The 57,671-nt window shown below is 61.5% G+C and carries 51 protein-coding genes and 1 riboswitch (2 of these 52 only partly in view); of the genes, 36 read left to right on the top strand and 15 right to left on the bottom strand.

What is annotated here, in order from left to right; genetic code table 11:
• Positions 1-438 carry the 5' portion of a PaaI family thioesterase gene (locus JHX88_RS01040; RefSeq protein ID WP_076522393.1) on the bottom strand. It extends 12 nt beyond the left edge of the window, so 438 of the gene's 450 nt are visible here — the first part of the coding sequence; the start codon lies at positions 436-438; its stop codon lies beyond the left edge, outside the window.
• A gap of 145 nt (positions 439-583) precedes the next feature.
• Here JHX88_RS01040 and JHX88_RS01035 point away from each other — a divergent pair, with 145 nt between their 5' ends.
• The 13 genes from JHX88_RS01035 (at position 584) to argC (ending at position 14,959) form a co-directional block, all read left to right on the top strand.
• Positions 584-964 carry a MerR family transcriptional regulator gene (locus JHX88_RS01035; protein WP_076522392.1) on the top strand — a complete coding sequence of 127 codons (381 nt, stop codon included), beginning with the start codon at positions 584-586 and terminating at the stop codon, positions 962-964.
• Between the two features lie 137 nt (positions 965-1,101).
• Positions 1,102-1,500 (top strand): MerR family transcriptional regulator, encoded by a 399-nt coding sequence (locus JHX88_RS01030; protein WP_076522391.1) that lies wholly within the window; start codon positions 1,102-1,104, stop codon positions 1,498-1,500.
• A gap of 3 nt (positions 1,501-1,503) precedes the next feature.
• Positions 1,504-3,279, top strand: a complete 1,776-nt coding sequence (locus JHX88_RS01025) for an acyl-CoA dehydrogenase C-terminal domain-containing protein (RefSeq protein ID WP_076522390.1) — start codon at positions 1,504-1,506, stop codon at positions 3,277-3,279.
• Positions 3,280-3,568: 289 nt separating this feature from the next.
• Positions 3,569-4,195 (top strand): glutathione S-transferase family protein, encoded by a 627-nt coding sequence (locus JHX88_RS01020; RefSeq protein WP_076522389.1) that lies wholly within the window; start codon positions 3,569-3,571, stop codon positions 4,193-4,195.
• A gap of 21 nt (positions 4,196-4,216) precedes the next feature.
• Complete coding sequence (locus tag JHX88_RS01015) at positions 4,217-5,428, top strand: acetyl-CoA C-acetyltransferase (RefSeq protein ID WP_076522388.1); 1,212 nt, start codon at positions 4,217-4,219, stop codon at positions 5,426-5,428.
• 14 nt (positions 5,429-5,442) lie between these two features.
• Positions 5,443-7,629, top strand: coding sequence for a 3-hydroxyacyl-CoA dehydrogenase NAD-binding domain-containing protein (locus tag JHX88_RS01010; RefSeq protein ID WP_076522387.1), 2,187 nt, complete (start codon positions 5,443-5,445; stop codon positions 7,627-7,629).
• 160 nt (positions 7,630-7,789) lie between these two features.
• Positions 7,790-8,983, top strand: coding sequence for a toxic anion resistance protein (locus tag JHX88_RS01005; protein WP_076522386.1), 1,194 nt, complete (start codon positions 7,790-7,792; stop codon positions 8,981-8,983).
• Between the two features lie 8 nt (positions 8,984-8,991).
• Positions 8,992-10,020 carry a DUF2927 domain-containing protein gene (locus JHX88_RS01000; protein ID WP_141225717.1) on the top strand — a complete coding sequence of 343 codons (1,029 nt, stop codon included), beginning with the start codon at positions 8,992-8,994 and terminating at the stop codon, positions 10,018-10,020.
• Positions 10,021-10,137: 117 nt separating this feature from the next.
• Positions 10,138-11,265 carry an SPFH domain-containing protein gene (locus tag JHX88_RS00995; RefSeq protein WP_076522384.1) on the top strand — a complete coding sequence of 376 codons (1,128 nt, stop codon included), beginning with the start codon at positions 10,138-10,140 and terminating at the stop codon, positions 11,263-11,265.
• Positions 11,266-11,271: 6 nt separating this feature from the next.
• Positions 11,272-12,543: a TFIIB-type zinc ribbon-containing protein gene (locus JHX88_RS00990; RefSeq protein WP_076522383.1), complete on the top strand. Its 1,272-nt coding sequence runs from the start codon at positions 11,272-11,274 to the stop codon at positions 12,541-12,543.
• 15 nt (positions 12,544-12,558) lie between these two features.
• Complete coding sequence (locus JHX88_RS00985; RefSeq protein WP_076522382.1) at positions 12,559-13,470, top strand: carbohydrate kinase family protein; 912 nt, start codon at positions 12,559-12,561, stop codon at positions 13,468-13,470.
• Positions 13,471-13,643: 173 nt separating this feature from the next.
• Positions 13,644-13,973, top strand: coding sequence for a DUF779 domain-containing protein (locus tag JHX88_RS00980; RefSeq protein WP_076522381.1), 330 nt, complete (start codon positions 13,644-13,646; stop codon positions 13,971-13,973).
• Positions 13,974-14,041: 68 nt separating this feature from the next.
• Positions 14,042-14,959: an N-acetyl-gamma-glutamyl-phosphate reductase gene (gene argC, locus JHX88_RS00975; protein ID WP_076522380.1), complete on the top strand. Its 918-nt coding sequence runs from the start codon at positions 14,042-14,044 to the stop codon at positions 14,957-14,959.
• 127 nt (positions 14,960-15,086) lie between these two features.
• Here argC and JHX88_RS00970 read toward each other — a convergent pair whose 3' ends face one another.
• Entirely contained in the window at positions 15,087-15,326 is a 240-nt protein-coding gene (locus JHX88_RS00970; RefSeq protein ID WP_076522379.1) for a hypothetical protein, read from the bottom strand.
• 302 nt (positions 15,327-15,628) lie between these two features.
• Between JHX88_RS00970 and JHX88_RS00965 the strand changes: the two genes are divergently transcribed.
• From JHX88_RS00965 to JHX88_RS00940, 6 genes are all read left to right on the top strand, one after another.
• Positions 15,629-16,774 (top strand): TRAP transporter substrate-binding protein, encoded by a 1,146-nt coding sequence (locus JHX88_RS00965; protein ID WP_076522378.1) that lies wholly within the window; start codon positions 15,629-15,631, stop codon positions 16,772-16,774.
• 52 nt (positions 16,775-16,826) lie between these two features.
• Positions 16,827-17,405, top strand: coding sequence for a TRAP transporter small permease subunit (locus JHX88_RS00960; RefSeq protein WP_076522377.1), 579 nt, complete (start codon positions 16,827-16,829; stop codon positions 17,403-17,405).
• 36 nt (positions 17,406-17,441) lie between these two features.
• Positions 17,442-18,860 carry a TRAP transporter large permease gene (locus tag JHX88_RS00955; RefSeq protein WP_076522376.1) on the top strand — a complete coding sequence of 473 codons (1,419 nt, stop codon included), beginning with the start codon at positions 17,442-17,444 and terminating at the stop codon, positions 18,858-18,860.
• Positions 18,850-20,214 (top strand): amidase, encoded by a 1,365-nt coding sequence (locus JHX88_RS00950; protein WP_076522375.1) that lies wholly within the window; start codon positions 18,850-18,852, stop codon positions 20,212-20,214. Before JHX88_RS00955 ends, JHX88_RS00950 begins: the two co-directional genes overlap by 11 nt.
• On the top strand, positions 20,211-20,384 hold the full coding sequence (locus JHX88_RS00945) for a hypothetical protein (protein WP_176011376.1): 174 nt from the start codon (positions 20,211-20,213) through the stop codon (positions 20,382-20,384). The genes JHX88_RS00950 and JHX88_RS00945 overlap by 4 nt, the downstream gene beginning before the upstream one ends.
• A 157-nt stretch (positions 20,385-20,541) precedes the next feature.
• Positions 20,542-21,696 (top strand): M20 aminoacylase family protein, encoded by a 1,155-nt coding sequence (locus tag JHX88_RS00940; RefSeq protein WP_076522374.1) that lies wholly within the window; start codon positions 20,542-20,544, stop codon positions 21,694-21,696.
• Positions 21,697-22,076: 380 nt separating this feature from the next.
• Here JHX88_RS00940 and adh read toward each other — a convergent pair whose 3' ends face one another.
• The 8 genes from adh to JHX88_RS00900 all read right to left on the bottom strand — a co-directional run bounded on the left by adh (position 22,077) and on the right by JHX88_RS00900 (position 32,285).
• Positions 22,077-23,603 carry an aldehyde dehydrogenase gene (adh, locus tag JHX88_RS00935; protein ID WP_076522373.1) on the bottom strand — a complete coding sequence of 509 codons (1,527 nt, stop codon included), beginning with the start codon at positions 23,601-23,603 and terminating at the stop codon, positions 22,077-22,079.
• A 131-nt stretch (positions 23,604-23,734) separates the two neighbouring features.
• Positions 23,735-24,688, bottom strand: a complete 954-nt coding sequence (locus tag JHX88_RS00930; RefSeq protein WP_272848152.1) for a GAF domain-containing protein — start codon at positions 24,686-24,688, stop codon at positions 23,735-23,737.
• A 199-nt stretch (positions 24,689-24,887) separates the two neighbouring features.
• A complete protein-coding gene (locus JHX88_RS00925) occupies positions 24,888-26,021 on the bottom strand; it encodes an ABC transporter ATP-binding protein (RefSeq protein WP_076522372.1) in 1,134 nt (377 codons plus the stop codon).
• Positions 26,022-26,038: 17 nt separating this feature from the next.
• Positions 26,039-27,565 carry an alpha-amylase family glycosyl hydrolase gene (locus tag JHX88_RS00920; RefSeq protein ID WP_084202786.1) on the bottom strand — a complete coding sequence of 509 codons (1,527 nt, stop codon included), beginning with the start codon at positions 27,563-27,565 and terminating at the stop codon, positions 26,039-26,041.
• A 10-nt stretch (positions 27,566-27,575) separates the two neighbouring features.
• Positions 27,576-28,709, bottom strand: a complete 1,134-nt coding sequence (locus JHX88_RS00915) for a carbohydrate ABC transporter permease (RefSeq protein ID WP_076522370.1) — start codon at positions 28,707-28,709, stop codon at positions 27,576-27,578.
• Complete coding sequence (locus JHX88_RS00910; protein ID WP_076522369.1) at positions 28,709-29,704, bottom strand: carbohydrate ABC transporter permease; 996 nt, start codon at positions 29,702-29,704, stop codon at positions 28,709-28,711. Before JHX88_RS00910 ends, JHX88_RS00915 begins: the two co-directional genes overlap by 1 nt.
• Before the next feature lie 76 nt (positions 29,705-29,780).
• Positions 29,781-31,136, bottom strand: coding sequence for an ABC transporter substrate-binding protein (locus tag JHX88_RS00905; RefSeq protein WP_076522368.1), 1,356 nt, complete (start codon positions 31,134-31,136; stop codon positions 29,781-29,783).
• A 90-nt stretch (positions 31,137-31,226) separates the two neighbouring features.
• The gene (locus tag JHX88_RS00900) at positions 31,227-32,285 is read right to left on the bottom strand and encodes a quinoprotein relay system zinc metallohydrolase 2 (RefSeq protein WP_076522367.1); all 1,059 of its coding nucleotides are present in this window, start codon (positions 32,283-32,285) and stop codon (positions 31,227-31,229) included.
• Positions 32,286-32,428: 143 nt separating this feature from the next.
• On the opposite strand from JHX88_RS00900, the gene pqqA reads away from it, so the two are divergent.
• From pqqA to JHX88_RS00870, 6 genes are all read left to right on the top strand, one after another.
• The gene (gene pqqA / locus JHX88_RS00895; protein ID WP_076522366.1) at positions 32,429-32,521 is read left to right on the top strand and encodes a pyrroloquinoline quinone precursor peptide PqqA; all 93 of its coding nucleotides are present in this window, start codon (positions 32,429-32,431) and stop codon (positions 32,519-32,521) included.
• Positions 32,522-32,591: 70 nt separating this feature from the next.
• Entirely contained in the window at positions 32,592-33,473 is an 882-nt protein-coding gene (gene pqqB, locus JHX88_RS00890; RefSeq protein ID WP_076522880.1) for a pyrroloquinoline quinone biosynthesis protein PqqB, read from the top strand.
• On the top strand, positions 33,470-34,219 hold the full coding sequence (gene pqqC / locus JHX88_RS00885; protein WP_272848151.1) for a pyrroloquinoline-quinone synthase PqqC: 750 nt from the start codon (positions 33,470-33,472) through the stop codon (positions 34,217-34,219). Before pqqB ends, pqqC begins: the two co-directional genes overlap by 4 nt.
• A complete protein-coding gene (gene pqqD, locus JHX88_RS00880) occupies positions 34,219-34,530 on the top strand; it encodes a pyrroloquinoline quinone biosynthesis peptide chaperone PqqD (protein ID WP_076522365.1) in 312 nt (103 codons plus the stop codon). Before pqqC ends, pqqD begins: the two co-directional genes overlap by 1 nt.
• Positions 34,531-34,669: 139 nt before the next feature.
• Complete coding sequence (pqqE, locus tag JHX88_RS00875; protein ID WP_076522364.1) at positions 34,670-35,806, top strand: pyrroloquinoline quinone biosynthesis protein PqqE; 1,137 nt, start codon at positions 34,670-34,672, stop codon at positions 35,804-35,806.
• A 2-nt stretch (positions 35,807-35,808) separates the two neighbouring features.
• Complete coding sequence (locus JHX88_RS00870) at positions 35,809-36,585, top strand: quinoprotein dehydrogenase-associated SoxYZ-like carrier (protein WP_141225716.1); 777 nt, start codon at positions 35,809-35,811, stop codon at positions 36,583-36,585.
• Positions 36,586-36,656: 71 nt separating this feature from the next.
• On the opposite strand, the gene JHX88_RS00865 is transcribed toward JHX88_RS00870, so the two are convergent.
• From JHX88_RS00865 to ubiE, 3 genes are all read right to left on the bottom strand, one after another.
• The gene (locus JHX88_RS00865; RefSeq protein WP_076522362.1) at positions 36,657-38,648 is read right to left on the bottom strand and encodes a TonB-dependent receptor domain-containing protein; all 1,992 of its coding nucleotides are present in this window, start codon (positions 38,646-38,648) and stop codon (positions 36,657-36,659) included.
• Positions 38,649-38,811: 163 nt separating this feature from the next.
• Positions 38,812-40,338, bottom strand: a complete 1,527-nt coding sequence (gene ubiB / locus JHX88_RS00860) for a 2-polyprenylphenol 6-hydroxylase (protein ID WP_076522361.1) — start codon at positions 40,336-40,338, stop codon at positions 38,812-38,814.
• Complete coding sequence (gene ubiE, locus JHX88_RS00855) at positions 40,338-41,084, bottom strand: bifunctional demethylmenaquinone methyltransferase/2-methoxy-6-polyprenyl-1,4-benzoquinol methylase UbiE (protein WP_076522360.1); 747 nt, start codon at positions 41,082-41,084, stop codon at positions 40,338-40,340. Before ubiE ends, ubiB begins: the two co-directional genes overlap by 1 nt.
• Positions 41,085-41,184: 100 nt before the next feature.
• On the opposite strand from ubiE, the gene mutM reads away from it, so the two are divergent.
• From mutM to JHX88_RS00815, 8 genes are all read left to right on the top strand, one after another.
• Complete coding sequence (gene mutM, locus JHX88_RS00850; RefSeq protein ID WP_076522359.1) at positions 41,185-42,030, top strand: bifunctional DNA-formamidopyrimidine glycosylase/DNA-(apurinic or apyrimidinic site) lyase; 846 nt, start codon at positions 41,185-41,187, stop codon at positions 42,028-42,030.
• A 227-nt stretch (positions 42,031-42,257) separates the two neighbouring features.
• Positions 42,258-44,174: a molecular chaperone DnaK gene (gene dnaK / locus JHX88_RS00845; protein ID WP_076522358.1), complete on the top strand. Its 1,917-nt coding sequence runs from the start codon at positions 42,258-42,260 to the stop codon at positions 44,172-44,174.
• 80 nt (positions 44,175-44,254) lie between these two features.
• Positions 44,255-45,427 carry a molecular chaperone DnaJ gene (gene dnaJ / locus JHX88_RS00840; protein ID WP_076522357.1) on the top strand — a complete coding sequence of 391 codons (1,173 nt, stop codon included), beginning with the start codon at positions 44,255-44,257 and terminating at the stop codon, positions 45,425-45,427.
• Between the two features lie 72 nt (positions 45,428-45,499).
• Positions 45,500-46,285, top strand: a complete 786-nt coding sequence (radC, locus tag JHX88_RS00835; RefSeq protein WP_076522356.1) for a RadC family protein — start codon at positions 45,500-45,502, stop codon at positions 46,283-46,285.
• Positions 46,286-46,502: 217 nt separating this feature from the next.
• Positions 46,503-47,063, top strand: a complete 561-nt coding sequence (gene petA / locus JHX88_RS00830) for a ubiquinol-cytochrome c reductase iron-sulfur subunit (protein ID WP_076522355.1) — start codon at positions 46,503-46,505, stop codon at positions 47,061-47,063.
• Between the two features lie 12 nt (positions 47,064-47,075).
• Positions 47,076-48,398: a cytochrome b gene (gene petB / locus JHX88_RS00825; protein WP_076522354.1), complete on the top strand. Its 1,323-nt coding sequence runs from the start codon at positions 47,076-47,078 to the stop codon at positions 48,396-48,398.
• Between the two features lie 12 nt (positions 48,399-48,410).
• A complete protein-coding gene (locus JHX88_RS00820) occupies positions 48,411-49,853 on the top strand; it encodes a cytochrome c1 (protein ID WP_076522353.1) in 1,443 nt (480 codons plus the stop codon).
• 111 nt (positions 49,854-49,964) lie between these two features.
• On the top strand, positions 49,965-50,846 hold the full coding sequence (locus tag JHX88_RS00815; protein ID WP_076522352.1) for a ribokinase: 882 nt from the start codon (positions 49,965-49,967) through the stop codon (positions 50,844-50,846).
• Positions 50,847-50,906: 60 nt separating this feature from the next.
• Here the strand turns inward: JHX88_RS00815 and aroC are convergent, their stop codons facing one another.
• Positions 50,907-52,007 carry a chorismate synthase gene (gene aroC, locus JHX88_RS00810; protein ID WP_076522351.1) on the bottom strand — a complete coding sequence of 367 codons (1,101 nt, stop codon included), beginning with the start codon at positions 52,005-52,007 and terminating at the stop codon, positions 50,907-50,909.
• Positions 52,004-54,640, bottom strand: coding sequence for a DNA mismatch repair protein MutS (gene mutS / locus JHX88_RS00805; protein WP_076522350.1), 2,637 nt, complete (start codon positions 54,638-54,640; stop codon positions 52,004-52,006). Before mutS ends, aroC begins: the two co-directional genes overlap by 4 nt.
• A 101-nt stretch (positions 54,641-54,741) precedes the next feature.
• Positions 54,742-54,842: riboswitch (TPP riboswitch) on the top strand.
• Positions 54,843-54,873: 31 nt separating this feature from the next.
• On the opposite strand from mutS, the gene JHX88_RS00800 reads away from it, so the two are divergent.
• The 3 genes in view from JHX88_RS00800 to JHX88_RS00790 are tightly spaced (each overlapping or abutting the next) and all read left to right on the top strand, a layout consistent with a single transcriptional unit that may run on beyond the window.
• Positions 54,874-55,857 carry a thiamine ABC transporter substrate-binding protein gene (locus JHX88_RS00800; RefSeq protein WP_076522349.1) on the top strand — a complete coding sequence of 328 codons (984 nt, stop codon included), beginning with the start codon at positions 54,874-54,876 and terminating at the stop codon, positions 55,855-55,857.
• Positions 55,833-57,377 (top strand): thiamine/thiamine pyrophosphate ABC transporter permease ThiP, encoded by a 1,545-nt coding sequence (locus JHX88_RS00795; RefSeq protein WP_141225715.1) that lies wholly within the window; start codon positions 55,833-55,835, stop codon positions 57,375-57,377. Before JHX88_RS00800 ends, JHX88_RS00795 begins: the two co-directional genes overlap by 25 nt.
• Positions 57,370-57,671, top strand: partial view of a thiamine ABC transporter ATP-binding protein gene (locus JHX88_RS00790; RefSeq protein WP_076522348.1) — the beginning only. 391 nt of this gene lie beyond the right edge of the window; only the first 302 of its 693 coding nucleotides appear in the window; it begins with the start codon at positions 57,370-57,372; its stop codon lies beyond the right edge, outside the window. Before JHX88_RS00795 ends, JHX88_RS00790 begins: the two co-directional genes overlap by 8 nt.

Genomic DNA, 57,671 nt, shown 5'->3' with positions numbered 1-57,671 from the left:
AGTGAAGGCGCCGGTCGCGGTGGCGACCGGGTTGCTTGCGTCATCATCGTCCAGCGCCACCGCCCGCATGAAGGCAACACTGCGGGTCATGTGATAGACTTCGGCCCGCGCGGTGATCCGTTGCCCCGGCTTGGCCGCGCGCATGTAATCGATCCGCAGGTCGATGGTCGCGGTCGAGCGCGGATTACTGGAATGCGCCATGACCGCCGCCCCACAGCAGGTATCCATCAGCGCCGAGACGACACCGCCATGGATGACGCCGCTGCGCGGATCGCCGACCAAGTGCTCGTCCCACGGCATCGAGATCACCGCGCGGCCCGCCCCGATTTCCTCGACACGCATCCGCAGCGCGCTGGCGTGGGGGATCGACTCGATGAAAGCCTGGGCGATTCGGGCGTGATTGTCGTTTTTCGTGGCGTTCTTCGCGTCGTCGCCCATCTGTCGAGTCTCCTCAAATCCGCCCATGGCTTAGCCGGAGCAACCATGCCTGCTCAAGTCCCGTTCACAGCTATCCGCGCCTTTCGGTTGAGAAGCAACCTGCGTCAGGATAGCCTTTCAGACAAGCGGATGCTGGGAGAGGCGAATGACGGACGATCAGGCGATCAGTTTCAAGGATATGTGTGCGAAGTTCGACGTGACGCCCCGGACCCTGCGTTATTACGAGTATATCGAACTGCTTCAGCCACATAAGGAAGGGCGTTCCCGTTTCTACGGCCCGCGGGAGGCCGCCCGTATGACGCTGATCCTGCGCGGCCGGCGCTTTGGCTTCTCGCTGGAAGAGATTCGCCAATGGCTGCTGATCTACGAGCAAAAGGGCAGCCGCGAACAACTGCAGGTCTGGCTGGAACTGGCCGACAGGCAGCTAGGAATTTTGGCCGGGCAGATCGAGGAATTGCAGACGGCCCGCGCCGATTTGCAGGATCTGCGCGACACGGCCGCCGATGAATTGAAGGGGCTCGATTGACCGGCCCCATCCGGCGATACTGCCGGGTCTGGTCCGCCTGTGGGTTGTGACGCAGCGTTTCGGTTACGTTTGCGTCAACTTTTGGCTATATACGATGCCAAGGACGACAGACGGTGAACGAGGAGGAACCGCGATCCATGTCCGACGAGCTGATGACGATCCGCCAGATGTGCGATGCCTTCGGCGTCACCCCCCGCACCCTGCGCTTCTACGAGGCGCGGGAGCTGATCTCTCCCCAACGTCGCGGCCAGCATCGGCTGTATGACCGCCGGGACAGGGCGCGGCTGACGCTGATCCTGCGCGGCAAGCGCTTCGGCTTTAGCCTCGAACAGATCCGCCAATTGCTCGAACTTTACGAGCCTGGCGGCCGGAACGAGACGCAGATCGCCGCCACGATCGAAGTGGCGCGAGAGCGTCTGGCGGACATGGAACGTCAATATTCGGAACTCCACGAAGCAATCGCCGATCTGCAGGCGCAGATTGGCGATGCCGAGAACCATCTGTCCACCGCAACCCGTAGCAAGCGTTCAGGATAAACCATGCCGATCTATACCCCCCCGATCCGCGACATGCAGTTCGCCCTCCACGACGTGCTGAAGCTGTCGCAATCCGGTCTGCCCGGCCATGACGAGCTGGACCGCGATTTCACCGAGGCCGTACTGGATGCCGCCGGCAAGCTGGCCTCGGAGGTGCTGGCGCCGCTGAACGCGGTCGGCGACCAGCAGGGCTGCACGCTGGAAAATGGCGTGGTCCGCACGCCCGAAGGCTTTGGCAAGGCGTTCGAGGCCGTGAAGGAAGGCGGATGGCCGGGGTTGGACTGCGACCCCGAATATGGCGGCCAGGGCATGCCCTATTCGCTTGGCGTCGCCACTGGCGAGATATTCGTCTCGGCCAACATGGCCTTCAACATGTACCAGGGCCTGACCCATGGTGCCTATTCGGCGATCCACGCCCATGGCACGGATGCGCAAAAACAGACTTACCTGCCGAAGATGGTCAGTTGCGACTGGACCGGCACCATGAACCTGACCGAGCCGCATTGCGGAACCGATCTGGGCATGTTGCGGACCAAGGCGGAACCGCAAGACGACGGAAGCTACCTGATCACCGGACAGAAAATCTTCATCTCGGCAGGCGATCACGATCTGGCCGAGAACGTCATTCACCTGGTGCTGGCCAAGGCGCCCGGCGGCGGCGAAGGCACCAAGGGCATCTCGCTGTTCATCGTGCCGAAATTCCTGGTCAACGAAGACGGCTCACTGGGCGAGCGCAACGCGGTCTCGGTCGGCAATCTCGAAGAGAAGATGGGCATCCACGGAAATTCGACCTGCGTAATGAACTACGATGGCGCGAAAGGATGGCTTCTGGGCGATTTGCACAAGGGTATGCGCGCCATGTTCACAATGATGAACGAAGCCCGGATCGGCGTCGGCCTGCAGGGATATGCCGTCGCGGTGCCCGCATATCAGAATGCCGTCGAATACGCCCGTGATCGCCTGCAGGGCCGCGCCGTGACCGGTGCCGAGAACCCTTCGGGACCCGCTGATCCACTGATCGTGCATCCAGACATCCGCCGCAGCCTGATGGATCAGAAATCCTTCCTCGAAGGTGCACGGATGCTGGCACTCTGGGGCGCGCATCAGATCGATCGCGGGCATCAGGGCAATACCGAAGTCGAAGGGCTGATCTCGTTGCTGACACCGGTCATCAAAGGTTTCCTGACCGACAAGGGATTCGAGTCCGCGGTGCTGGCGCAACAGGTCTATGGCGGCCACGGCTATATCGAGGAGCATGGCATGAGCCAGTTCGTCCGCGATGCCCGGATCACCATGATCTACGAAGGCGCGAATGGCGTGCAAGCCCTGGACCTGGTTGGCCGCAAACTGGCGCAGGACGGCGGCAAACATGTCATGGGCTTCTTCGAGATGGTGAAATCCTTCTGCAAGGAGCATGGCGAGAACGAGGCCCTCGCAGCCGATTTCATCGAGCCGCTGAAGGCCGCCTCGAAGGACCTGCAAAATGCAGGGATGTTCTTCATGGAGCGCGGCATGAAAAACCCCAACGATGCCCTGTCCGGGTCATATGACTTCATGCATCTCTTCGGACATGTCACACTCGGCTTCATGTGGGCACAAATGGCGGTAGCCGCATGGACCGCTTTGGATGCCGGTGACGGCGACAAGGAATATCTCGAGACCAAGCTCGCCACCGGCCGCTACTACATGCAGCGTCAACTGCCAATGACAGTCACTCACCTGGCCCGCATCCAGTCCGGCGCCGATCCGGTGATGGCCCTTGGCGCGAAAGCTTTTTAGACATCTGCCGCTCACCCGACCCGACGGTCGGAGGAGCGTTCTCTGCCGGACGCCTCCGGCGGGGATATTTGAATGAAGAAGAAGTCCAGCCCCGGCTCACCAAATCGTCATGGATGATGCAGCAAACCGGGGCCTTCTCCTTCAGCGGTCATCGGCTTCCCAGCCTGTACCGCGCAAACAGGTCTGGCAGACCAATGTTGAAGAAGAGTTAACCCGCCGCTTCTTCTTCATGAAAATATCCTGCGGGGGTCCGGGGGGTGCAAAGCCCCCGGCAGCTAGGAGAAAAGACATGACCGCGCAACTCTGGTGCTTTGGCGAATCCGGCAACGCCTACAAGGCGGCGCTGACCATGGAACTGGCAGGCTATGACTGGTCGCCGGTTTATGTCGATTTCTTCAATGGCGAGGCGCGCAGTCCCGAATTCCACGCCATCAACGAGATGGGCGAGGTGCCGGTCTTTCGCGAGAGCGAATTGACCTTGACGCAATCCGCGGTGATCCAGCTCCATATTGCCGAGCGGACTGGCAAGTTCCTCGGAGCGGACCGCAACGAGACGCTGCGCTGGCTGATGTTCGACAATCACAAGCTGTCGGGCCAGGCCGGTGCGACGCGTTTCCTGATGAATTTCCTGCCCGAAGAAAAGCGCCCGCAAGAGGCGATCGCCTTTATGCAAGGGCGTCTGAAAACCACCTACAAGGTGCTGGACGCTCACCTCGCGCGGCGGGAATGGGTGGCGGATAGCAGCCCGACCATCGCCGATTTCGCCTGCTGCGGCTACCTGTTCTACCCCGAGCCATTCGGTTTCGACCGCAAGGACTGGCCGCATATCGACCGCTGGCTGGAGGCGATCTCCGCCCTCCCCGGCTGGAAACATCCCTATGACCTGATGCCGGGCAACCCCTCGGATCGGGCCTGACCGAACACCACAGGAGGACTCATGTCTGAAGCCTATATCTATGACGCCGCGCGCACGCCGCGGGGCAAGGGCCGCAATGATGGCAGCCTGCACGAAGTCACCTCGCTGGCATTGTCGGCGCGGCTGCTCAACGCCGTCAAGGAACGCAACGGGCTGGAAGGTCACGCCGTCGAGGACGTGATCTGGGGCAATGTGACCCAGGTCAAGGAACAGGGCGGCTGTTTGGCGCGATCAGCGGTGCTGGCCTCGGACCTCGATGAATCGATCCCCGGACTGGCGATCAACCGTTTCTGCGCCAGCGGCATGGAGGCCGTGAATCTCGCCGCGAACCAGATCAGGGGCGGCGCGGGCCAGGGCTATATTGCCGGCGGTGTCGAGATGATGGGCCGCGTGGCCATGGGCAGCGACGGGGCGGCGATTGCCGTAGATCCAAGCCTTGCGCTGAAAAGCTATTTCGTGCCGCAGGGAATCAGCGCCGACATCATCGCCACGGAATACGGCTTCACCCGCGAAGAGGCCGATGCGCTGGCGGTCGAATCGCAGCGACGGGCGGCCAAGGCATGGGACGAGAACCGCTTCGCCAAATCCATTGTGCCGGTCACCGATCAGAACGGGCTGACCATTCTGGACCGCGACGAATACATGCGCCCCGGCACGACCACGGATGACCTGGGCAAACTGAAGCCCAGTTTCAAGGAGATGGGCGAGGCCATGCCCGGTTTCGACAAGGTGGCGATGCTGAAATATCCGCATCTGCCGCATATCGAGCATATCCACCATGCCGGGAACAGCTCGGGCATCGTGGACGGGGCCGCCGCCGTGCTGATTGGCAGCAAGGAATTCGGCGAGGCGCATGGGCTGAAGCCCCGCGCCCGTATCCGCGCGACCGCCAAGATCGGCACCGATCCGACGATCATGCTGACCGGGCCGGTGCCCGTCACCGAGAAAATCCTGAAGGACAGCGGCATGTCGATCGGCGATATCGACCTGTTCGAGGTGAACGAGGCCTTCGCTGCGGTCGTGCTGCGCTTCATGCAGGCATTCCAGGTCGATCCCGGCAAGGTCAATGTCAATGGCGGCTCCATCGCCATGGGCCATCCGCTTGGCGCGACCGGCGCTATCATCATCGGCACATTGCTGGACGAGTTGGAGCGGCAGGACAAGCAGGTCGGGCTTGCGACGCTGTGCATCGCTTCCGGCATGGGTGCGGCCACCATCATCGAGCGCGTGTAAGGGAGGGCATTCAGATGACCGATTTCACGATCAAGAAAGACTCGGACGGCGTTGCCGTCATCACCTGGGATGTCCCGAAGAAATCCATGAACGTGTTGTCGCTGGACGGCGCGGCTGAGCTGGACAAGCTGATCGATAACGCGCTTGCCGACGAGGCAGTGAAGGGCATCGTCATCACCAGCGGCAAAAAGGATTTCGCCGCCGGGATGGATCTCAATGTCATTGCCGGGATGAAGGATCAGGGCGGCGCGCAGGGCGTGTTCGACGGGATCATGACCCTGCATCACCTGCTGCGCAAGATCGAGCGCGCAGGGATGGACCCCAAGACGCTGAAGGGCGGCAAGCCCATCGCGGCGGCCCTGCCCGGCACGGCGCTTGGTATCGGGCTGGAACTGCCGCTGGCCACACATCGCATTTTTGCGGCCGACAACCCGAAGGCCAAGATCGGCCTGCCAGAAATCATGGTCGGCATTTTCCCCGGCGGGGGCGGCACCACGCGGCTGGTGCGCAAGCTGGGGGCGATGATGGCCGCGCCGTTCCTGCTGGAGGGCAAGCTGAACGATCCAAAGAAGGCCAAGGCTGCCGGGATCATCGACGAGGTGGCCGAGGATCCACTGGCCGCCGCGCGCGAATGGGTGCTGAACGCCAAGGATGCGGACCTGGTCAAGCCCTGGGACCAGAAGGGCTACAAGATGCCCGGCGGCGCGCCCTATCATCCGGCGGGCTTCATGACCTTTGTCGGCGCAAGCGCGATGGTCCATGGCAAGACGATGGGGGTTTACCCTGCCGCCAAGGCCCTGTTGTCGGCGGTCTATGAAGGCGCGCTGGTGCCCTTTGACCAGGCCCTGAAGATCGAGGCACGCTGGTTTACCAATGTGCTGATGAACCCTTCGTCCGGCGCCATGATCCGCAGCCTCTTCATCAACAAGGAAGCGTTGGAGAAGGGGGCGAATCGTCCCGAGGCACCGGACCAGACGGTCAGGAAGGTCGGCATCCTCGGTGCGGGAATGATGGGTGCGGGCATCGCCTATGTCAGCGCCATGGCCGGCATCGAGGTGGTGCTGATCGACGCCAAGCAGGAGGCCGCCGAGAAGGGCAAATCCTATTCGGAAGATCTGCTGGACAAGGCAATCAGCCGCAAGAAATCGACCGAGGAGAAAAAGGCCGAGGTCCTGGGCCGCATCCTGCCGACCACGGATTATGCCGCGCTGGATGGCTGCGACCTGGTGGTCGAGGCAGTGTTCGAGGATCCCGGCATCAAGGCCGAGGTGACGAAAAAGGCCGAGGCGGTCATTCCGCAGGACGCGATCTTTGCCACCAACACCTCGACCCTGCCGATCAGCGATCTGGCCAAGGCGAGCAGCCGCGCCGATCAGTTCATCGGCATCCATTTCTTCTCGCCCGTGGACAAGATGTTGCTGGTCGAGATCATCAAGGGCCGCGAGACAGGCGACCGCGCCGTTGCCAAGGCGCTCGATTTCGTGCGCCAGATTCGCAAGACGCCGATCGTGGTGAACGATGCCCGCTTCTTCTATGCCAATCGCTGCATCATCCCTTATATCAACGAAGGTGTGCGGATGGTGGCCGAAGGCGTCAACCCGGTGCTGGTCGAGAATGCGGCCAAGATGATGGGTATGCCCCTGGGGCCGCTGCAACTGGTCGACGAGACCTCTATCGATCTGGGCGTCAAGATCGCCAAGGCGACCAGGGCGGCCATGGGTGACGCCTATCCCGATGGCGCGGTTGACGAGGTACTGTTCTGGATGGCCGATGAGGGTCGCCTTGGCCGCAAATCGAAGGCCGGCTTCTATGCCTACGACGACAAGGGCAAGCGCCAGGAGCTTTGGGAAGGGCTCGAGGCGAAATACCCGCAGGCCGATGAGCAGCCGGAACTGACCGAGGTGCAGCACCGACTGATGTTTGCACAGACCCTCGAAGCCGTCCGTGCGCTTGAGGAAGGGGTGCTGGAAGACATTCGCGAAGGCGATGTCGGCGCGATCCTGGGTTGGGGCTTTGCACCCTGGTCCGGTGGCCCCTTCGGCTGGCTGGACATGCTTGGCGCGGCACGCGCAGTCGAGATCTGCAAGGGCCTGACCGACCGTCATGGCGAGCGTTTCGAGGCACCGGATTTGCTGCGTGACATGGCGGGCAAGGGTGACAGCTTCTATGGCCGGTTCGGGCCGCAGGAAAAGGCCGCGTAGGATCGCGGCATTCTGATGCAAATTGAACACGGCGGGCGTTGCCCGTCTGCAAGGGGGGCGAACTTTTCGCCCCCCTCTGTTGTTGAATGCCCGCCGAATCACCTTATGCTGCAGCGCAAAACGGCCGAGGCGGTCGTCAAAGTCAAAAGGGAAGCACGTCATGACCGAAGACACGAAACGCCGAGCCGAGGCCGTCAGCAAGGACATCGAAGACGTAACCTCGGTCGTGCTGCCCGAACCCAGCAGCGATCAGGTCCAGATCACCACTGCCGATGCGGCGACAAGCGAGGAAATCCGCAAACGCATTGCCGAGATCAATATCGACGATTCCGGCTCTATCATCCATTTCGGTGCGGGCGCCCAAACCGAGTTGCAGCAGATCAGCCAGAAGATGCTGGCCGACGTCAAGAACAAGGATGTTGGCCCGGCGGGCGAAAGCCTGCGCGAAATCGTCACCTCGATCAGGGGGTTCTCGACCTCGGAACTGGACCTGCGGCGCGAACGCAGCTGGTGGGAACGTTTGCTGGGCCGTGTCGCACCTTTTGCGAAATTCACCGCCAAGTACGAAGAAGTGCAGACCCAGATCGACCGTGTGACGACGGATCTGGAAGGGCATGAGCAGCAGCTTCTGAAGGATATCAAATCGCTGGACCTGCTCTATGACCGCACGCTGAACTTCTACGACGAACTCGCGCTTTATATCGCGGCGGGCGAGGAAAAGCTGCGTGAACTCGACAACGAGGTGATCCCCGCCAAGCGGGCTGCATTGGACAAGGCCGCCGAATCCGATCAGGTGATGGAGGCACAGGAGCTGCGCGATCTGCAGACCATGCGCGATGACCTGGAGCGCCGGGTGCATGATCTGAAGCTGACGCGGCAGGTGACGATGCAATCACTGCCCTCAATCCGGCTGGTGCAGGAAAACGACAAATCACTGGTGACGAAGATCAACTCGACCCTGGTGAACACGGTGCCGCTATGGGAAACGCAGCTTGCGCAGGCCGTCACGATCCAGCGCAGCGCCGAGGCCGCCAACGCGGTCAAGGAAGCCAGCGATCTGACCAATGACCTGCTGACCGGCAATGCAGAGAACCTTCGCCAGGCAAATGCCCAGATCCGCACGCAGACCGAACGGGGCGTGTTCGATATCGAGGCCGTCCGCACGGCAAATGCTGAACTTATCTCGACAATCGAGGACAGCTTGCGGATCGCTGATGAGGGTCGCGCCAGACGAGCTGCGGCCGAAGAGGAACTGACCCAGATGGAGGCGGAATTGCGGAATGCGCTGTCCTCGGCCCGTGCACAGCGTCAGAGCGGATCGGAGGGGGCGGCCGGACGGCCGGTTGAACCGTGATGCTGACAATGTCCTCTTTGACCTCGCGCAATCACCGGCGCTATCCGCTGACAACGTCGGCGCTGATGCTCGCATTCGCGCTGGCCGGTTGTACGGACAAGGGTGAGAAGGACGTCAGGATCGTTCCGCCCCCCGTCACGGAGCCTGAACCTCCGGAACCCGAGGGCCCCACCCAGGCAGAGATTCGCGAGGCCCGGGCAGAGCGGAATCGAGCCGCGAATCGGGTCGCGGCAACCAGGGTAAGCGCGGTCAGTCAAACGCAGCAGAACTATTACGCGGAAGTCGAGCGGAAATTGCTCGACGGCAACCGGCTGCGCCTTGACCGAACCCCTATCGATGCGCCCATCGATGCCGAGACACTGGCACAGAATTTCATCCAGATCGCATTGCATGACGAATATGGCAGCGATGGCAAGCGCCATGCCGATGGCGCCAGCGCACCGTTGCGGCGATGGCAGCAGCCAGTTCACGTCGACCTGGAGTTCGGCCCATCATCCGATACTGCTCTGAAACAAGAAATCCGCAGCGAGGTTGCCGCCTTTGCCGACCGGCTGGAACAGATCACTGGCCACAGCGTCAAATTGACAGACGGTACCGGCAATTTCACCATGCTGGTTCTGAACGACGAGGAGCGCCGGGATATCAGCGCGCGCCTGCCCGACCTTGCACCGGGCATACCAGCACAGGACATCGCGGCATTGCGCGATCTCTCACCCGATATCTATTGCACCGTCTTCGCCTATTCCAAGGGCGCATCGACCAGCTATGCCCATGCCGTCGCGGTGATCCGGGCCGAATTGCCGCCGCTCCTGCGGCTGTCCTGCGTCCATGAAGAGATGGCTCAGGGCATGGGTCTTGCCAATGATAGCCCCGAGGCGCGCCCTTCGATCTTCAATGATGACGAGGAATTCGCCCTGCTGACGCGGCATGACGAATTGCTGCTGCAGATCCTGTACGATCCACGCCTTCGCCCCGGCATGTCAGAGGCAGAGGCCGCGCCGGTTGTGCGGAAAATCGCGGGGGAATTGCTACCGTAAGGCAGCCTCCACCGCAGCGGGGTCATCAGTGAATGGATTCTGTCGCTGTCCTGTGCAAATAGTTGGGCAAGGATGGCCGCGAGCAACCCGCGCCATCGATTTCGGACGGAGTACAGCATGAGCATCTTCGACATCCTCGGCGGCGAGTTCATCGAGATCATCGAATGGACCGACGACACGCATGACACCATGGTCTGGCGCTTCGACACGGTCGGCCGGGCAATCAAATACGGCGCCAAACTGACGGTGCGCGAAGGGCAGGCCGCCGTCTTCATCCATGAAGGGCAGCTGGCCGATGTGTTCAAGCCCGGCCTCTACATGCTGGAAACCAACAACCTGCCGATCATGACCCGGCTGCAGCATTGGGATCACGGTTTTCGCAGCCCGTTCAAATCGGAAATCTACTTCGTCAACACCACTCGCTTCAACAACCTGAAATGGGGCACGAAGAATCCGATCATCGCGCGCGACCCTGAATTCGGCCCGATACGCCTGCGGGCCTTCGGCACCTATTCGATGCGCGTCTCGGACCCGGCGCATTTCATGTCGGAAATCGTCGGCACGGATGGCGAATTCACCAGTGACGAGATCACCTTCCAGATCCGCAACGTGATCGTGCAGGAATTTTCGCGCATGATCGCCGGATCGGGAATCCCGGTGCTCGACATGGCCGCGAATACCGGTGATCTGGGCAAGCTGGTCGCCAAAGCCATCGAGCCGGTAATATCGGCCTATGGGCTCAGCCTGCCCGAATTCTATATCGAGAATATCAGCCTCCCCCAGGAGGTCGAGAAGATGCTGGACAAGCGGACCTCGATGGGAATCATCGGTGATCTGGACCACTACAGCCAATACGCCGCCAGCGAGGCGATGGTAAAGGCCAGCGAGAACCCCGGTGGCGCCGGTGCGGGAATGGGTGCCGCAATGGGCGCTGCCATGGGAATGGGCATGGCCGGACCCTGGGGGCAAACACCACAAGCTCAACCGGCATCCACTGCCGCCGCAGGCCCAGCGACGCCACCTCCACTGCCGGGACGTCAGGCCGAAACCGTCTGGCATGTGGCGATCGACGGTCAGGCACAGGGTCCGTTCGGTCGCGGCCACCTTGGACGCATGGTGACCGAAGGCAGCTTCACCCGCGAAACATTGGTCTGGACACAGGGTCAGGATGGCTGGTTGCCTGCCGAGGACATCCCCGAGCTCGCACAATTGTTCACCGCGATGCCGCCGCCGCTGCCGCGCTGACCGCCGATGCCGACACCACCGACCGAGCACCGCTATCCCTGCGAGCAATGCGGTGCCAGCCTGCGCTTCCAGCCGGGGCAGCAACATCTGGTTTGCGATTATTGCGGCCATCGGCAGAGCATCGGTGACGGTGCAACGCGGGCCCCGGCCCGCCAGCCGCAAGATCGGGCCGAGACGGCGATTCTGAAAGGCCCTTCGACGGGCCGGGCACTGCAATGGGATGCCGGGCACAAGGCACCGCAGCTGGTGGAACTGCCGCTGGAAAAGGGATTGCGGCTCGATACGGCCCCGGATGTGGCCGAAGACATCCGCACCACCTCATGTCCCAATTGCGGCGCGCAGATGCAATTCGACGGCGACAGCCATGCCAGTGCCTGCCCGTTCTGCGCCACTCCTGTCGTCATCGATACCGGCACCACCCGCCACATCAAGCCGCAGGGCGTGCTACCTTTCGTGCTATCCGAGGAGCAGGCCCGCGCGGCAATGGAGGATTGGTTGGGACGGCTGTGGTTCGCACCTTCCGGCCTGCTGGCCTATGCGCGGCGCGGACGGAGAATGAGCGGCATCTATTCGCCGTTCTGGACATTCGATGCCCGCACGCGCTCAGCCTATTCCGGTCAACGCGGCGATGCCTATTACGAGACCGTCTATGTCACGCAAGAGGTCAATGGCCGCCGTCAGCGTGTGGCCCGGCAGGTCAGACGCATCCGCTGGAGCCATGCTTCGGGCCGGGTCTCCCGCGATTTCAACGATGTGCTGGTGCTAGCTTCGGCTTCGCTGCCGCGACGGTTCTCGGACGGGCTGGCACCATGGGACCTGTCGCATCTGGCGACTTACCGGCCCGACTATCTCGCCGGGTTCAACGCCGAGGGATATACGATCCCGCTTGCCGAGGGTCATCAGGTCGCGCGGCAGGAAATGGCTGGGGTGATCCTGAACGACGCCCGCCGCGACATCGGCGGAGACGAGCAGCGGGTCGAACGGGTCCAGACCGACTACAGCGACGAGACCTTCAAACATATCTTGCTGCCGATCTGGGCCGCCGCCTACAAATATAACGGCAAGAGCTATCGCTTTCTGGTCAATGGGCAGTCGGGCCGGGTTCAGGGCGAACGCCCCTGGTCAATCTGGAAAATCGCCGCCGCCGTCATCGCTACACTGGTGGCGCTAACGGTTTTCCTGTATTTCGCCGAGACCGGGGGTTATATCCAGCTTGGCGATGTAGTGCTGCCGGATGGGATGACTCCGGTCGAAAATTTTGCCATTGGCAGCACATAGCGGGAGGACGTGACCATGATCCTGTGTTCAGGTGAATCATTGATCGACATGGTGCCGGAGGGCGGCACATTCCGACCACTTGCAGGCGGGGCCGTCTATAACACGGCGATCGCATTGGGCCGCCTGGACGCGCCGACTGCCTATCTCTGGCCGATCAGCCGCGATCCTTTCGGCGAGGTGCTGCTTCGCCCGCTGACCGAGGCCGGGGTCGATATCGGCCTTTGCCCCCGCTCGGACCGGCTGACGACATTGGCGCTGGTGACGCTGACGGATGGCGATGCGGTCTATTCCTTCTATGACGAGGGCTCGGCAGGCCGAATGCTGTCTCCCGCAGACATTCCCACCCTGCCCGACCGGATCGAGGCGATCTTCACAGGCGGCATCAGCCTTGTTCCCGACCCATGCGGCGCGGCCGTCGAAGCCTTGATCGAGCGCAACCACGCACGCCTTCCGATCATGATCGATCCGAATATCCGGCCTTTTTTCATCGCCAACCCAAAGGCTTTTCGTGCTCGTCTGCATCGCATCCTGCCACAGGCAGATATCGTCAAACTCTCGACCGATGACCTTGAATGGCTGCATCCCGGGATTGACCCCGAGGACGCCGCCCGCAAGGTGCTGGCACTGGGTCCGAAAATCGTCCTGCAAACCGGCGGCGCATCCGGTGCCCGCGCCTTCTGGTCGGGCGAGACCGTCAGCGCCCCCGCCATCCGCACGACCGTTGCCGATACGATCGGCGCCGGTGATACGTTCAACGCAGGCGTGCTCGCCAGCCTGCGAAACCAGGGTGTGCTGAACAAGGACGGAATCACGGAAATTACCGGCGAACAGCTTCTTGCCGCCCTGACCCTGGGCGCGCAAGCTGCCGCAATCACCGTATCACGTCCCGGCGCGAATCCCCCTTGGGCGGATGAGATGCCCACGTGATCTGGATGGATCGTCAGTTCTTCCCGGAAAATTTCGGTTTCAATGCACGCGATCAGAATCTCTGTAAAATCCGGCTCGGATCAGGCAGAATGAAATCGTTCAGGCGCCAAGCCTGCATGAATGGGTGAGATCGGCCCGTACCACCGGGCGAAAGGTGGAAATGGAGGCGCGAGATGTCCACTGTCACCGCTACCCCGGAAGCGTTGGAGCTGATTACAGAGATCGTTGCGGACCATGGTCCCGTCCTGTTTCACCAATCGGGCGGTTGCTGCGACGGGTCGTCGCCGATGTGTTATCCGCAAAGCGATTTCAAGGTGAGCGAACGGGATGTGAAGCTGGGCGAGATCGGCGGAGCGCCGTTCTATATCTCGGCCAGCCAATACGAGGCCTGGAAACATACCGACCTGATCATCGATGTCGTGCCGGGACGGGGCGGGATGTTCAGTCTCGATAACGGGCGCGAGAAACGGTTTCTCACCCGTTCGGAAATCTGCTCGACCTGAGTCCTTCCCCCGATTGTGATGCGGTCGGGATGCGCCTATAAGCGGGGCATTACTTTGGAGGACCAAGAATGGCGCATAATATCTTCATCGATGGCGAGGCTGGCACAACGGGTCTGCAGATCCGCGAGCGGCTGGAGGCGCGTGAAGATATCCGATTGATCCAGGTCGATCCCGAACGCCGAAAGGATGCAGAGGCAAGGCGCGAGGCCTTCGCCCAGGCAGATGTCGCGATCCTGTGCCTGCCCGATGACGCGGCGCGCGAGGCGGTCAGGCTGTGCGAGGCCCTGGATGTGCGGCTGATCGATGCCTCGACAGCGCATCGCGTCGACAAGGCTTGGGTTTTCGGCTTCCCCGAACTCGACAAGGGCAATCGTGCGCGCATCGCCGGGGCACGCTTCGTCAGCAATCCGGGTTGCTATTCGACCGGCTCCATCGCGATGATCGCCCCTCTGGTTGCCGCCGGGCTGATCGCGCCGGACGAGCCGCTCTCGATCAATGCGGTCTCGGGCTTTACCGGTGGCGGCAAGAACCTGATCGCGGAATATGAGAGGGGCGAGGCCCCGGCGCATTTCGTTTACGGCGTGGATCAGAATCACAAGCATATTCCCGAGATCATTCAGCAGAGTGGGTTGACCATGCAGCCGATCTTTGCACCGTCGGTCGGGAGTTTTGCACAGGGCATGGCGGTACAGCTGCCGTTGCGTCTGGATGGGCGCCGCAACATGCCGGCATTGCATGACGCGCTGGCAGCTCATTACAAGGGAGAGCATTTTGTCCGTGTTCTGAACCTTGGCGAGACCGGGCCGCGGATCGTACCGACGATACTGAACGGCACCAATATGATGCATATCTCGGTTCAGGGAGACCAGGACTCCGGTTGTGCGACCATCGTCACCGTGCTGGACAATCTGGGCAAGGGCGCGTCCGGGGCATCGGTACAGAACCTCAACATCATGCTGGGGCTGGATGAAGCGACGGGACTGTAACCGTCAAAAGAAAGGACCACGCGATTTTCCATGACCGCGTGGTCTGCGAGCGATAAACGCCGTGATTTCAATATGGAAACAGGATCGGCTGCTTCCGCCTCGCTGTCGAAGCGGATACCCCTGCGCGTCACATATTCTTCTGTTTCACGCCTTCATTATGGCAATACGCGTCGGCGGTTTCGACAGACATGTTCTCCGGACGTTCGATCGCACGGTCCCAACGCACCATATCGGGCGAATAGAGCTGGCAGACCACCTGACCATTCGGCGTATCGACCGTTACCGGATCCGTTTCCCAATCCTTCGGATCAATGCTGCAGGCCGACAGGACTGCTATGCCAACCATGGCGAAAGCAAGTTTTCTCATATTCTATTTACCCCTGATTAACGTGAACGAATACGACAACGGATGAATTGGCCAAGTCAAGGATATTGCCAAGACAGGTTAATATCCTTTGAGACAGGTTGCTCACCTCATCGGCAGAGCCTGCCGTGACGATACGAAAACTCGGCCATAAGCCAAACAAGCTTACTGAACCGTGTCAGTTTCTGCGCATTACAAAGCGTGAAGACCTACAGGATGTGAACATTTCCTTGCATCAAAAGCCAATTGTTTGGACAGTGTCACCCATGCTTGGATCTAATCCGTAGCAAATGGGGGAGGAAAAAATGACCAAACATGTACCGGTAACTCAGGATGTTTCACGCCGTTCGTTTCTGCGTCGCGGAAGCGTCCTCGCCGGCGGAGCCGCTGCCAGCACGCTTGTCGCGGCTCCGGCAGTTCTGGCGCAGTCGCCGCTGACACTGAAGATGCAAACCAGTTGGCCGGCCTCGGACATCTGGCAGACCATGGCGCAACAATATGTGGACCGGGTCGAGGCGATGTCCGGTGGTCGAATCAAGATCGACCTGCTGCCCGCCGGTGCTGTCGTGGGCGCGTTCCAGGTGATGGACGGGGTCAGCGACGGGGTCATCGACATTGCGCATTCCGTTTCCGCCTATTGGTATGGCAAGCACAAGGCCGCCTCGCTGTTCGGCACCGGGCCGGTCTTTGGCGGTGATCCCACGAACATGCTCAGCTGGTTCTGGCAAGGCGGCGGCCGCGAATTGTATCGCGAGCTGACGCAGGACGAAATGGGGCTGAACGTCGTCGGCCTGATGGCTTTCCCGATGCCCGCACAGCCATTCGGCTGGTTCAAGAACCCTATTGCCGGGGTCGAGGACATCCAGGGCATGAAATACCGCACCGTCGGCCTTGCCGCCGATCTGCTGCAATCCATGGGCATGTCGGTCGCACAGCTTCCCGGCGGCGAGATCGTTCCGGCGATGGAGCGTGGCGTGATCGACGCTTTCGAGTTCAACAACCCGTCCTCGGACCGCCGCTTCGGCGCGCAGGACGTGGCCAAGAACTATTACCTCGGCTCCTATCACCAGGCCTCCGAGGCCTTCGAATTCCTGTTCAACCGCGACGTGATGGAAGATCTCGAGCCCGATCTGCGGGCCATCGTCGAGCACGCTGTCGAGGCCGTTTCGACCTATAACACCGCCTATGCGCTGGACAATTATTCGGCCGACCTGTTGAAACTGCGCGACGAGGACGGGGTCTCGGTTCAGAAAACGCCGCAGCCCATCCTTCAGGCACAGCTTGAGGCCTGGACGGACATGATCACCACGCTCGAGGAAGATCCGTTCATCAAGAAGGTGATGGACAGTCAGCGTGAATGGGTCAAACGGACGACCTATTACGAGCTGATGGACAAGCCCGACTATGCGCTTGCCTATGAGCATTTCTTCCCGGGCGAATTAAAGCTCTGAGCCTTGCCGCCCCGGCTGACCGGCCGGGGCGGTTCGCAATGCGAGGAATCCCATGTTCGCCTTCATGCGCTTTGCCGACAACCTGTCGGCATGGTTCGGCAAGACCTTTGGCTGGCTGGTCATGCTGATGACCATCGGGGTCAGCTACGAGGTCGTCGTCCGTTACATCTTCAACGCGCCCACGACATGGTCGCTGGACGTCTCCTTCATCATGTATGGCACTCTGTTCATGATGGGCGGCGCTTACACGCTGTCGCGCGGCGGACATGTGCGCGGCGATTTCCTGTATCGGATGTGGCCGGTCCGGGTGCAGGCTGGAATCGACCTGGTGCTATATCTTCTGTTCTTCTTTCCGGGCGTCACCGCGCTGATCTTCTCGGGCTGGAAATATGCCGCCCGTGGCTGGAGATATGGCGAGGTTAGCGTAAACAGCCCCGCCGGCGTGCCGATCTTCCAGTTCAAAACGGTGCTCGTCGCCGCCGGAATCCTGCTCTTCATCCAGGGCATCGCCCAGATCATCCGCTGCATCCTCGCATTGCGGGACGGGGTCTGGTATCTTGCCCAGGAGGATGTCGAGGAAACCGAGGAACGCCTGATCCGCGAAAAGGCGCAGGAAACCCATGACGCCTGATCCGATCTTCTCAAACATCCTTCCGGAGAGCAAAACGTGACCGACCCGCAAGTCGCCCTGTCGATGCTGGGCGTGTTCATCATCCTGGTTTTCCTGGGTTTTCCCATCGCCTTCACACTGATGGCCCTGGGTATCATGTTCGGTTATTTCGCCTATTTCGACGCGGGTCGAATGTGGCGCAGCTTCGAACGATTGGGCGAGGATGCCGACTGGCTGACCTCGGTTACAACCTGGATCGAAGGCTTCTTCAACAACCGCATCTTCGATCTGTTCATCAACCAGACCTATACCGTCATGTCGAACGAGGTGCTGACGGCCGTGCCGCTGTTCCTTTTCATGGGCTATATCGTCGAACGCGCCAATATCGTCGACCGGCTGTTCTCGACTCTGGCGGTCGCCTCGCGCAACATGCCGGGGTCGATGGGGGTGGCAGCGCTGATCACCTGCGCATTGTTCGCCACCGCGACCGGCATCGTCGGGGCCGTCGTGACCCTGATGGGATTGCTGGCACTGCCCGCCATGCTGAAGGCGCGCTATGATCCCAGCTTTGCCAGCGGCATCATTTGTGCGGGTGGCACGCTCGGCATCCTGATTCCGCCCTCGATCATGCTGATCGTCTATGCTGCCGCTTCGGGCGTGTCGATCGTGCGCCTCTATGCCGGGGCGATGCTGCCGGGGCTGGTGCTGGTGGGGCTTTACCTGACCTATGTGATCGGCCGTTCCATCCTCCAGCCCTCCGTCGCGCCGCGCCCCTCCGAGGAAGAGGTGCCATCGGTGCCGTGGCCACGCCTGCTGCTGATGCTGGCCACCTCGTTCTTCCCGCTGGCGATTCTGATCGTGGCAGTTCTCGGCTCCATCCTCTTTGGCCTTGCGACCCCGACAGAGGCCGCAGCCATCGGAGCCCTGGGAGGGCTGGTGCTGGCCACTGCCTATCGCGCACTTACCTTCCAGCGGCTGCGCGAGTCGGTCTATCTGACGGTACGCACCACGGCGATGGTCTGCTGGCTCTTCGTCGGCTCCTATACCTTCTCATCGGTGTTTTCCTATCTGGGAGGAGAACAGCTGATCTCGGAATTCGTGGGCGGATTGGACCTGACGCCGCTGCAATTCCTGCTGCTGGCACAGCTGATCATCTTTCTGCTCGGCTGGCCACTGGAGTGGTCCGAGATCATCATCATCTTCGTGCCGATCTTCCTGCCGCTGCTGCCGATGTTCGAGATCGATCCGCTGTTCTTCGGCATTCTCGTGGCGCTGAACCTGCAGACCTCGTTCCTGACACCACCCATGGCAATGGCAGCTTATTATCTGAAGGGCATCGCGCCACCAAGCGTCAAGCTGACCCAGATTTTCGCCGGGGTGCTGCCCTTCCTGTTCATGGTCTTCATCGCCATGGCGCTGATGTATGTCTTCCCCGATCTCGTCTTCTACCTGCCGGAGCTGTTCTATGGCGGTTAACCTGACACAGCTATACGCTACCGATCTGCGCGATCGCATCGCTCGGGGTGAAATCTCGGCGGTCGATCTGGTCACCGCCTGCCTGAAACGCATCCATGAGATCGAGCCGCAATTGCAGGCTTGGGCCTGGCTGGATGGCGAATATGCACTGGAGCAGGCACGAGCGCTGGACGCGCGCCGCAAGTCCGGCGCGCCCATCGGGGCGCTGCACGGGCTACCGGTGGGCATCAAGGATGTCATCGACACCGCACGCGTGCCAACCGAGAACGGCACCGGGATCGACAAGGGCCGCGTCCCCCGCGAGGATGCGGTCCTCGTGGCAAGGCTGCGCGCGGCTGGCGCCATCATCATGGGCAAGACCGTCACGACCGAGATGGCCTTCATGCAGCCCTCGAAATCCCGCAACCCGCATGATCCCTCGCGCACGCCCGGAGGGTCTTCGTCCGGCTCCGCGGTAGCTGTTGCGGCGGGAATGGTGCCGCTCGCCGTAGGCACACAGACCGGCGGCTCGGTCATCAGGCCCGCCTCGTTCTGCGGCGTGGTCGGGTTCAAGCCAAGCTTCGGGATGATCGGCCGCTCCGGCATCCTGCCGCAATCGCCCTTTCTCGACACGGTCGGGGTCTTTGCCCGCTCGGTTCCCGATGCCGCCTTGCTGGCCGAGGCGATGGCGGGTCACGATCCCGCCGACCGGGCAACCGCCCCGATGCCCGCCCCCCGGCTGCACCAGACGGCAACCTCGGAACCGCCGGTGCACCCGCATTTCGCCTTGGCCGATCTTCCGGCCCCACCGGAAACCGATCCCCGCATGCGCGCCGCGCTGGATGAGCTGGCCGACATGCTGGGTGATCAGGTCGAGCGGGTGGATCTGCCGCCCATCTTCGCCGAGGCGCAACAGACCCGCACGCGGATCAACCAGGCCGAGATGGCGAAATGCTATTACAATCACGAGCGCCGGGGCCGCGACCTGATGTCGCCGCAGCTAATCGAGGCGATAGACGCGGGCAAGGCGGTGCTGGCACGCGACTACCTGGCCGCGCTCGATTGGCGCGACGTGCTCAACGCCGGGCTGGAGCGCGTCTTCGAGCGCTGCGACGCCATCATCTGCGCGGCCAGCCCCGGTCCCGCCCCCGACGGATTGAACAGCACCGGCGATTCCGCCTTCAACGGCATATGGACGCTTTGCGGAACGCCCGCCGTGACCCTGCCCCTATTCGCGACCGAAGAGGGGTTGCCCATGGGCCTGCAGCTTGTCGGACGGGTCGGAGACGATGCGCGGCTGTTGCGCACGGCGGCATGGCTGATGCAGCATCTTGAATCGCAGCAGACCACCGAGCAAATGGGAGAGACAGCATGAGCGAGAAGCTGATGGCCGTTCTGGCCTTTGCGATTTTTACCGGCTTTCTGGTCATACTGGTCTGGTATGTTCCGCGATGGGATCTGGGCGGCGTGGTCGCCGCGACCCTGGCTCTGGCAGGCATCGATACAATGTTGATCCTGCGCAGGCATGGCGGCACGGACAAATAGCCGATCCTGCGGCCACTTGCCCGATAGCCTGAAATATCCCTGCAATTTCCGTCCATCCCCGCATTGAACCACGGTTGCACGTCGGCGGCACTGCTGCTCTGATGACGGCCGGACCGGATATCCGACATCATCCGGACAAACCGAACGGAAGGACCCCATGCAAAGCATCGACCGCATCGCCGAATTCGCCGATGAACTGACCGCAATTCGCCAAGATTTTCATCGCCATCCCGAACTGGGCTTTGAAGAACACCGCACCTCGGCACGGGTGGCGGAATTGCTGCAGGAATGGGGGATCGAGGTCACGCGTGGCGTCGGCGGAACGGGCGTGGTCGGCGTGCTCGATGGAAAGCAACCCGGCCGAACCATCGGCCTTCGTGCCGATATGGACGCGCTGCCGATGGATGAGCAGACCAACCTGCCCTATGCCTCAAGCAATCCCGGCGTGTTCCATGGCTGTGGCCATGACGGTCATACGACCATGCTGCTTGGCGCGGCGCGCTACCTGGCCGAAACGCGCGATTTCACGGGCCGCGCCGTGTTCATCTTTCAACCCGCCGAAGAAGGGTTGGGCGGCGCGCGCGCAATGCTGCGCGACGGGTTGTTCGAGCGGTTTCCCTGCGATGAGCTGTATGGGATGCATAACTCGCCCTATAGCGAACATGCCGAATTGCGGATCAGGGCTGGCAAGGCACAAGCGGGGGCAGGCTTTTTCGATATAGAAATCAAGGGCCGGGGCAGTCACGGCGCGATGCCGCAGGTCAGCCGCGACCCGATCGTGATCGGCAGCGGGCTGGTCAAGGACATGCAGGAGATCGTCTCGCGCAATACCGATCCGACACATGCGGCGGTTGTCTCGGTGACCGAATTCCACGCGGGCAGCGCCTATAACGTGATCCCCGAATCCGCCGTCCTGCGCGGCACCTTCCGCTATTTCGACGACGCCGACGGCGCCATGATCGAGGCACGCATCCGGCAGCTTTGCGCGGGCCTGGCATTGGCGCATGAGATTGAAATCTCGGCGGATATTCGCAATGTCTTCGATGTCCTGTCGAATGATCCCGAGCGCGTCGGGAACCTGATCGAGGTGGCGCAGGAACTACTGGGCGACAAGGCGCAGGCGAATGCCGAGCTGACGATGGGCTCGGAGGATATGGCCGATCTGCTGCGCGAAGTTCCGGGGGCTTTCTTCAACCTCGGACATGGCGGAACGGTGCCGCTGCATAATCCGGGCTTTGTCTTTGACGACAGCATATTGCCGGTCGGGGCAAGCCTGTTGGCGCGATTGGTCGAAAAGCGCGGCAGAGCCTGAATAGCCCACGCAACAGCAGCGTGCGTTGCATTTGTCACCGCGCGCAACACCGATGCGATGTCACCCAGCAAATGCTGGGATTCTGGCCGTGACATCCGTACACCGGACGTACACAGCGCGTACACAACCTGTACACAGGCAACTTGCGCCGCGCTCGGGTTCCCTTAACATTCGGGCGAAACATGAGGCGCCTGTCAGGTGAGCCGGAACCACCGCGCCGAATCCAGTACGAAAAACATACTGGGCTGGACTGCCGCCATGACAGCCCGGCCCTTCTTCTTTGTATAAATACCTCTCGGAGGGTCGCCGAAAAATCGCGCCACTGGATCAAGAATCACCCGGCGAAGCGACGGGGGCAGCTTTTGCCCCCGCTGCCTAACTCAGAAGAAGCCCAGTTTCTTGGGGCTATAGCTGACCAGCATGTTCTTGGTCTGCTGATAGTGATCCAGCATCATCCGGTGATTTTCACGTCCAATGCCGGACTGCTTGTATCCGCCGAAGGCTGCGTGGGCCGGATAGGCGTGATAGCAGTTCGTCCAGACCCTGCCCGCCTTGATCGCGCGGCCAAAGCGGTAGCAGGTATTGGCCTCGCGGCTCCAGACACCGGCTCCAAGACCGTAAAGCGTGTCGTTGGCAATCGACAAAGCCTCTTCCTGGTCCTTGAACGTGGTCACCGAGACGACCGGACCGAAGATTTCCTCTTGAAAGACCCGCATCTTGTTATGGCCCTTGAGGATGGTCGGCTCGACATAATAACCCGAGCTGAGATCGCCGCCCAGATCCGCGGCCTTGCCGCCGGTCAGCACTTCGGCGCCTTCCTGGCGTCCAATGTCGAAATAGCTGAGGATCTTTTCCTTCTGCTCGGAACTGGCCTGCGCGCCGATCATCGTGTCGGATTCACGCGGATCGCCCTGCTTGATCGCCTTCACACGGGCAAGGGCGCGCTCCATGAAGCGGTCATAGATCGATTCATGGATCAGGGCGCGCGACGGGCAGGTGCAGACCTCGCCCTGGTTCAGCGCGAACATCACGAAACCCTCGATCGCCTTGTCGAAGAAATCGTCGTCTTCGCGGGTGACGTCCTCAAAGAAGATATTGGGGGATTTGCCGCCAAGCTCCAGCGTCACCGGGATCAGGTTTTCCGATGCGTATTGCATGATCAGCCGGCCGGTCGTGGTTTCGCCAGTAAAGGCGATCTTGGCGATGCGCGGGTTCGAGGCCAGCGGCTTGCCAGCTTCCAGCCCGAAGCCGTTGACGATGTTCAACACACCGGGAGGCAGCAGATCGCCGATCAGATCGGCCCAGACCATGATCCCCGCCGGGGTCTGTTCGGCCGGTTTCAGCACCACGCAATTGCCTGCGGCCAGCGCCGGGGCCAGCTTCCACGTTGCCATCAGGATCGGGAAATTCCACGGAATGATCTGGCCGACAACGCCAAGCGGCTCGTGGAAATGATAGGCGATGGTATCAGAGTCGATTTCGGAGATTCCGCCTTCCTGCGCCCGCAGAACGCCTGCGAAATAGCGGAAATGGTCAATGGCCAGCGGCAGGTCGGCGGCCATGGTTTCGCGGATGGGCTTGCCATTGTCCCATGTTTCGGCGGCGGCAAGCAGTTCGAGGTTCTGCTCCATCCGGTCTGCGATTTTCAACAGAACCCCGGAACGCTCGGCAGCCGAGGTCCGGCCCCATTTATCCTTGGCGGCATGGGCGGCGTCCAGTGCCGCCTCGATATCATCGGCGTTCGAGCGGGCGATTTCGCCGATCTCGCCGCCGGTAATCGGGGTGGTGTTGGTGAAGTATTTTCCCGATTTCGGGGCGGTCCATTTGCCGCCGATGAAATTGTCATAGCGCTTGGCGAAGGGCATCACGCCCACGCCCTTGAATTCATGCGTCTGATCGTTCGGCATATCATTCCTCCTCTGGGTTGTCCCGGACTCCCCATCCGGGTCTGAGAAAGAGATTGGCGCAATTCGGTTTTCAGGCAATCACCCGCTGCGTATCCGCGCCGCAAGCTGTCTCAGCAGTGAGACAGTCAGGGTTATTTTTCACCCAGACCTAGCCTCGCCATGCGCCGATACATGGTCGCCCGGCCGATGCCGAGCGCCCTTGCCGCGGCCGAGACATTGCCGCCGGCACGCGCCAATGCGCGGGCGACGGCAGCGCGTTCGGCCTTGTCGAAGCCCGACATCTCGTCCTCGCGGCCCAGCAGATCGGCGGCGGGGCGGGGACGGATCGCGCCTTCGCGCTCCAGCCCGAGGGCGCGGCGGGCGGCACGGGTGGCGCCCACGGCCAGATCGTCCTTGTCCACCGCCAGCAGCATGGCCGCATCGCCGCCCTCTTCGTCCGAGGCCACGACGATGCGGGCATCGGGAAAGCTGGCGCGGAAGAACACCGCCTCGATCGCCTTGGCGGTCTGCATGATCTGCGCCGAGATCAGCCGGTTATATCGCTCGGTCTGATCGGCGCGGGCAGAGCTGACATCCAGCGCGGCCAGCAAGCGTCCATCCGGGCCCCAGATCGGCGCGTCCATGCAGGACATGCCGATATTGCGGGTATGGAAATGCTCGTCACGGTGAATGGTGACCTGCCGCCCCTCGACCAGGCAGGTGCCGATGCCGTTGGTGCCCTGCACTGCCTCGGACCAGTCGGCGCCTTGCCACAGCCCCCAATCCCGGAATTGCGCGGCATCCGCCTCGCTCATGCGCTGATCCAGCACCACGCCCTCGGAATCCGTCAAGAGCACGTTGCAGCCGGACAGGCACACCAGATTGTAAAGCTGATCGAGCTGCGGGGCGGCGACATGCAGGAAACGTTCCATCGCCTCGCGGCGGGTGGCCAGTTCGGGTTGAGACAGCCTTTCGGGACGCCGCCGGTCGCCGGGATCAAGCCCGTGCTTCAGCATCGAGCGCCGCCATGACGCGGTCAGCGCCGATGTCGCGGATTTCGACTGCGATTGCTCGGCCACCAGATCGGCGTGGCTGCGATGCACCATGATTCTCCTCCTCGTGGCGGAGAGTATAGCAGAGTTGCGTCCAAGCGGGCTGCGACTTTGGTTCCATGGCACAGCACGGGTTCAACTTCGCACCTTCTTCTTCATGCAAGTATCCCGCGGGGGGTCCGGGGGGCGCGAAGCCCCCCGGCCATCGCGGAACGCAATATCTGTGCCCGAATCTATGCCCGAATTTCCGGCCCTACCCCGCGTTTGCCGTTCGCGGCTGATAGGGCGGCAATTCGACCCCGTCACGATAGAGCAGCGATTCCCCGTCATGGAACAGGTGCATTGCCTCTGGCTTGGCGGTCAGGCGGACGGTCCTGCCGGAATAGCCGGCATGGATGCCGGGCAGCTTGGCAATGACCGGCGCGGCTTCCACGTTGGTGCCGAAATAGAGCAGCGTGACTTCGCCCAGGGCCTCGGTCAGATCGACCTTGCCCTCGAACAGCGCCGGACCGTCGGTCTCGAACATGTCCTCGGGGCGGACGCCGAGATTGACGGACATCCCCTCGTCCCCGGCGCGGGTGGGGATGGCGACGCGCGCCTCGCCGCCCGCATCCAGAGCAACGGTGGTTTCCTGTCCCACCTCCGTGACCTTGCCGGGCAGGAAATTCATCGCGGGCGAGCCGATGAACCCCGCGACGAATTCGTTGATCGGCCGTTCGTAAAGCTCCAGCGGTGCCCCGACCTGTGCGATGCCGCCACCGGCCAGCACGACGATGCGGTCGGCCAGCGTCATCGCCTCGGTCTGGTCATGGGTGACATAGATCATCGTGCGGTCGGGCATGGATTCCTTGAGCTGCGCGATCTCGATCCGGGTCGCTACCCGCAGCGCGGCATCGAGGTTCGAGAGCGGTTCGTCGAAAAGATAGACCTTGGGGTCGCGCACCAGTGCCCTGCCGATGGCCACGCGCTGACGCTGGCCGCCAGACAATGCCTTGGGCAGGCGGTCCAGGTAGGGGGTCAGTTGCAGCATCTTGCCGGCGCGGTCGGTCGCCTCCCTGATCTCGTCCCTGGACTTGCCAGCGATCTTGAGCGCGAAGGCCATGTTGTCGCGCACCGTCATATGCGGATAGAGCGCATAGGACTGGAACACCATCGCGATGCCGCGCTGACTTGGCGGGATGTCATTCACCCGCTGCCCGTCGATATCCAGCGTCCCGTCGGTGATCTGCTCGAGCCCGGCAATCATCCGCAAGAGCGTGGACTTTCCGCAACCGGACGGGCCCACAAAGACGATGAATTCCCCGGATGTGATATCCAGGTCGATATTGCGCAAGACATTCACATCGCCATAGGACTTGGCGATATTCACGAGCTTCAAATCGGCCATGGCGAGCCTCCCCCTGATTAACCCTCGATGATCTGAACCTGCCAGGGCGCCATTCCGCCTGCAGGTTCATCGGACAGATTGGCGCGTATCTGCAAGGTCTGCGCATGGTCAGAGCGGCGGAACGACAGGACCGGACCATCGGCCTCGATCTCGGTCATGCTGCCGCCACGTAGCGCGCTATGCTTGCGGCGCAGCCCAATCGCCCAGCGGTAATGATGCAGCACCGATTGCGCATCGGCTTCCTGCCCGACCACGGTGCGCTGCAGATGCGTATGCGGAACCGGCAGCCAAGGCTGACTGGTCGAGAACCCGCCATTCACACCCATGTCCCAAACCATCGGGGTCCGGCAACCGTCGCGGCCCTTGTACTCGGGCCAGAACTCGATGCCATAGGGATCGCGCAGCTCCTCGAATTGCAGCTCGGCCTCGTGCAGGCCCAGCTCTTCTCCCTGGTAAAGGCAGACCGAGCCGCGCAGGCACATCATAACAGTGCAATAGGCCTTGGCGGCCTGATCCGAGAGGTTCCAACGGCTGATATGGCGCATGACGTCATGGTTGGACATCGCCCAGCACGGCCAGGCGTTCGGCGCCGTATCCTGCAGCCTCTGGAACACCTCGGCGATTCGACCGGCCTGAAGATCCTCGCCCGACAGGAAATCGAAGACATAGGACATCTCGATCCGGCCCGGCACGCCGGTATATTCCTCGAGCAGTTCCGGACCGCGCTCGCTATCGCCGATTTCACCGACAACCACGGCACCGCTTGGTTTCAACAACTGGTTCAGACGTTCAAGGAAGGCAACATTCTCGGGCTGCGACTTGTCGAACTTGTGGCTTTGGTGGTTGTAGGGATTGACCGATGGCGCCGTGTCGGACTTGCGCAATTCGGGCGCAAGTGGCGGGTTGTCCCGCAACTCGGCATCGTGGAAATAGAAATTGATCGTGTCCAGGCGGAAGCCGTCAACGCCCTTGTCCAGCCAGAACTGCACCATCTCGAGCAGCGCGTCCTGCACTTCGAGATTATGGAAATTCAGATCCGGCTGCGAGGTCAGGAAATTATGCAGGTAATACTGCTCGCGCCGCGCATCCCATTGCCACGCACTGCCACCGAAGATCGACAGCCAGTTGGTGGGCGGCGTTCCGTCCGGCTTGGGATCGGCCCAGACATACCAGGTCGACTTGTCGTTATCGCGGCTGGAGCGGCTTTCCGTGAACCACGGATGCTGGTCCGAACTATGTGACATCACCAGGTCGATCATCACCTTGAGGCCCAGCTCATGCGCGCGCTCGACCAGCCAGTCGAAATCCTCCATGGTGCCGAACATCGGGTCGATGCCGCGATAATCGCTGACATCATAGCCGAAATCCTTCATCGGAGAGGTGAAGAAGGGCGAGATCCAGACGGCATCCACCCCGAGCGAGGCAACATAGGGCAGGCGCTGAGCGATCCCGGCCAGATCGCCGACTCCGTCGCCGGTCGTGTCCTGGAAACTGCGCGGGTAGATCTGATAGATGATCCCGCCCTTCCACCAGTCTTTCGTCATTTCGTTCAAATCAACCACCTTTGACCGATCCCGCCAGGAGGCCGCGGACCAGGTATCTTTGCATTGAGAAGAAGACGATCAGCGGCACCGCGATCGAGATGAAGGCCGAGGTCGCCAGGATTTCCCATTCGCCGCCTTTAGAGCCCATGAGCTCACGCAGGACCCCGGTCATGACCAGTTGTTCCCGCGTGTTGCCAAGAAACACCGTCGCCACCAGCAAGTCGTTCCAGACCCAGAGGAACTGGAAGATCGCGAAGCTGGCCAGCGCCGGGAAGGACAGGGGCAGGACGATGCGGCGGAAGATCTGGAAATCGGTCGCGCCGTCCACACGGGCGGATTCGATCACCTCGCGTGGCAATCCGACCATGTAGTTTCGCAAGAGATACACGGCCAGCGGCAGGCCAAAGCCGGTATGCGCCAGCCATATCCCCAGATATCCCTTGCCGATGCCGATGCTGTTATGCATCTGCAACAGCGGGATCAGAGAAACCTGCAGGGGCACGACCAACAGCCCCACCACCGCTGCAGTCAGCAATGCCCGCCCCGGGAACTGCATCCAGGCCAACGCATAGGCCGCGAAAGCCGCGATCAGGATCGGGATCACCGTCGCCGGGATCGCCACCGTCAGCGTGTTCATGAAGGCGCGGCCCAGCCCCTCTGCGGTCAGCACCCGCTGATAGTTCGCGGTCGTCAGGTTCGCGGGCGCCTTGGTCGTGGTGAAGATCCTCTCTCCCCGCCGCATCTCGAAGGGCGCTTCCGAGGTCAGGCGATAGCTGCCATCCTCGTTCACGGTGAGCTGCCAGCCATCCTCGATCTCTGTTGTCTCGCCGGGCTGGAATGCCCCCGGCTCGCGCGAGCGGATGCCCCACGCGGTCAGTTTCTGATCTCCTTCGAGCACCGTGCCCTCGATCACGTAGAGGCCATCGACCTGGGTGGCGTCGTCATCGGTTCCGGTGCGAACGAAGCCGGTCTGCTCGGATGCCGAGAATGACGCCCACCAGCCACTGCTCGCGATCTGGTCGCGATCACGGAATGAGGACACGAAGAGCCCGAGGGTCGGGATCGTCCATGCCAGCACAAGCAGGAAGGCGGAGATGTTGACCACCCATGTCAGCGATGATTTCTGTCCGGCCATGCCTTCCATCAGCGGACCTCCTTGCGGACATTGCGGATGTTCCAGATCATGATCGGCGTCACCAGGATCATCAGGACGATGGCGATGGCCGAGCCGCGGCCGTAATCGGGGGTGCCGCGGAACATCCAGTCATACATGAGGTTCGCCAGCACCTGCGTGCCCCATTGCCCGTTGGTCATCACGAAGACGATGTCGAAGACCTTGAGCACGACGATGGTGATGGTGGTCCAGACAACCGCGATGGTGCCCACGATCTGCGGCACCTTGATCTTGAAGAACACCTGCAGAGGCGAAGCGCCGTCAAGGATCGCGGCCTCGATAGTCTCTTCTGGGATGCCGCGCAGGGCAGCCGACAGGATCACCATGGCAAAGCCGGTCTGGATCCAGACCAGCACGATCATCAGGAAGAAATTGTTCCACGGGATGAGTGTCAGCCAGAGCTGCGGATCTCCTCCCAGTTTGGTCACGAGGTAATTGAGCAGGCCGATCTGCGTTTCGCCTGCGTCACGGTATTCATAAATGAATTTCCAGATCACCCCCGCGCCGACAAAACTGATGGCCATCGGCATGAAAATCAGCGATTTACCGATATTACCCCATTTGATCCGATCGGTCAGCTGCGCGGCGATCAGGCCGAACAGCGTGGACAGCGCCGGGACGACCAGCAGCCACAGCATGTTGTTGCGCATCGACTCGCGGAACTTCGAATCGCCCACGGCCCAACTATAGTTGTCGGTGCCCACGAATTGGCTGCCATCCGCGTTGTGCAGCGACCGCCACAGGCTGTCGAGAACCGGATAGACGAGGTACAATCCCAGGAACAGGATCGCGGGCCCAAGAAACAGCCAGGGCCGGATCTGGTTAGCCCTGCGGATATTGTCGCCCGCCCTCTCTCCGCGCGGCGGGTAGATCGTGTCGAGGATCATGTTCGATCCCCAGAACCAGGCCACGCAGCCGAAAACGCCAATCGCGATTGTGCTTATGGCAAGCCAGAACAGTTCCATCTTTCACCCCCTGGTACCGGTCAGAAGGGCGCGCAAGGCACGCACCGTCCCGGATCGTTCTCCTGCTTGCGGCAGGTTACTTGACGGTCGTCCAGCTTTGCTGGATGGCGTCGGCCACGTCCTGCGCCGATTTGCCGCCGACGAAATCGACCATGCCGGTCCAGAACGCCCCAGCGCCGATCGAGCCGGGCATCAGGTCGGAACCGTCAAAGCGGAAGGTCGTCGCGTCCAGCAGGATCTGCCCCATCCTCTTGAGCGTCTCGTCGCCATAGGCATCGGTATTCACGCCGGTATGCGGGGTCACGAAGCCCTTCTGTGCCATCCAGATCTCATGCACGGCGGGAACCTTCAGGAAATCGATGAAGGCCATCGCCGCCTGGTTGTCCGAAAACACCGAGAACAACGTACCACCGCCAAGCACCGGCTGCCCAAGGCTGCCATCGGCTGGTGCCGGGAAATAGAAGAAATCCGCGTCCAGACCGATCTCGGTCCCTTCCGGGAAGAAGGAGGGGATGAAGCTGGCCTGGCGATGCATGTAGCAATCGGGCGGATATTCGAAGAGTCCCTTGGGACTGTCGCGGAAATCGGTCGACGCGACAGAACCCGCACCACCGGCGACGAAATCGTCATTCTTGGCAAACCATCCGAATTCCTCGATGGCCGCGACGACCTTGGGATCGTTGAAGGGCATCTCGTTGGTGGTCCAGGCGTCGTAATCCTCGGGACTGTTGATGCGCAGCATCAGGTCCTCGACCCAATCCGTCGCGGGCCAGCCCGTCGCACCGCCAGAGCCCAATCCGATACACCATGGCGTTTCGCCATCCTCGGCGATCTGCTCCGACAATGCCTTCAGATCCTCGTAGGTTTCCGGAACTTCGTAGCCCGCATCCTCGAAATTCTCGGGCACATACCAGACCAGCGATTTCACATCGGCCTTGAAGGGGAATGCGTAGAACGCTTCGCTGCCATCTGCGCCGGCATAGGTTCCCAGATCGGCCCAGCTATCGCCCGCCGCATAATTGTCGCGCACCCATTGCGCCATTTCATCGCCCAGGGGTGTGATATGCCCCTTCGCAGCCAGATCGGCCGCCAGTCCGGGCTGCGGCAAAACCGCGACATCAGGGGGCGACCCTGCCTCGCTGTCGATTACGATCTGCTGCTCGAAACTGTCGGAACCGGAATAATTGGCCTTCGCCCCGGTCGCCTCTTCGAAATAGGGCAGCAGAGATGTGAAAAGATCCCGGTCAGCGCCCAGCCACGGGCCAAGGATGTTGAACTCTTGCCCTTCCAGCCCGGTATGGGATGCCTTGAAATCCTCGAGACTTTGCCAGTTGATGCGGTCGTCGCTGCCGGGCTCTATGACCATCTGGGCCTGCGCGACCCCGGCAATCAAGGCAGCCGCCGCCGCGGTCGAATAGAATACGGTTCTCATCTTGTCCTCCCATGCATTCGCTTCGGATCGTTTCTTGTCCAAATGTTAACGCTAGCAATCCTTAAACTATATGGTCTTGTCAAATAAAACTCACTCCCACTCCAACTCCTTGTAGGCTGCCGTGGCGTCACGCGCGGCAGTCTCGGAAAAAGAATTCCACGCATCATTCTTGTCTTGCAAGGATTTTGTTATTTGCGGCACCGCCTCGGACATCGGCGCTCCCGCTGCGATGGCTTCACGCGTGGCATCCCTCAACGCCGTCAGGAATTCGGTTTGCGGCCCGATCGCCACTGCCCATGAGTCGGTCACGGCTCCGTGCCCCGGAACGATCACGCGCGGCGTCGGTTTGGGCGAGACCTCCAGCCATTCCAGCCAACCGATCAGCGAACCATCGATTACCGGTGCGAGTTCCCTAAACACCAGGTCGCCTGCGAACAGGGTCCCCGTGGCCTCGTCGAAGGCCGTCAGATCGTTGTCGGTATGGGCCGTGCTTGCCGCCTGTAACGAAAGGCCGCGCCCGCCAAGATCGATACTGTCACGATCCGCAACAGTCCGGTCCGGCAAGGTGATTTCGGTGCCGATAACCTCTTCGGGCGAATAGAGCCGGGCGATGCTGTCCAGATAGCTTTGCGCCCGGACATCCAGTGCCATGGGCATCGCGGCATGGCCAAGGATCTCTGCCCCCGCCTCCTTGAAGACTGATGTCCCCAGTGCATGGTCGGGATGCATGTGGGTCAGGATGACATGGCTGACCGGCAGATCGGTCAATCGCCGGATCGCGGCATAAAGCTCCTGTCCCTGCGCACGAGAAACGCCGGTATCGATCACTGCCACCGATGCTTCGCCGATCACCGCGCCCAGATTGGCGATCTTGCCATCCGCCGAATCCTCCATCTGAACGGGATCGCCGAGATAAACATGTATCCCGGGTGCCACTTGCTGCAGCGGCAACGCGGTCAACTCTTCGGTCGGTTGGCATTCTGTCCCTGCCCCGATCAGCCCGGAACGATCCTTCAGCCAGGCATCAGCGATTCGTTCTGCTTGAGCCTCGCATTCAGTCCGCGTTCCGGTCTCGGCTTCCGGCAGGAGTATCGGCGCACAATCTTCTGACGATCCGGCAATACATGCAGTCAAAATGAGATGAAACATTGCCGAATATTCCCGCGCAGAGCCCGAAAGGAACCGAAACCAGCGATATCAGACCTTAGTCTTGTTGACCCATGCTGCCTCTCATCTACCATGAGGTCCAGTCGCGAATGCTGCGACACCAGCTTTTGGAGGAGAGAAGCGACATGGCATGGACCAAACCCACCCTGAAGGAAATCGCCTGCGGCATGGAAATCAACATGTATGCCCCGGCAGAGGATGAGCCCGTCCTGTTCTGAACCATTATGAACAGGCAGGAAACGGCCCTGTCCGATCATGTCGGGCAGGGCTGCTTTGTCTGAGACCTTCATGAAGATCATCATTCTGGGCGCAGCGGCAGGTGGCGGGTTGCCGCAATGGAATTGCGGCTGCGACAATTGCGATGCCGCGCGGGCGGGACGCATCCCCGCCCTGACGCAAAGTTCGATCGCGGTCAGTGCGGATGGACAGGGTTGGACAATCCTGAACGCGTCCCCCGATATCCGCATGCAATTGGCCGCCACCCCTGCCCTTCACCCGACAGGCCCGCGGCAGATGCCGTTGCGCTCGGTTCTGGTGACGAATGGCGATATCGATCACGTGGCCGGGCTGTTGACCCTGCGTGAAAGCCAGCCCTTCGATCTGTTTGCCACTGCCGCGATCCATGACGCGCTGGCCGCGAACCCGATGCTGTCGGCCTTGCGCGCCGATCTGGTGCCGCGCCGGACCGTCTCGCTCGATCAGACGGTAGAGCTTGCCTCCGGCCTGACGGCGACGCTTTTCGCGGTTCCGGGAAAGGTGCCACTCTACCAGGAGGGCGAGATGGTCGAAACCGGGCTGGTCGGCGAAACCACCGTCGGGGTCGAGTTGCAGGCCGGGGGACGCCGGGCGCTCTATATCCCCGGCTGCGCCGAGATGCCGGGCTGGCTGAAAACCCGCATCGGTGGCGCCGACCTGCTGATGTTCGACGGTACGCTATGGGAGGATGACGAAATGATCCGCATGGGACTCGGCCAGAAAACAGGTCGCCGCATGGGCCATATGCCCGTCTCGGAAACCATGGCCGAGCTGGCGGATACGACCGTCGCGCGCCGGGTTTTCGTGCATATGAACAATTCCAACCCGCTGACCGATCCCTCCAGTCCGCAGACGGCCAAGGCCGAGGCGCAAGGCTGGCAGGTCGGACGCGACGGCATGGAGATCACGCTGTGAAGGATATACCCGCCCAGCCCCAATCCCGCGAAGATTTCGAGGCCCGCCTGCGTGCCATCGGCGCCGAGCGTTACCATGACAGGCACCCCTTCCATGCCCGGCTGCATGGCGGAGAGTGCTCGCCCGACGAAGTCCGCGCATGGGTCATCAATCGCTGGATGTACCAGTCCCGCATCCCGATGAAGGACGCCGCCTTCATGTCGCGGGTGGAGGATCCCGACCTGCGCCGCCGCTGGCGCAAGAGGATCGAGGATCACGATGGCGGGGTGAACGAGGGCGGCGGCATCCGCCGCTGGCTGGCGCTGGCCCGCGCAGTCGGGCTGGATCCGGATTATGTCGCCTCGGGTCAGGGCATCCTGCCCGCCACCCGCTTCGCCGTTGACGCATATCTTCGCTTCGTCCGCGATATGCCTTTGCTCGATGCCGTGGCCGCCAGCCTGACCGAGCTCTTTGCCCCGAAGATCCATGCGCAACGGATCGAAGGGCTGCTGGCCCATTACGATTTCGCTGACGACACCAGCCTTGCCTATTTCAAGAAACGCCTGACCGAGGCGCCCGAGGACGTGGCCTTCGGCCTTGACTACGTGCTGACCCAAGCCGACACGTTAGAAAAGCAGAACGCCGCCGCGGCCGCGCTGGTTTTCAAGACCGATGTGCTTTGGGCCCAGCTTGACGCGCTGTGGCATGGCTATGTCGAGGGCAATACTCCACCCGGCGCATGGCGGCCCGGAGAGGGGATGCTGTGATGGAACCTCTGATCGCCCCCGAGGACATCCCCTATCTGCCGCGCGGCGTGCGGCTGGAGGATGACCGGGTGCGCGGCATTCGCGTGCTGCAGGCCCCCGAACGCGCCATGCAGCTTGACGCCATCGGCGATGCGATCCTGTCGGAACTTGACGGACAGCGCAGCATGGCAGCCATCGCACATGATCTCGCCACCCGCTACCAGGCCCCTGAGGATAAGATCGCCGCCGACATCCGCGATTTCCTGACCGGCCTGATCGAGCGCCGCATGGTCTTCGTGAAATCGCATCAGGCAGATATGGATCATCGATGACCCCTGAAACACGAGTTCCTTCTTCTTCATACAAGTATCCCGCGGGGTCGCCAGTGGTGCGCCACTGGTTCGAGAACCAGCAGGCGACGGGGTGCGAAACCCCCGGCAACCGCCTCCAATCACACCCCAAGGACTCGCCATGAAGGACCTTCCCGCCCAGCCCCGCGACCTCGACGGCAACCCGGTCACCCCCGGCCTGCCCATGGCAATGCTGGCCGAGATCACTCATCGCTGCCCGCTTGCCTGTCCCTATTGCTCGAACCCGGTCGAGCTGACCCGCTCGCAGGCCGAGCTGCCCGCCGAGGATTGGGCCCGCGTGTTCCGCGAGGCTGCCGATCTGGGCGTGCTGCAGGTGCATATCTCGGGCGGTGAACCAGGGGCGAGGCGCGATCTGGCGCAGATCGTGGAATCGGCGAGCGCGGCGGGACTTTATGTCAATCTGATCACCTCGGGTATCGGCATCACCCGTCAACGCCTGGAGGAACTGGACAGTGCGGGCGTCGATCACGTCCAGCTTTCGCTGCAAGGCATCCGCCCCGACATGGCCGACCGGATCAGCGGCCATCCGGGGTCCTGGGACAAGAAAATGGGCTTTTCCGAATGGGTCACCGAGATCGGCTTTCCCCTGACCATCAACGCCGTTGTCCATCGCCAGAACATGGAACGGCTGCCGGACATGATCGAGCTGGCCGAAAGTCTAGGCGCGAGGCGGATCGAAGTGGCGACCGTGCAATTCCACGGTTGGGCCGACCTGAACCGCAAGGCCTTGATGCCCACCCGCGAACAGGCGGCTTTTGCAAGGCAAGTGGTGAACGATGCCCGTGTCAGGCTGCGCGGACGATTGGTGATCGATTACGTCCCCGCGGATCATCACGCGGTCTATCCCAAGGCATGCATGGGCGGCTGGGGCTCAACCGGGCTGAACGTCGCGCCTGATGGCTCGGTCCTGCCATGCCATGCCGCCAACTCCATCGACTGGCTGCAGTTCGAGAATGTTCGTGACCGGTCCCTGTCCGATATCTGGCACCTCTCGGACGCCTTCAACGCCTTTCGCGGCACCGAGTGGATGGCCGAGCCCTGCCGCAGTTGTGAGCGGAAAAACATGGATTTTGGCGGCTGTCGGTGTCAAGCTATGGCCATAGCAGGCGATGCCCGGGCGACCGACCCGGTCTGCTCGAAATCGCCGCTGCATGCGCAGGTCGTCGCCCGGGCCGAGGAGGATGCGGACGCGGACACGGCGGAACTGATCTACCGGCGCATGAAGAAGGGAGGATGAAGATGAAGGCATGGCTTGCTGCCGCGGCACTTCTGATGGCCTCGCCCGCTCTGGCGCAGGAAAATCCGCTGCGACCGTCGGAAACATGGGATGATCTGCGTGAATCGGTCATGGGCCTGTCCGAAGAGCCGCCAATCGATTCCGGCATACTGGATGTCGATGCCCCGACGCGTGCCAATGACGCGGCCATCGTGCCGATCCGTCTGACTCAGGCACCGGATGCCCCGGCGCTGACGGATCTGTCTCTGGTGATCGACGAGAACCCGGCACCCGTGGCTGCAGAATACAGTTTCGGCGAAGCGCTGATGCCGCTCGATTTCGAAGTCCGTGTCCGCGTCGATGCCTATACCGACTTGCGTGCCATTGGCACCCAAGCGGATGGCAGCAAGGTCATGGCCGGTCGTTTCGTCAAGGCGTCGGGCGGCTGCTCTGCCCCTGCGGGTAAGGATATGGCGGCAGTCGAAGAGACCATGGGTGAAATGCGCTGGAAAACCGTGCAGGACGGAGACCGCAATATTGGCACGCTGATGATCCGTCACCCGATGTTTTCCGGGTTGCAGCGCGACCAGGTGACGCTGCTGAATATCCCCGCCCATTTCATCGACCGGCTGGAGGTACGGCAGGGCGATGAATTGCTGTTCACGATGCAAGCAGGAATCTCGGTCAGCGAGGATCCAGTGTTCCGTTTCGGCTACACGCCCAATGGCAAGCCGATCAGCGTCCATGCCGAGGATACCGAGGGCAATATCTGGGATCGGACCTTCGACGTGGCGGGCTAGACCGGCTCCGGCGCGAACAGAACCGATCATAACCATATTATGCTGTGACCGGGGGCATTGCGCCCCTCGGCTCAGAAGGTGAAGTTCGCGGTCAGTGCAATGCTGCGGCCAGGTTCTTTCTGAGGAATGACGAATTCATAATCGCCGCCGAAAGAAGCTCGATCCACGTAATCTTCGTCGAACAGATTATTGATCTCTGCGCGAATTGTCAGGTTCTCGTAGCGTGCAGGCTTATATTCGCCGTACACGTTCACGAGCGTATAGGCCTCGAAATCGCGGCGCGGTTCATCATCAGGATCGACACCTTGGTGGGACATCCCAAAGGCATGTTCGATCACGCCGCCAAATGTCAGGTCACGCGTAACTTGATGACGGGCGTCCAGTGTCAGAACCCGGCCCGGAATGGTGCCAAAGCCTTGAAGATCGAGACTCGTAGGAGCTTTCCCGTCCACTTCCATTTCGATATCGGAGTAACGGAGGGTCGCGGATCCACCTGTCCAATTCTGCCCAAGCGAGAGACGCCAGCCCTGACTACGAATTTCTTTGGCTTCGGAGATGAAGTAGTATGCATGACCATTGTAATATGGGCTTGGACCATCTGTCCGCCTTGAGGCCGTGTCACGCGCATTGCCAACCTTCGTTCTGAAATACTCAGCATTGATTGTTGTTCCGTTCTGGCTCCAATTCGCACCAAGGATCATGTTCTGAGATCTGGTCGGCCGGGGCTGCTCTGAAAACGGATGAGGTGCCCATTGGTTGAAACTGTAATCAACCGGAATGCCGCCAAATACAGTTGAGTAACCCGCATCAAAGGACAGCGCGTCGGTGGCATTCCAAGTCACATTGGCGTTGGCACTAGCGCCGTCTGTTTTGAACTCTTCACCTTGCGTTCCGTTAAAACGGTTCCAGTCATAACGCAGACCCGAACTGAAATCGAACTGTCCCGCCGAACCGCGTGCCTGTACAAAAAGCCCGGTGTTGTGGCTTTCCTCCTGGAAACCGTGAATCGCTCCGCTGCCCCAATAATCGTCAGCACTGGATGTACGGTTATGCAGGTCTATACCGGCTGTTACTTCGGTCTGGCCGAAGCGTGAATGATTCTGCAGAATAGCCGATTTCGTATCTGAAACTGCATTGGTCCATAGCGGGTCATCACTGGATACTTCCTCTGCCGTCTGCTTGCCTTCGGACGAAGACAACAAGAGCTCGGGGTTGAACAGGCCTTCAGCGGCTTCGCTACGGCCAACTTTCAGAGTATGGGTGGTCTGGGTCATGTCAAAGTAACGTGGTGCACTTGGTCGGTAAGTGTAATCCGTCACATTCGGACGGAACGGGCGCAGCGAGTCATCCTGAACCTGCATCCCTCCATACTCAAAGCGCCAACCATTCGCCTCGGCGCCCAGTTTGACCATATAACTGCTCAGATCCGCGCCGGTATATTTCACCGTCTTGCCATCGCCACCTTCGTAATCATCGCCGGTCGCGCGCTTTGCATAAAGCAGGGCATCCACCGGCCCCTGACGGCCATACAGCGTCAAGGCACCTGTCGCTCTTTCACCATTCGAAGCATAGCCGGTTGTCAGTTTTCCGCCGAAGTTCTGGCCATCCTCGAGCAGATCAAGCGCCGATTTGGTTTCATACTCGATTGAACCGGCCAGTGCGTCCGGCCCGGCATCCGCAGGCGCAACACCCGCGTCGACCCTTGCGGCTTTCAGCAGACCGGGATCGATGAGGTTGGTGGTGGTGTGATGCCACATGCGGTTGTTCTGCAGCGCGCCGTCGATGGTGACTGCCATCTGTTCCTGGTCAATCCCGTTGACATAAACGCGTTCGGTCAGAGCGATCCCGCCATCGACGCTCACGCCGGGCTCTGATCGGAACAGATCGGCGAGGCCACCGTTTTCGGCCGCTTTCAGGTCGTCTTCATCGACCTCGACCTGTCCGATGACATATTCATCGGTCGCATAAAGCGTTATCGGGTCAAGGGTGATTTGCTGTGCCTGGACAATGGTCGGCAATGTCGCGGTGCTGAGCGCCAGAACCGCCCGGGTGAACTTGGGCATATGTTTCCTCCATCGAAACCTTGTTCTGGCTTGCGACAGCGGAAACCCGCTTTGGCTGGCGTTGCCCCGCTTCTAACGGGTGAAACTGGTAAATGCGAGACGCATTGGTGCAGGATCTCGTGGCTATGGTCAATCTGCCACAGCCTCGCAGGGCCAGCCTACGTCAGCCGAGGAACAGGCCGACGCCCAATCCCACGACCAGAGCCACGCCCGCCGCCAGCGCATAGCCCCGGCGGTGGCCATTTTTCCTGGGCTGGGGCTTCGCATGCACATTCTCCCACAGCATCCGGTCGACCAGCTTCGGCAGCAAGGGCCCATAGCGCCCCAAAGTCTGCGCCACCTGCACTGCGTCCTTTGCCATCGCCCGCGGGCCGAGGCTGGCCTTGATGTAATCCGAGACGACGGGCTTGGCCGCTTCCCACATGTTCAATTGCGGGTCCAGCGAGCGTGCGACGCCCTCGACGACCACCATGGTGCGTTGCAAAAGGATCAATTCGGTTCGTGTCGGCATGCCAAAGCGCTCTGTGACCTCGAACAGATAGGCCAGCAGGTTTGCCATCGAAATCTGGCTGGCGTCAGCACCGAAGATCGGTTCGCCAACAGCACGCAGGGCGCGGGCGAAAGCCGCCTCGTCACGGTCACGCGGGACATAGCCGGCTTCGAAATGCACCCGTGCCACGCGGCGATAGTCACGATGGATGAACCCCATCAGGATCTCGGCATAGACGCGGCGGGTGTATTCGTCGATCTCGCCCATGATCCCGAAATCATAGGCGATGATATCCCCATCTGGCGCGACCTTGAGATTGCCATGATGCATGTCCGCGTGGAAGAAGCCGTCGCGCAGGGCATGCTGCAGGAAAAGCTGGATCACCCGACGGGCGACATGTGTGATGTCATGGCCCGCCGCGATCAACGCCTCGCGGTCGCCCATCGGGATGCCCTCGGCCCAATCCGAGGTCAGCACCCGGCGCGATGACAGGTGCCAATGCGGCGGTGGGATGGCGAAATCCTTGTCCTCGCGGGTATTCTCGGCGAATTCCGAGGCAGAAGCGGCTTCGAGACGCAGGTCGAGTTCGCCAGTGACCACCGCCTCGAAATGGCTGATGACGTCTCGGGGCCGCAGGCGACGGCTGAATGGCGCGATCCCCTCGATCATGCCGGCGGCGAAATGGAACGCGTCGATGTCGCGACGAAAGGCGCCCACGATGCCGGGGCGCAGCACCTTGACGGCAACCTCACGGCCGGTTTCGCGCAGCCTCGCCCGGTGAACCTGCGCGATGGAGGCCGCCGCGACAGGTTCCGAGAATTCCGAGAACAAATGGTCGACGGAATGGCCGAGTTCGGCCTCGACCATCTGTTTGGCGGTCTCGGTCGGGAATGGCGGCAACCGGTCCTGCAGCATCCGCAGTTGGTCGGCCAGTTCGGTGCCGACCACATCGGCGCGGGTCGAGAGGATCTGGCCGAACTTGATATAGGCTGGGCCGAGCGCAGTGATCGCCCGTGTCACAGGCGGCAGATCGGGATTGCCCTTGTAGCCCATCCAGCGGAACGGCCAGCCCAGCACCCGTGCCGCCAGACGCAACCGGGCCGGGGCTTCGATCGCATCGAGTGCCACGCCCATCGCGCCGGTCCGCTCGAATGTCGCGCCGGTCCGGATCAGGCGCAGGATATTATGCGGACCGCGCATTAAAGCTTCCAACCGGAATGTAGCGCGGCAATGCCCATCGACAGGTTACGCCATTGGACACGGCCGAAACCGGCCTTGCGGATCAAATCACCGAATGTTTCCTGATTGGGGAAACGGCGGATCGATTCGACCAGGTATTGATAGCTGTCGCGGTCGCCGGTCACCGCCTGCCCCATCGCCGGGATCACGTTGAAACTGTAGCGGTCATAGGCCCATTGCATCATCGGCACGGGGATCTGGCTGAATTCCAGCACCATCAAACGCCCACCGGGACGGAGCACGCGATAGGCCTCGGCCAGCGCGTCATCGATACGGGTCACGTTACGAATGCCAAAGCTGATCGTGTAGCGGTCAAAACTGTCATCCGCGAAAGGCAGCCGCATCGCGTCGCCGGTCACCCATGCCAGCCGATCGGCCAGCTTGGCGGCCTCGCCCCGCTTGCGCCCTTCGACCAGCATGGATTCGGTCATGTCGCAGACCGTGACGCGCGCACCCGGCGCACGGTCGAGGAATCGAAAGGCGATATCGCCCGTGCCGCCCGCCACATCCAGCAGATGCTGACCGTCACGCGGTGCGAGCCAGTCCATCATCGCGCTCTTCCAGACGCGATGGACGCCCCCGCTCATCAAGTCGTTCATCAGGTCATAGCGCGAGGCCACGCTGGAAAACACGCCATGGACCAGCCCGGCCTTGTCGTCCTCGTCCACGGTTCGGAAACCGAAATGGGTCTGTTTCTTTTCGCTCATCGCGCTTGCCGTCCGCTGTCCTTCACGCCAGATACGTCAGGCGCACCGCGCGCACAATGACCGGGATGCGCCACGGGCGCAATGCAGCGAGAGGAACCGGATGCCGGAACTGCCGGAAGTCGAAACCGTCAGGCGCGGCCTGCAACCACATCTGGAAGGCCAGCGCATCGCGAGGGCCGAGGCGCGGCGTCCCGATCTGCGCTGGCCCCTGCCGCCCGACCTGGTGCAGGTGCTGACCGGGGCGACGGTGACGGGTCTGCGCAGGCGCTCGAAATACCTGCTGGCCGATCTGGACCGGGGCGGCACGATGCTGATGCATCTGGGCATGTCGGGTCGGCTGCTGGTCGAAGGCACGGGGCTCGCCGGATTCCATCGTGATCCGTCGATCCTGCCGCGCCACGATCATGTCGTGCTGGTGACCGAGGCAGGCACGACGATCACGTTCAACGATGCCCGGCGTTTCGGCATGGTCGATCTGATCCGCGAGGACGAAACCCATCCCTTGTTGGCTCATCTGGGGCCGGAACCGTTCGATCCGGATTTTGACGTTCGCTATCTTTCCGAGGTTTTCGCCGGGCGGCGTGTACCGGTCAAACAGGCGTTGCTGGACCAGAAGATCGTGGCTGGCCTCGGCAATATTTATGTGAGCGAGGCGCTGCATCGTGCGGGCATCGATCCGCGCCGAGCCGCGGGCCGTATCGGCAAGGACCGGATCATCGCATTGGCGGACCATGTTCGCGAAGTTCTGAGCGACGCTATCGCGGCAGGCGGGTCTTCACTGCGCGACCATCGGCAGGCCACAGGGGAACTGGGATATTTCCAGCACAGCTTCCGAGTTTACGACCGCGAGGGCACCCCTTGCCCTGCCATGGGATGCGATGGACATGTCAGGCGGATCGTGCAATCGGGCCGGTCGAGTTTTTTCTGCCCGCGATGTCAACGCTAACAACCTGCTCAGAGAGCGAAGTTAATGCGAATTTAACGACGAATCTTCTAAAATAAGGGCCAATAAGCATCGACTCCGCGCTTGCAGCCTCATTTTCCCCACCTATATACAGCCGCGAAGCGTTCGGACTCGTTTCGGACCTGAATCAATCAATCAAAGGGATCGGGCCGCGGGGGCCAAAACGGACCCAAGGCTCATCATATCGCCGCAAGAAAGGTTATAAATCTATGTCCAAAGTCATCGGGATCGACCTCGGCACCACGAATAGCTGCGTCGCGATCATGGACGGCAGCCAGCCCAAGGTCATCGAGAACAGCGAAGGCACACGCACCACCCCCTCGATCGTCGGTTTCACCGACGGTGAGCGTCTGGTCGGTCAATCCGCCAAGCGTCAGGCCGTGACCAACCCAACCAACACCGTATTCGCCGTCAAGCGTCTGATCGGACGTCGCATCGGCGACGAAGCCGTCGAAAAGGACAAGAAGCTGGTTCCCTATTCGATCGTTGACGGTGGCAATGGCGATGCCTGGGTCGAGGTGAAGGGCGAGAATTATTCCCCCGCGCAAGTCAGCGCGATGATCCTTCAGAAGATGAAGGAAACCGCCGAAAGCTATCTGGGCGAAGAGGTCACGCAGGCCGTCATCACCGTTCCGGCCTATTTCAACGACGCTCAGCGTCAGGCCACCAAGGACGCCGGCAAGATCGCCGGTCTCGAAGTGCTGCGCATCATTAACGAACCGACGGCAGCCGCACTGGCCTATGGCCTGGACAAGAAAGAGACGAAAACCATCGCGGTTTATGACCTTGGCGGTGGGACTTTCGACATCACCATCCTTGAGATCGACGATGGCCTGTTCGAAGTGAAATCGACCAACGGGGACACGTTCCTCGGCGGTGAGGACTTCGACATGCGGATCGTGAATTACCTCGCCGAGGAATTCAAGAAAGAGCATGGCGTCGACCTGACCAAGGACAAGATGGCGCTCCAGCGCCTGAAAGAGGCCGCCGAGAAAGCCAAGATCGAACTGTCCTCCTCGAGCCAGACCGAGATCAACCAGCCGTTCATCTCGATGGACAAGGATTCCGGCACGCCGCTGCACATGGTCATGAAACTGACCCGCGCCAAGCTGGAAAGCCTGGTCGGCGACCTGATCAAGAAGACCATGAAGCCTGTTCAGGAAGCCCTGAAGGACGCCGGTGTCTCGAAGTCGGATATCGACGAGGTGGTTCTGGTCGGCGGGATGACCCGTATGCCCAGGGTTTTCCAGGAGGTGACCGATTTCTTTGGGAAAGAGCCGCATAAGGGCGTGAACCCTGACGAGGTCGTGGCACTGGGCGCCGCAATTCAGGCCGGTGTGCTGCAGGGCGACGTCAAGGACGTGGTGCTGCTGGACGTGACGCCGCTGTCACTGGGGATCGAGACCCTCGGTGGCGTGTTCACCCGGCTGATCGACCGCAACACCACCATTCCGACCAAGAAGAGCCAAATCTTCTCGACCGCCGAGGATAACCAGAACGCCGTGACGATCCGGGTCTTCCAGGGCGAGCGTGAAATGGCATCGGATAACAAGCTGCTGGGCCAGTTCAATCTCGAGGATATCCCGCCCGCACCACGCGGCATGCCGCAGATCGAGGTGACGTTCGATATCGACGCCAACGGCATCGTGTCGGTCAGCGCCAAGGACAAGGGTACTGGCAAAGAGCAGAACATCACCATCCAGGCTTCGGGCGGTCTGTCCGATGACGATATCGAACGGATGGTGAAGGATGCCGAAGCCAATGCCGACGCCGACAAGGATCGCCGCGAGCTGGTCGAAGCCAAGAACCAGGCCGAAAGCCTGATCCACAGCAGCAGGAAGTCGCTGGAAGAGCATGGCGACAAGGTGGACGAATCCACTGTCGAAGCCATCGAGCTGGCGATCGGTGCGCTGGAAGAATCGGTCAAGTCCGACGACGCCGGCAAGATCAAGTCGGGTATCCAGAACGTCATGGACGCGTCGATGAAACTGGGTGAAGCGATCTACAAGTCCCAGCAAGAAGCTGGCGACAGCGCAGGCAGCAGCGAGGAAGAGCCGCGCGCTGCCGATGAGGACATCGTAGACGCCGATTTCGAAGATCTCGGCGAAGACAAGAAACGCGGCTGATCCGGGCCGTATCCCTTGGACCGGCCCGCGCCACAATGCGGGCCGGATTTCGTTCCGGGGATCAGTAAACAGGACATAACATGGCCAAGCGTTGCTATTACGACGTTCTCGGGGTCAAGCGCGGGGCCTCGACTGACGAGATAAAGAAAGCCTACCGCAAGAAGGCTAAGGAACTTCACCCTGATCGTAACAAGGACGATCCGGGCGCCGAAACCCAATTCAAAGAGGTCAACGAGGCCTATGATTGTCTGAAAGACGATCAGAAAAAGGCAGCTTACGACCGATTCGGCCATCAGGCCTTTGAAAATGGAGGTATGGGCGGGGGCGGCTTCGGCGGAGGCGGCGGCGCCCATCCGGGCGATTTCGGCTCGGCCTTTGCCGACGTTTTCGACGATCTTTTCGGCGACATGATGGGCCGGCGCGGCGGCGCGGGTGGCGGACGTTCGCGCGCTCAGCGGGGACAAGATCTGCGTTATAATCTCGGCGTGTCGCTCGAGGATGCCTATACCGGCCTGCAGAAGACCATTACCGTCAGCAGTTCGGTCGCTTGCGGAGAATGCGACGGAACCGGTGCCGAGGGTGCGACCCAACCCGCAACCTGTCCGACCTGTTCAGGCATGGGACGGGTCCGGGCCCAGCAGGGCTTTTTCACCGTCGAACGCACCTGCCCCACCTGCGGCGGTCAGGGCCAGATCGTCAAGAACCCCTGCAAATCCTGCCACGGTGCAGGCCGGGTCGAGAAGGATCGCACCCTGTCAGTCAATATCCCGGCGGGCGTGGAAACGGGTACCCGCATCCGCCTGGCAGGCGAAGGCGAAGCGGGGATGCGGGGTGGTCCCGCAGGCGATCTCTACATCTTCATCGAGGTGAAGGAACACGAGATCTTCCTGCGCGATGGCAAAACCTTGGCTTGCCAGGTGCCGGTCAGCATGGCGACCGCAGCCCTGGGTGGCGAGGTCGAGGTGCCGACCATTGATGGCGGCCGTTCCCGCGTAAAGGTTCCGGCTGGCAGCCAGACAGGGCGCCAGATGCGTCTGCGCGGCAAAGGCATGCCTCCGCTCCGCCACGGGCCGGGCGCGAATGGCGAGGCGGGCGACATGTTGATCGAACTGGCTGTGGAAACCCCGGTCAACCTGAATGCCCATCAAAAGGAACTGTTGCGCCAATTTGAATCCGAAAAGGTTGACAACAGCCCGCAATCGACCAGCTTTTTCAACAAGGTCAAAGGGTTCTGGGACGACATGACCCGCTGAACCCAAGGGGGGCGTATAAGCGCCCCCCGTTTTGTTAGTTCTTTCTTTATTCCACCCCCGCATGATCCGGGCATGGACACGAATCATCCGTCTGAACCGACATCGCTGCCCCTGTTCGACCCGGCAGTTCTGGATCATCGCGCCGCAAATTCCACTAGGACAGCGGTGCGGGGAAGCAAATCCACACCTTCCTATCTTGCCGATCATCGTGCCCGGCTGCGCGAACGTTTCCTGCAAGGCGGCGCGGCGGCAATGCCGGATTACGAGTTGCTCGAGCTGGTCCTGTTCCGGGCAATTCCGCGGCAGGATGTCAAACCGCTGGCTCGCCGCCTGATCGAGCATTTCGGGGATTTCAATCGCGTTCTGTCCGCAACCCCCTCACGGCTCGCCGAAGTTGAAGGGGTTGGCAATGCGGTTGTCACCGAACTGAAACTCGTCGAGGCCGCTGCGCAGCGCATGGCCCGGGCCAAGGTCCTGCTCCGACCGATTCTGTCGGGCTGGCAGGCGCTGCTGGATTATTGCCACACCAGCATGTCCCATCGCGAGATCGAGCAGCTTCGCGTTTTGTATCTCGACCGCAAGAACATCCTGATCGCCGATGAAGAACAGGCCCGGGGCACCGTCGATCACGTCCCGGTCTATCCGCGCGAGATTATCCGCAGGGCATTGGAACTTAACGCCTCTGCACTGATCCTGGTCCACAACCACCCATCCGGCGACCCAACCCCGTCAGAGTCGGATATTGCCATGACGGCACAGATCGCCCGGGCCGCCGACAGCATGGGAATCACCATCCACGACCATCTGATCATCGGAAAATCACGCGAGCTCAGCTTTCGGTCAGAAGGCTTGCTTTGAACGCGCATCCATAGCCCCGCGACAAAACAGCGCAGCCTCGTTTCGACCACGCGCGACATTTTTTCAACATAGACGGGCCACAAGGCATTTCGGTTTTGGCTTACCCGCTGGACTGACGGGGATTTGAACGCTAGAACCGCCTACGCGAAGGTTGCGGTGAAACGCGGCCCGGAATGACATATCGGCCGACCAAATGGCCCGAACTGGAGAATGACCCGTGTCCCACGCAGATGACCACGTAGGCACCCGGAGGGATTTCCTCTATTATGCCACGGCGGGTGCAGGCACGGTGGCCGCCGGAGCCGCCGCCTGGACGCTAGTGAACCAGATGAACCCCTCGGCTGATGTCCAGGCATTGTCCTCGATTCAGGTCGATGTGAGCGGAATCGATGTCGGCACCCAGCTGACAGTGAAATGGCTGGGCAAGCCCGTGTTCATCCGCCGCCGGACCCCCGAAGAGATCGAAGCAGGCCGCGCCGTCGACCTCGGCGATCTGATCGACCAGAATGCCGAGAACGAGAACAAACCGAACGAGCCCGCCACGGACGAGAACCGTACCCTGGACGAGGCTGGCGAATGGCTGGTCCAGATCGGCGTCTGCACCCATCTGGGCTGCGTTCCGATCGGTGACGGTGCGGGCGATTTCGGCGGCTGGTTCTGCCCCTGCCACGGCTCGCATTACGACACGGCCGGACGCATCCGCAAAGGTCCCGCACCGGAGAACCTGCATATCCCGGTCGCCGAATTCGTCGACGAAACAACCATCAAACTGGGCTGAGGAGGGCACCACATGGCCGGTATTCCACACGACCATTACGAGCCCAAATCGGGCTTTGAGCGCTGGCTGCACCGCCGTTTGCCGGTAGTCAGCGTACTCTATGACACCTTGATGATCCCTACCCCCAAGAACCTCAACTGGTGGTGGATCTGGGGCATCGTCCTGGCCTTCTGCCTGGCGTTGCAGATCGTCACCGGCATTGTCCTGGTGATGCACTACACGCCGCATGTCGACCTGGCCTTCTCCAGCGTCGAACATATCATGCGCAACGTGAATGGCGGCTATATGCTGCGTTACCTGCATGCTAACGGCGCCTCGCTGTTCTTCCTTGCCGTCTATATCCACATCTTCCGCGGCCTGTACTACGGCAGCTACAAGGCACCGCGCGAAGTGACCTGGATCATCGGCATGCTGATCTATCTGGCAATGATGGCGACGGCCTTCATGGGCTACGTGCTGCCCTGGGGTCAGATGTCCTTCTGGGGCGCAACCGTGATCACCGGGCTGTTCGGCGCGATCCCCGGCATCGGAGAGCCGATCCAAACATGGCTGCTTGGCGGGCCGGCGGTCGACAACGCCACGCTAAACCGCTTCTTCTCGCTGCATTACCTGCTGCCCTTCATCATCGCGGCGCTGGTCGTCGTCCATATCTGGGCCTTCCATACGACCGGCAACAACAACCCGACGGGTGTTGAAGTGCGCCGGAGCTCGAAGGAAGAAGCCGAAAAGGACACCCTGCCCTTCTGGCCCTATTTCGTGATGAAGGACCTGTTCGCCCTTGGCGTGATCCTGGTGGTATTCTTTGCCATCGTCGGCTTCATGCCCAATTACCTGGGCCATCCCGATAACTATATCGAGGCGAACCCTCTGGCCACGCCCGAGCATATCGTGCCGGAATGGTATTTCCTGCCCTTCTACGCTATCCTGCGCGCCTTCACCGCCGATGTCTGGCTGGTGCAGCTGGTCAATTTCCTGTCCTTCCGCATCATCGACGCCAAGTTCTTCGGCGTGCTGGCAATGTTCGGCGCGATCCTGGTCATGGCGCTGGTGCCGTGGCTCGATACCAGCCGTGTCCGCTCGGGCCGTTATCGTCCGCTGTTCAAGTGGTGGTTCTGGCTGCTGGCCGCTGATTTCGTGATCCTGATGTGGGTGGGCGCTCAACCAGCCGAGGGGATCTACCCTTATATCGCGCTGGCCGGTTCGGCCTATTGGTTCGCTTACTTTCTAGTGATCCTCCCGCTGCTTGGCGTGATCGAGAAGCCCGATCCGATGCCTGCGACCATCGAAGAGGACTTCAACGATCACTACGGCGCCAAAGCGCACCCGGCCGAGTAAGGAGAGCCATCGATGACCTTGAGAACCAAGACGCTCACGGCCGTTGCGGCCCTGACCATCTTCGCGACCGGCTATTCGCTGGCGCAAGAGGCCGAAACGACCGAGCAACCAACCGAAGCGCAACAACCCGCTTCGGACAACGCTTCCGCCGCCGAGACAAGCACGGCGACGGAAGAGGCCACGCCTGAGGAAAGCGCAAGCGAAGAACCCTCCGCAGAAACCCAGGATGCTGAGGCTACCGCCGAAGAACCGGCGACAGACGAGGCAGCATCGGACGAGGCCACGGCAGAGGTGCCTGCCGTAGAGGAAGAAGCGGCGGAAGCCGAGGATGCAGACGCAGCTTCCGAGGAACCGACAGCTGAGGAAGCCGCGTCGGATGAGACTACTGCGGAGGAGCCCGCCACAGAGGAAGAAGCTGCAGAAGAACCCGCAGCGGAAGCCGAAGACGCAGACGCAGCTTCCGAAGAACCGGCAGCTGAGGAAGCCGCGTCGGATGAGGCTACTACTGCGGAGGAGCCCACCACAGTGGAAGAAGCTGCAGAAGAACCCGCAGCGGAAGCCGATGGTGCAGACGCAGCCGCTGAAGAACCGGCAGCTGAGGAAGCAGCCTCGGATGAGGCCACGGCAGATGAACCTGCCGCAGAAGAAGAAGCGGCGGAAGAAGGCGAAAGCACCGAGCACGCTGACGAGGGTGCCGAAGAAGGTCATGCCGAAGCTGAAGGCGGCGGGCATGGCGCTGGCCATATCGAGGACATCGATTTCAGCTTCGAAGGTCCGTTCGGCAAATATGACCAGTTCCAGCTGCAACGCGGCCTTCAGGTCTATACCGAGGTCTGCGCTGCTTGCCACGGTATGAAATTCGTACCGATCCGCACGCTGCACAACGATGGCGGCCCCGGCCTGCCCGAAGATCAGGTCCGCGCCTATGCGGCCAACATGACCATCGTCGATGAGGAAACCGGCGAAGAACGCCCTCGCCTGCCGACCGACCATTTCCCCGCCGTTACCGGCGACGGGATGGGACCGGACTTGTCCCTGATGGCCAAGGCGCGGGCGGGTTTCCACGGCCCCTATGGCACCGGCATCAACCAATTGTTCAAGGGAATCGGTGGTCCGGAATATATCCACGCCATCCTGACGGGTTATACCGGCGAAGAAGTCGAGCAGGCAGGGACGTATCTCTACGTGAACACCGCCTACCCGACCGGAAGCATAGGCATGCCGCCGCCGTTGTCGGAAGATCTGGTCACCTATGAGGACGGCACCCCCGCGACTGTGGATCAGATGGCCCGCGACGTGTCGGCATTCCTGATGTGGACCGCCGAGCCAAAGCTGACGGACCGCAAGCAAGTCGGCCTCGTCTCAGTCCTGTTCCTAATCGTTCTGACGGCGCTGTTGTACCTGACCAACAAGCGGCTCTGGGCTCCGCACAAGGGCAAGAAACTGGATAGCTGATCCGACAAACCCGGAATCGAACAAAGGCGCGCCCCCTTGCGGGGGCGCGTTTTTCATTGCTGGACAAGGCAGGGCCGCGCCGGTCAGATACATGCAGAAGGAGGAACTGTGATGGCAATCTGGAACCTGGGCTCGATCAATATCGATCATGTTTACCGGATGGAGCATCTGCCTCTTCCCGGCGAAACGCTCGCCGCCAACAGCTATTCCGTCGGGTTGGGCGGAAAAGGTGCGAATCAATCCATTGCGGCAGCCTTAGCCGGGGGTGTGACGCAGCATCTTGGCGCGATGGGCGAGGCCGACGATTGGGTTATCCACAGGCTACAAGCGGCAGGTGTTGACACCGACAACATACAGCGGCTGTCGGACAATGTGACCGGCCACGCCATCATCCTGTTGGATTCTGCCGCCGAAAACTCGATCATCATTCATCCCGGTGCGAATCGCGCGTTGGAAACCTCTGCCCTGGAGAAGGCGCTGCGGCCTATCGCTCGCGAAGACACGCTGTTGATCCAGAACGAAACCAATTGTCAGATTGCCGCCGCACGAATCGCCCGAGCCACCGGAGCACGGGTGATCTATTCCGCTGCGCCTTTCGATCTCGACGCGCTGCGCGATGTCATGGCCCATGTCTCGATCCTTGCCATGAATGCGGGCGAGGCAGAGCAGCTTTTTGCGGCTGTGCCCGGAGATCTGCCGGTACAGGGGCTGCTGATCACGCGTGGAGCCGAAGGGGTCGAATATCGCGACCTGGAAGGTGATCGAGTATATCGCCATCCAGCATTTCCTGTCGATCCAATTGATACGACCGGCGCAGGAGACACATTCGCAGGCTATTTCGCGGCAGCACTGGATCGTGGCGATGCGATCCCTGACGCTCTACGATTGGCTTCGGCCGCAGCTGCGTTGAAAGTCACCCGCAAGGGGGCCGGCGATGCGATCCCTTCACTCGACGAGGTGCGGGATTTCCTGTCGGATCAGCCAAGCGCCTGAATCCCGTTGGCGCCCCTCCCCGGCGTGATTGAGCCGGAAAGAAGCACAGGAACAAAGCGGTCAGCCGATCTCGCCGCGAACACCCCCGGTTTGAGCCCGGTCCATGAGCAGATGATCCAGGATGACGCAGGCCGCCATGGCTTCGGCAACTGGCACGGCACGGATACCCACGCAAGGATCGTGGCGGCCCTTGGTGATCAATTCGATCTCTTCGCCGTGCTGATTGATCGTGCGCCGGGGCGTTGTGATGGAACTTGTCGGTTTGACCGAGAAACGCAGCACGATATCCTGCCCGGTTGAGATCCCGCCAAGGATTCCACCCGCGTGATTTGACAGGAAGAACGGCCCGTCATTGCCCATTCGAATCTCGTCGGCATTATCGGTGCCGGTCAGGCCCGCCGCGCCCATGCCCTCACCGATTTCGACGCCTTTCACCGCATTGATCGACATCATGGCGGCCGCCAGGTCGGTATCCAGCTTGGCATAGACCGGCGCGCCAAGGCCGGGCGGGCAACCTTCGATGAGGATTTCAACGGCAGCGCCGACGCTGTTCTGATCTTTCCGCACCCCATCGAGATAATCCGACCATTTCGTCACGGCACTCGCGTCGGGCAGAAAGAACGGGTTGTCAGGGATCACGTCCGGATCGAAATTGCCGCGGTTCAACCGCATTTCGCCCATCTGCACCATATAGCCAGTGATCCTCAGGTCCGGCAGCAGATGCGCCAGAACCGCCTGCGCGATCCCTCCGGCCGCGACCCGCGCCGCCGTTTCCCGCGCGCTGGAACGACCACCGCCGCGATAATCCCGCACCCCGTATTTCAGGTGATAGGTGATATCGGCGTGACCGGGGCGGAAACTGCTGGCGATCTCTCCATAATCCTTTGATCTTTGGTCAGTATTTTCGATCATCAGCTGGATCGGGGTCCCGGTCGTGCTCCCCTCGAACACGCCCGAGAGGATGCGGACCTGATCGGCCTCCTTGCGCTGCGTTGTGTGTTTCGAGGTGCCGGGCCGACGACGGTCCAGGAATTTCTGGATGAAACCCTCGTCCAGAGGCACACCCGGCGGCACGCCGTCAACAGTCGCGCCAAGCGCGGGACCGTGGCTTTCGCCCCAGGTGGTGAACCGGAATTCGCGGCCGAATGTGTTGTAGCTCATGGCAAATCTCCGGTCAGGGCCTTGAGTTCATAGATCAGATCCAGCGCATCGCGCGGTGACAAGCTGTCGGGATGTACATCCTTCAACCGCCCGTCCAGCGGCGATTCCCTGACCTTAACAGATACCGGGGCCGGAGGCGCGGCGCGAAATAGCGGCAAATCGTCGATCAGGGCGGCCGGACGCGCAGCGCCTTCGCGTTCGCCCGTTTCCAGCGCGTCCAGCACTTCGCGCGCGCGCTCCACGACACTGGCGGGCAACCCGGCCAAACGCGCCACCTGCACGCCATAGCTGCGATCGGCGGCGCCTTTGCGAACCTCGTGGAGAAAGATCACGTCGCCCTCCCACTCTCGAACCGCGACGGTGGCATTCTCGACCCCGTCGAGCTTGGCGGTCAGTGCAGTCATCTCGTGATAATGGGTGGCGAACAACGCGCGGCAGCGGTTGACCTCGTGCATATGCTCCATCACCGCCCATGCGATGGACAGCCCGTCCCATGTCGCCGTCCCGCGCCCGATCTCGTCAAGAATGACAAGCGCATGATCGTCGGCCTGATTGAGGATCGCCGCCGTTTCGACCATCTCGACCATGAAGGTCGAGCGCCCCCGCGCCAGATCGTCGGCGGCGCCCACCCGGCTGAACAACTGGCTGACCATGCCGATATGGGCCTGCCGGGCGGGCACGAAACCCCCGGCCTGCGCCAGCACCGCAATCAGCGCGTTCTGCCGCAGAAAGGTCGATTTCCCTGCCATGTTCGGTCCGGTCAGCAACCAGATCGCCGGGGTATCACCAGCCGTGAGCACACAGTCATTCGCGACAAAGCTTTCTGATTTTCGCTTCAGCGCCCTTTCGACGACCGGATGCCTTCCACCTTCGATGACAAAGGCGCGGCTGTCATCGACGCGGGGGCGGGTCCAACCCTCACCTGCCGCGATATCGGCGAAGGCGCCGGCAAGGTCGATTTCGGCCAATGCGCGGGCCGCCTGTCCGATCTGCGCCGCCCGATCCAGCACAGCGCTGCGCAGCTGTGTGAAAATCTCGCGTTCGATCTCCAGCGCACGATCACGGGCGTTGAGGATACGGGTTTCCAACTCGCTCAGCTCCACCGTGGTAAAGCGGATCTGGTTCGCGGTAGTCTGGCGGTGAATGAATGTCTCGGACAAGGGAGGCTTCATCATCTTCTCGGCATGGGTCGCCGTGGTTTCGATGAAGTAGCCCAGCACATTGTTATGTTTGATCTTCAGGCTTTGAACCCCGGCCTTCGCCGCATAATCGGCCTGCATCGAGGCGATTACGCCGCGCCCTTCGTCGCGCAGTTTGCGGGTTTGGTCCAGATCCTCGTCGTAACCGGGTGCAACAAAGCCTCCGTCGCGGGCCAGCAGAGGAGGTTCGGCCACCAGAGCGTTATCCAACAGGTCGATCAACTCGTCATGACCGATCAGGTCGCGGGCCGCATCGGACAGAACTTGCGCGGCATCCTCTGGCAAGCGTTCGGCAATCGCCGCCCCTTGCGTCAGCCCGGCCCGAATCGCCGCCAGATCGCGCGGCCCGCTACGTTCCAATGCCAGCCGGGAGAGCGCCCGGTCCATATCGGGGACCCGAGCCAACGCCTCGCGCAGATCAGCCGAGAGGCGAGCATCGTCCACAAGCTGCGCCACCGCGTCCTGCCGCGCATGGATCAGTGCCAGATCGCGGGACGGGGCACTGATACGACGCTCCAGCAGCCGCGCACCTGCGGCGGTCACGGTGCGATCGATGGCGGCCAGCAAAGAGCCCTCGCGCCCACCCGACAGCGCCTGCGTCAGTTCAAGATTGCGCCTCGTCGCAGCGTCGATCTGCATTGCCCCGCCCGCCCTTTCGCGGGTCGGATGGCGCAGTAGCGGCAATTTCCCCTTCTGCGTCATCTCCAGGTAGTCGACAATCGCACCCATCGCCGACAACTCGGCGCGGGAGAAACTGCCGAACCCGTCCAGCGTTTCCACCCCGTAGAGCGCACAGAGCCGCCGAGCACCCGCTGTGCTGTCGAATGCGCTGGCATGCAGATCGGTCAGCGCCGCCCCGGCCTCGGCGGCCAAGTCCTCGAGCCCGGCCTCGTCGGCCGCAAGCAATTCACGCGGAGCCAGTCGTGCCAATTCCGGGGACAGGCGCGGCAAGGGGCATTCCATCACCTGGAATGCGCCAGTCGAGATATCGACCCATGCCAATGCCCCCTCCTCCCGAACCTGCGCAAAGGCGGCAAGGAAATTGTGACGCCGCGCTTCCAGCAGGGATTCCTCGGTCAGCGTGCCCGGCGTGACGAGCCGTACGACATCCCGCGCAACGACCGATTTGCTACCGCGCTTCTTGGCCTCAGCCGGGTCCTCCATCTGTTCGGCGATGGCGACACGAAATCCCTTGCGGATCAGTGTCAGCAGATAGCTTTCAGCGGCATGAACTGGCACGCCACACATCGGGATCGGCTCTCCCTGATGGGTGCCGCGCTTGGTCAGGGCAATGTCGAGCGCCGCGGCGGCCTGCACGGCGTCCTCGAAGAACATCTCGTAGAAATCGCCCATGCGATAAAACAGCAGCGCGCCCGGATTCGCATCTCGGATCGCCAGATATTGTGCCATCATCGGGGTGGGCTGATCGCTCATGCCGGTCCTTCTCTTCCCTCGTGGCGATGTTTCTAGCCGTCCGCGCCAGCATTGGAAACCTCGCTTTCACCTTGCGAAGTGTCACAGCTGCACTATGCTGCGCGGATACCTCGGGGGGCCCGTTCGGGCTGAGACGCGTGATCGCGGACCCGTTGAACCTGATCCGGTTGACCCCGGCGGAGGGAAGGTTTCGCTGCCCTTTCTTTCGACACCGCAAAAGAGGAGGCTCGGCGATGAAAATCCGGATGATTGCCGCGGCACTGCTGGCTGCCACACCGGCATTTGCCCAGGACAAGCCCGTGCTGACCGTCTATGCCGGCGATTACATCGCCAGCGAATGGGGGCCGGGACCCAAGATCGAAAAGGGTTTCGAAGCTTTCTGCGACTGTGACCTGGAATTCGTCACCGGCGACATCCTGCCCCGTATCCTGATGGAAGGCGAAGGCACCGATGCCGATATCGTCTTTGGCCTGAACACCGATGTGACGGCCCGCGCCCGCACCTCGGGCCTGTTCGCGCCGCATGGTCAGGATATCTCGGACCTGTCACTGCCGGTGGAATGGAGCGATGAGATCTTCCTGCCCTATAACTGGGGCGAGACGGCCTTCGTCTATGACGAGACGCGGCTGGAGAACCCGCCCGCCAGCTTCGACGAATTGCTGAACGCGCCTGACGATCTGAAGATCGTCATCCAGGACCCGCGCGCCTCGATCTCCGGCCTCGCCCTGCTGTTGTGGGTCAAGTCGGTCTATGGCGACGACACCCCCGAGGCGTGGGCCAAACTGGCCCCAAAGGTCCTGACCGTGACAAAGGGCTGGTCGGAATCCTACGGCATGTTCACCGATGGAGAGGCAGACATGGTGCTGTCCTACACAACCTCGCCCGCCTATCATATCGAGGCAGAAGGCGACACGACCAAACATGCCGCGATCTTTCCCGAGGGGCATTACTTCATGGCCGAGCTTGCCGCGCAGGTAAAATCGACCGATCAACCCGAACTGGCGCAAGAATTCATGGATTGGATTCTGACGCCAGAATTCCAACGGACGATCCCGCTGGCCAACTGGTCGATGCCTGCCAAGTTGCCGCGGGAAGAATGGCCCGAGGTCATGCGCGACCTGCCCCGCCCCGAAAAAACCCTGTTCTACAATGAGGACGAGGCCGAAGCCCTTCGCAAACCGGCTCTGGATGAATGGCTGCGGGCATTCTCGCAATAAAGCGCGACCCCGGCGGTGTGCTGATTGCCACCGCCCTGGCAGCGCTGATCCTGGGCACGCTGGCGGCGGTGGCGTGGCAGGCGCGCGGATTGTCGGGACTGGGAATATGGGATTGGCGCGCCGTGCGGTTCACGGTCTGGCAGGCGGTGCTATCCGCCGCCTTGTCCGCCATACTGGCAATCCCGGTGGCACGCGCGCTGGCGAGGCGGCGCTTTCCCGGAAAGGCGGCGCTGGTCACGTTGCTGGGCGCGCCCTTCATCCTGCCGGTGATCGTGGCGATCATGGGGTTGATCTCGGTCTTTGGGCGTAACGGCGCGATCAATGACGGGTTGCGCCTTCTGGGCCTGCCAGAGATGAGCATTTATGGTTGGCAGGGCGTCATCCTTGCCCATGTCTTCTTCAACTTGCCGCTCTCGGTGCGGCTGATCCTGCAGGGGTGGCAGGCAATCCCGGCCGAGCGGTTCCGCCTGGCTGAAAGCCTTGCCTTTACGCCTGCGGATATCGCCCGGCATCTGGAACGCCCGATGCTCCGTTCGGTCCTGCCAGGAGTGTGGCTGGCAGTGTTCCTGGTCTGCCTGACCTCGTTCACCGTTGCCCTTGCGCTTGGTGGCGGGCCATCGGCCACCACGGTCGAACTGGCTATCTATCAGGCTTTTCGTTTCGATTTCGATCTGGGCCGGGCGGCGATGCTGGGGCTGGTGCAAATCGGGCTAAGCCTTGCTGCGATGACATTGGCCCGCTGGATCACGATCCCCGCCGCTTTCGGCGCGGGGCTGCACGAAACGCAGGGTCCACGGGGGCCGCAGGGCTGGCGTCGGGGGACGGACATGCTTGCGATCCTGCTGGCATCGTCATTCCTGCTATGGCCCATCCTGTCGGTTACCGCGTCGGGATTGCCGCGTATCCCTATGCTGCCCGCCGATGTCTGGGCTGCCGCCACACGTTCGGCCGTGATGGCAGTCAGTTCGGCGCTTCTTGCACTACTGCTATGCCTGACATTGGCGCTGGCCATCGCGCGCGGCAATGCACACTGGATCGAGATGGCGGGGATGCTGCCCATCGTCGCCTCGCCGCTCGTGCTGGGCACCGGGCTGTTCATCCTGCTGCGCGGGTGGTTGTCGACCGACGCGATGGCCCTGCCGGTTACGGTCGCGATCAACGCGATCATGGCCCTGCCCTTTGGCCTGCGCGCCCTGATCCCCGCCGCCCAAGCCTTGCGGGACGATTACGGGCGCCTTGCGGATTCGCTCGAGATGCGGGGGCTGGCCCGGCTGCGCCATCTGACGCTGCCGCGCCTCGCACGTCCGCTCGGCTTTGCCGGAGGTCTGGCAGCGGCATTGGCGATGGGCGATCTGGGTGTGATCACGCTTTTTGCCACCGATCAGCCAACCCTGCCACTAAAGCTTTACCAACTGATGAACTCCTATCGCATGGCCGATGCCTCTGCCTGCGCGGTGTTGTTGATGGTCATCAGCTTTGCGCTGTTCTGGCTGTTCGATCGGGGAGGCCGTCTTGCTTGAATTGAACGACATAACGGTCACTCTCGGCGAATTCACCTTGCAAGCAGATCTGTCAGTTCCACCTGCTTCGCGCATGGCAGTTATCGGGGCGTCCGGTTCAGGGAAATCCACGCTCCTGTCTCTGATCGGCGGATTCCTGGCACCGGATCGGGGAAAGCTCCTCTGGAACGGTCAAGACATTACCGCTCTGCCCCCCGGCCAGCGTCCGGTATCCTTTCTGTTCCAGGATCAAAACCTGTTTCCGCATCTGACCGTCGCTCAAAATATCGGCCTGGGGATGCGCTCTGATCTGCG

It is taken from the genome of Paracoccus saliphilus, from assembly GCF_028553805.1.
GTDB classification, from domain to species: Bacteria; Pseudomonadota; Alphaproteobacteria; order Rhodobacterales; family Rhodobacteraceae; genus Paracoccus; species Paracoccus saliphilus.
The sequence above is the reverse complement of the archived record's forward strand: the minus strand, read 5'-3'. Positions and strand labels throughout refer to the sequence as shown.

Coding starts and splice junctions, on each gene's coding strand:
- JHX88_RS01035 (WP_076522392.1), top strand. CDS start 584: ATGACGGACGATCAGGCGATCAGTTTCAAGGATATGTGTGCGAAGTTC.
- JHX88_RS01030 (WP_076522391.1), top strand. CDS start 1,102: ATGTCCGACGAGCTGATGACGATCCGCCAGATGTGCGATGCCTTCGGC.
- JHX88_RS01025 (WP_076522390.1), top strand. CDS start 1,504: ATGCCGATCTATACCCCCCCGATCCGCGACATGCAGTTCGCCCTCCAC.
- JHX88_RS01020 (WP_076522389.1), top strand. CDS start 3,569: ATGACCGCGCAACTCTGGTGCTTTGGCGAATCCGGCAACGCCTACAAG.
- JHX88_RS01015 (WP_076522388.1), top strand. CDS start 4,217: ATGTCTGAAGCCTATATCTATGACGCCGCGCGCACGCCGCGGGGCAAG.
- JHX88_RS01010 (WP_076522387.1), top strand. CDS start 5,443: ATGACCGATTTCACGATCAAGAAAGACTCGGACGGCGTTGCCGTCATC.
- JHX88_RS01005 (WP_076522386.1), top strand. CDS start 7,790: ATGACCGAAGACACGAAACGCCGAGCCGAGGCCGTCAGCAAGGACATC.
- JHX88_RS01000 (WP_141225717.1), top strand. CDS start 8,992: ATGTCCTCTTTGACCTCGCGCAATCACCGGCGCTATCCGCTGACAACG.
- JHX88_RS00995 (WP_076522384.1), top strand. CDS start 10,138: ATGAGCATCTTCGACATCCTCGGCGGCGAGTTCATCGAGATCATCGAA.
- JHX88_RS00990 (WP_076522383.1), top strand. CDS start 11,272: ATGCCGACACCACCGACCGAGCACCGCTATCCCTGCGAGCAATGCGGT.
- JHX88_RS00985 (WP_076522382.1), top strand. CDS start 12,559: ATGATCCTGTGTTCAGGTGAATCATTGATCGACATGGTGCCGGAGGGC.
- JHX88_RS00980 (WP_076522381.1), top strand. CDS start 13,644: ATGTCCACTGTCACCGCTACCCCGGAAGCGTTGGAGCTGATTACAGAG.
- argC (WP_076522380.1), top strand. CDS start 14,042: ATGGCGCATAATATCTTCATCGATGGCGAGGCTGGCACAACGGGTCTG.
- JHX88_RS00970 (WP_076522379.1), bottom strand. CDS start 15,326: ATGAGAAAACTTGCTTTCGCCATGGTTGGCATAGCAGTCCTGTCGGCC.
- JHX88_RS00965 (WP_076522378.1), top strand. CDS start 15,629: ATGACCAAACATGTACCGGTAACTCAGGATGTTTCACGCCGTTCGTTT.
- JHX88_RS00960 (WP_076522377.1), top strand. CDS start 16,827: ATGTTCGCCTTCATGCGCTTTGCCGACAACCTGTCGGCATGGTTCGGC.
- JHX88_RS00950 (WP_076522375.1), top strand. CDS start 18,850: ATGGCGGTTAACCTGACACAGCTATACGCTACCGATCTGCGCGATCGC.
- JHX88_RS00945 (WP_176011376.1), top strand. CDS start 20,211: ATGAGCGAGAAGCTGATGGCCGTTCTGGCCTTTGCGATTTTTACCGGC.
- JHX88_RS00940 (WP_076522374.1), top strand. CDS start 20,542: ATGCAAAGCATCGACCGCATCGCCGAATTCGCCGATGAACTGACCGCA.
- adh (WP_076522373.1), bottom strand. CDS start 23,603: ATGCCGAACGATCAGACGCATGAATTCAAGGGCGTGGGCGTGATGCCC.
- JHX88_RS00930 (WP_272848152.1), bottom strand. CDS start 24,688: ATGGTGCATCGCAGCCACGCCGATCTGGTGGCCGAGCAATCGCAGTCG.
- JHX88_RS00925 (WP_076522372.1), bottom strand. CDS start 26,021: ATGGCCGATTTGAAGCTCGTGAATATCGCCAAGTCCTATGGCGATGTG.
- JHX88_RS00920 (WP_084202786.1), bottom strand. CDS start 27,565: ATGACGAAAGACTGGTGGAAGGGCGGGATCATCTATCAGATCTACCCG.
- JHX88_RS00915 (WP_076522370.1), bottom strand. CDS start 28,709: ATGGAAGGCATGGCCGGACAGAAATCATCGCTGACATGGGTGGTCAAC.
- JHX88_RS00910 (WP_076522369.1), bottom strand. CDS start 29,704: ATGGAACTGTTCTGGCTTGCCATAAGCACAATCGCGATTGGCGTTTTC.
- JHX88_RS00905 (WP_076522368.1), bottom strand. CDS start 31,136: ATGAGAACCGTATTCTATTCGACCGCGGCGGCGGCTGCCTTGATTGCC.
- JHX88_RS00900 (WP_076522367.1), bottom strand. CDS start 32,285: ATGTTTCATCTCATTTTGACTGCATGTATTGCCGGATCGTCAGAAGAT.
- pqqA (WP_076522366.1), top strand. CDS start 32,429: ATGGCATGGACCAAACCCACCCTGAAGGAAATCGCCTGCGGCATGGAA.
- pqqB (WP_076522880.1), top strand. CDS start 32,592: ATGAAGATCATCATTCTGGGCGCAGCGGCAGGTGGCGGGTTGCCGCAA.
- pqqD (WP_076522365.1), top strand. CDS start 34,219: ATGGAACCTCTGATCGCCCCCGAGGACATCCCCTATCTGCCGCGCGGC.
- pqqE (WP_076522364.1), top strand. CDS start 34,670: ATGAAGGACCTTCCCGCCCAGCCCCGCGACCTCGACGGCAACCCGGTC.
- JHX88_RS00870 (WP_141225716.1), top strand. CDS start 35,809: ATGAAGGCATGGCTTGCTGCCGCGGCACTTCTGATGGCCTCGCCCGCT.
- JHX88_RS00865 (WP_076522362.1), bottom strand. CDS start 38,648: ATGCCCAAGTTCACCCGGGCGGTTCTGGCGCTCAGCACCGCGACATTG.
- ubiB (WP_076522361.1), bottom strand. CDS start 40,338: ATGCGCGGTCCGCATAATATCCTGCGCCTGATCCGGACCGGCGCGACA.
- ubiE (WP_076522360.1), bottom strand. CDS start 41,084: ATGAGCGAAAAGAAACAGACCCATTTCGGTTTCCGAACCGTGGACGAG.
- mutM (WP_076522359.1), top strand. CDS start 41,185: ATGCCGGAACTGCCGGAAGTCGAAACCGTCAGGCGCGGCCTGCAACCA.
- dnaK (WP_076522358.1), top strand. CDS start 42,258: ATGTCCAAAGTCATCGGGATCGACCTCGGCACCACGAATAGCTGCGTC.
- dnaJ (WP_076522357.1), top strand. CDS start 44,255: ATGGCCAAGCGTTGCTATTACGACGTTCTCGGGGTCAAGCGCGGGGCC.
- radC (WP_076522356.1), top strand. CDS start 45,500: ATGGACACGAATCATCCGTCTGAACCGACATCGCTGCCCCTGTTCGAC.
- petB (WP_076522354.1), top strand. CDS start 47,076: ATGGCCGGTATTCCACACGACCATTACGAGCCCAAATCGGGCTTTGAG.
- JHX88_RS00820 (WP_076522353.1), top strand. CDS start 48,411: ATGACCTTGAGAACCAAGACGCTCACGGCCGTTGCGGCCCTGACCATC.
- JHX88_RS00815 (WP_076522352.1), top strand. CDS start 49,965: ATGGCAATCTGGAACCTGGGCTCGATCAATATCGATCATGTTTACCGG.
- aroC (WP_076522351.1), bottom strand. CDS start 52,007: ATGAGCTACAACACATTCGGCCGCGAATTCCGGTTCACCACCTGGGGC.
- mutS (WP_076522350.1), bottom strand. CDS start 54,640: ATGAGCGATCAGCCCACCCCGATGATGGCACAATATCTGGCGATCCGA.
- JHX88_RS00800 (WP_076522349.1), top strand. CDS start 54,874: ATGAAAATCCGGATGATTGCCGCGGCACTGCTGGCTGCCACACCGGCA.
- JHX88_RS00795 (WP_141225715.1), top strand. CDS start 55,833: ATGGCTGCGGGCATTCTCGCAATAAAGCGCGACCCCGGCGGTGTGCTG.